Raw genomic sequence first — 41,524 nt, forward strand, 5'->3', positions numbered from 1 at the left:
CCCACAGCGTCATGCACAACCCTGTGGGAGCGGGCTCGTCCCGCGATGAGGCCGCTAAACCGGACGCGTTACAGCTTGATCCAGGTCGCCTTCAGCTCGGTGTACTTGTCCAGCGCGTGCAGCGACTTGTCGCGGCCGTTGCCGGACTGCTTGAAGCCACCGAACGGCGCGGTCATGTCGCCGCCGTCGTACTGGTTGACCCACACGCTACCGGCGCGCAGCGCCTTGGCGGTGTTATGGGCCTTGCTGATGTTGGAGGTCCAGACACCGGCGGCCAGGCCGTACGGCGTATCGTTGGCAATGGCGATGGCTTCTTCGACCGTGTCGAAGGTGATCACCGACAGCACCGGGCCAAAGATTTCTTCCTTGGCGATACGCATGGCGTTGCTCACGCCGTCAAAGATGGTCGGCTCGACATAGGTACCGCCGGTTTCTTCGAAGATGCGCTTGCCGCCCACCAGCAGTTTGGCGCCGTCGCTATGACCGGCTTCGATGTAGGACAACACGGTGTTCATCTGCTGGGTGTCGACCAGGGCACCCACGGTGGTGGCCGGGTCCAGCGGGTTGCCCGGTTTCCAGGCTTTCAGGGCCTCAAGTACCAGCGGCAGGAATTTATCCTTGATCGAGCGCTCGACCAGCAGGCGCGAACCGGCGGTGCAGACTTCACCCTGGTTGAAGGCGATGGCACTGGCAGCAGCTTCGGCTGCGGCGTTCAGGTCCGGGGCGTCGGCGAAGACGATGTTCGGGCTCTTGCCGCCGGCTTCCAGCCAGACGCGCTTCATGTTCGACTCGCCGGCATACACCATCAGTTGCTTGGCGATCTTGGTCGAACCGGTGAATACCAGGGTGTCGACGTCCATGTGCAGGGCCAGGGCCTTGCCAACGGTGTGGCCATAGCCTGGCAGCACGTTCAGCACACCCGCCGGAATGCCGGCGTCGATGGCCAACTGGGCAATGCGGATGGCGGTCAGCGGGGATTTTTCCGACGGCTTGAGGATAATCGAGTTACCGGTCGCCAGCGCTGGGCCAAGCTTCCAGCAGGCCATCAGCAGCGGGAAGTTCCACGGCACGATGGCCGCGACCACACCGACTGGCTCGCGGGTCACCAGGCCAAGCTGATCGTGCGGGGTGGCCGCCACTTCGTCATAGACTTTATCGATGGCTTCGCCGTTCCAGCTCAACGCCTGGGCAGCACCCGGCACGTCGATGTTCAGCGAGTCGCTGATCGGCTTGCCCATGTCCAGGGTTTCCAGCAGGGCCAGTTCTTCGACATTGGCCTTGAGCAGCGCGGCAAAGCGGATCAGGGTGGCCTTGCGCTTGGCCGGGGCCAGGCGCGACCAGACGCCGGAATCGAAGGTGGCGCGGGCGTTTTCCACCGCGCGCTGGGCATCGGCTTCGTCGCAGCTGGCGATCTGCGCCAGGAGGCGTCCGTCGACCGGGCTCAGGCACTCGAAGGTCGCGTTGGAAACGGCGGCGGTGTATTCACCATTGATGAAAGCACGGCCTTCGATCTTCAGTTGCTGGGCGCGTTGCTCCCAGTCGGCACGAGTCAGGGTGGTCATACGAAACTCTCCTCTTGTTGAGATGCAGTGCTGCACGAGGGGCCACAGGCACTGTCGGAATGCTGCCGGAGCGAGAGTGCTCGACGGCACCCGCCACCCTAAACTACCGGAGCCCACATTATCAATATATTTGACATTCAGCCGCCAAATGCCTAGTCATGTGCAGTTTATTTAACAATAAGGGAAGCGAGTGTATGAAAATTCAGCAGATTATCGACATCGCCCAAGTTCTGACCGAAGCCGAGCGTTACCGTCCAGCAGCGGAAAAAGTGCTCAAGGGCGACCCTGAACAGGCAGTTTCCAACCAGTACGCAAGCCCCTGCGGGCAGTTTGCTGCGGGTGTCTGGGAGGGTGGCCTGGGGCAATGGACTGTCAATTACACCGAACACGAGTACTGCGAGATCCTGCAGGGCGTATCGGTGCTGCGCGACGAGGACGGCAGCGCCAAGACCCTGCGCGCTGGCGACCGCTTCGTGATCCCGGCCGGCTTCAAGGGCACTTGGGAAGTGCTGGAGCCTTGCCGCAAGATCTACGTGCTGTTCGAACAGAAGTAAGCGCCGACCCTGTGGGTGCCGGAAAGCCGGCGCCCACGGGAAGCTCAGCCAAGCGGCCATAAAAAAAGGCCCGCATCCAGGGATGCGGGCCTTTTTTCGTAAGCCGGATCAATTACTTGATCTTGGCTTCCTTGTAGATCACGTGCTTGCGAACAACCGGATCGAATTTTTTGATTTCGATTTTGTCCGGAGTGGTGCGCTTGTTCTTGTCGGTGGTGTAGAAGTGGCCGGTATTAGCGGTCGACACCAGACGGATCAATTCACGCATGATTTTCTCCCTTAGACCTTGGCGCCGTTACGGCGAATGTCGACCAGAACGGCGTCAATGCCGCGCTTGTCGATGATGCGCATGCCTTTGGCAGATACGCGCAGACGCACGAAACGCTTCTCCGACTCGACCCAGAAGCGATGATGCTGCAGGTTCGGCAGGAAACGACGACGGGTTTTGTTATTTGCGTGGGAAATGTTATTCCCGGTTACCGGACCCTTACCGGTAACTTGACAGACTCTCGACATGCCTCAGCCCTCTAAAACCACATGCCCAACCCGGCATGGGTTGGCCGCTTAATCTCTCAGTCTTTGGCGCCAGGCGCCGTGTTTCTTCAGGGTCTTATCGGCTAGATCAGCTGACGCGACAAACCGAGCCCCTAGAAAAGAGCGCTGCTTTATACCAGAAAGACCAGAGCACAACAACACAAGTTGTAATCTGCCTGAACGGTTTCCGCCCCACTGCGGCCTGCCTGCGGGCTTGCGCTGCGGCCGACCACTCGTCGCCGGGTGCGGAAAAAAGACATTGGCCATTTCCAATCTTGCGCACTAGGGTAGGACTTTTCCAGACTGCGCCGGCAGATGGGCCACCGTTCAGCCAAGGAGTCGCCATGCGTCCTGCCGTTTTACCCCTGTTGCTTGCCGCCCTGCTCGGCCCTGCGTTGGCGCAGGCCGCCGCGCTCAGTGTGTGCACCGAGGCCAGCCCCGAGGGGTTCGACGTGGTGCAATATAACTCACTGACCACCACCAATGCCTCGGCCGATGTGCTGATGAACCGCCTGGTCGAGTTCGACGCGACCAGCGGCAAGGTCGTGCCGAGCCTGGCCGAGAGCTGGACGGTATCGGCCGATGGGCTGGTCTACGACTTCAAATTGCGCCCGCAGGTCAAGTTTCATAGCACTGCGTACTTCAAGCCCAGCCGCACGCTGGACGCCGACGACGTGCTGTTCAGCTTCCAGCGCATGCTCTACCCGGCACATTCGTGGCACAAGATCGCCCAGAGCGGCTTTCCGCACGCCCAGTCGTTGCAGTTGCCGAGCCTGATCAAGCAGATCGAGGCCGGCGACCCACTGAGTGTGCGCTTCACCCTCGATCATGCCGACGCGACCTTCCTCGCCACCTTGAGCATGGGCTTCGCCTCGATCTACTCGGCCGAATATGCCGAGCAACTGCTCAAGGCCGGCACGCCGGAGAAGCTCAACAGCCAGCCGATCGGCACCGGGCCGTTCGTCTTCAACCGCTTCCAGAAGGACGCAGTCATCCGTTACCGCGCCAACCCGGACTACTTTGCCGGCAAGCCGGCGGTGGATCCGCTGATCTTCGCCATCACCCCCGACGCCAACGTGCGCCTGCAAAAGCTCAAGCGCAACGAGTGCCAGATCGCACTGTCACCCAAACCGTTGGACATTGTCGCCGCCGGCAGTGATCCGGCGTTGAAGATCGAGAAAACCGAAGCCTTCATGACGGCATTTGTGGCGATCAACAGCCAACACCCGCCCCTCGACAAGCCTGAGGTGCGCCAGGCGATCAACCTGGCGTTCGACAAGCAGAACTACCTCAAGGCGGTGTTCGAAGGCACCGCCGTCGCGGCCAGCGGGCCTTATCCGCCGAACACCTGGAGCTACGCCAAGGACCTGCCCGGCTACGCCTTCGACCAGAACAAGGCGCGCGAGCTACTGACCAAGGCGGGCCTGGCAGACGGTTTCAAAACCACAATCTGGACTCGGCCATCCGGCAGCCTGCTCAACCCCAACCCAAGCCTGGGTGCGCAGTTGTTGCAGGCGGACCTGGCCAAGGTCGGCATCACCGCCGAAATCCGTGTGATCGAGTGGGGCGAGCTGATCCGCCGGGCCAAGGCCGGCGAGCATGATTTGCTGTTCATGGGCTGGGCCGGCGACAACGGCGACCCGGACAACTTCCTCAGCCCCCAGTTTGGTTGTGCAGCGGTCAAGTCCGGGACCAATTTCGCGCGCTATTGCGACAACCGCCTGGACCAGTTGATCAGTGCCGGCAAGACCACCAATGACCAGAGCGTGCGCAGCCGCCTCTATCAACAGGCCCAGGCACAGATCCAGCAACAGGCGCTGTGGTTGCCGCTGGCGCACCCGACGGCAGCGGCCCTGCTGCGCCAGGGTGTGGAGGGCTACCGGGTGAGCCCGTTCGGCCGGCAGGACTTTACCGGGGTTACGGCGCAGCCGTAATCCAGCCGTGCTCGAGCATCGACAACGGCTCGCCGTCGCCGATGATGATGTGATCGAGCACCCGCACCTCGACCAGGCTCAGGGACTCCTTGAGCCTGAGCGTCAGGCGCACGTCGTCGCGGCTCGGTTCGGGAACCCCCGAGGGGTGGTTATGACAGAGGATCAGCGCCGCCGCGTTGTGCGCCAGCGAGCGCTTCACCACCTCGCGCGGATAGACCCGGGCGCTGCTGATTGAGCCGCGAAACAGCACTTCGAACGCCAGTGGCCGATGCTTGGCATCCAGAAACAGGCAGCCAAAGACTTCGCTCGATTCGTGGCGCAACATCGATTTGAGGTAGCGCCGCACGCTGGCGGGGCTCTCCAGCGCCGGATCACGCTGGATGGTCTGCTCAAGGTGGCGACGGCCGATCTCCATCACCGCCTGCAACTGGCTGTACTTTGCCGGCCCCAACCCCAGCTCGCCGAGAAACGCCGGCATGTCGGCTTCGAGCAGGGCCCGCAGGCTGCCGAAACGAGCCAACAGGCCACGGGCCAGATCCACTGCGCTCTTGCCCGCAACACCGGTGCGCAAAAACACAGCCAGCAGCTCTGCGTCGGACAGACTGGCCGCCCCTCGCGCTAACAACTTCTCCCGCGGCCGCTCGGCCACGGGCCATTCCCTGATGCTCATGCATGCCTCCCTGTCTATCCGTTACTGCTCCCGGTTTCAGCCCTGTGGTATCGTAGCCGCCTCATTTTTGCGCGACGAACCGGCCTGGGGAGGCGTCGTCGTTGCGTGCAAACACTGATCAAGAAAGGCAAGCCTATGCAGCGGCTGTATCGGAAACGCATTGTTCTCGGCGTCGGCGGCGGCATTGCCGCTTACAAGAGCGCCGAGCTGGTTCGCCGACTTCTGGAACACGGTGCGCAGGTGCGCGTGGTCATGACCCGCGGCGGGGCCGAGTTCATCACCCCCCTGACCATGCAGGCCCTGTCCGGGCACCCTGTGCACATGGATCTATTGGACCCCGCTGCCGAAGCGGCGATGGGCCATATCGAACTGGCCAAATGGGCCGACCTGGTACTGATTGCCCCCGCCACCGCCGACCTGATCGCGCGCCTGGCCCAGGGCGTTGCCGACGACCTGCTGACCACCCTGGTCCTGGCTACCGACGCCACCGTGGCGATTGCCCCGGCCATGAACCAGGCCATGTGGCGCGACCCGGCGACCCAGGCCAACCTCGAACGGCTGCAAAGCCGGCAGATCCAGGTCTTCGGCCCGGCCTCCGGCAGCCAGGCCTGCGGCGATGTCGGCCTGGGTCGCATGCTCGAAGCCAGCGATCTGGCCTGGCTGGCCGCAGAAACCTTCCAGCGCCAGTCCCTGACCGGCAAGCACGTGCTGATCACCGCCGGGCCGACCCAGGAAAACATCGACCCGGTGCGCTACATCACCAACCACAGCTCGGGGAAAATGGGCTTTGCCCTCGCCGAAGCAGCCGTCGAAGCCGGCGCCCGGGTCACCCTGGTGACCGGCCCGGTGCACCTGCCAACCCCCGACCGGGTGACCCGCATCGACGTAGTCAGCGCCCGCGACATGCTCGCGGCGTGCGAAGCGGCTATACCCTGCGATGTGTTCATCGCCTCGGCGGCGGTCGCGGACTACCGTCCGGAAGTGGTAGCCCCGCAAAAATTGAAGAAAGACCCTACAACCGGTGACGGCCTGCTGCTGCAGATGGTGCGCAACCCGGACATCCTCGCCAGCATCGCCACCCGGCCCGACCGCCCGTTCAGCGTCGGCTTTGCTGCCGAAACCGAACACCTGCTCGATTACGCCGCACGCAAGCTCAAGGACAAAAACCTCGACCTGATTGTCGCCAACGATGTAGCCAACCCCAGCATCGGCTTCAACAGCGAGGAAAACGCCGTCAGCGTGATCGATCGCCAACTCCATGCAACCCTCTTCGCGCAGACCAGCAAGGGCAAGATCGCCCGCCAACTGGTGGCTTTCATCGCCGAACGTCTCAACCAGGTTTAATCGCACATGCACGCTCTACAAGCCAAGATCCTCGACCCACGCATCGGCACCGAATTCCCGCTGCCGCAGTACGCCACCCCGGGCTCGGCCGGCCTCGACCTGCGCGCCCTGCTCAAGGAAGACACCGTTCTGGAGCCGGGCCAGACCCTGCTGATCCCTACCGGCCTGTCGGTATACATCGGCGATCCGGGCCTGGCCGCGCTGATCCTGCCGCGCTCGGGCCTGGGCCACAAACACGGCATCGTGCTGGGCAACCTGGTCGGCCTGATCGACTCCGACTACCAGGGTGAGCTGATGGTTTCCTGCTGGAACCGTGGCAACACGGCCTTCACCATCACCGTCGGCGAGCGCATTGCCCAGCTGGTGCTGGTACCGGTCGTACAAGCTCATTTCGACATCGTCGAAGCCTTCGACGAAAGCCAGCGTGGCGCTGGCGGTTTCGGCCATTCCGGCACCAAGTGAGGCGACCGCTCACCTGCTGAACGCCAAGGAAGGCGAACTCTCTGGCGATATCGCCATCCAAGCGTTCAGTTTGAGCCCGCACCGCAAGCCTTGGAAATTGGAGCTCCCAGAGATGAACGAGATGGCAAACCTGGTACCTGCACTGCCTGAAAGCATCTTCCGCGCCTACGACATCCGTGGCGTGGTTGGCGACAGCCTGACCGCCGAAACCGCCTATTGGATCGGCCGCGCGATTGGCGCGCAAAGCCTGGCCCAGGGCGAAGCCGAGGTCTCGGTTGGCCGTGATGGGCGCCTGTCCGGCCCGCTGCTGGTCGAGCAGTTGATCAAGGGCCTGGCCGATGCCGGATGCCGGGTCAGCGATGTCGGCCTGGTGCCGACCCCGGCCCTGTATTTCGCTGCCAACGTGCTCGCGGGCAAGTCCGGGGTGATGCTCACCGGTAGCCACAATCCGCCGAACTACAACGGCTTCAAGATCGTGATTGCCGGTGACACGCTGGCCAACGAACAGATCCAGGCCCTGCTCACCCGCCTGAAAAGCAACGACCTGAGCCGCGGTGAAGGCTGTGTGCAGAAGGTCGAAATCCTCGAGCGCTACTTCCAGCAGATCGTCGGCGACGTGAAGCTGGCCAAGCGCCTGAAGGTGGTGGTCGACTGTGGCAACGGCGCGGCTGGGGTGATTGCCCCGCAGCTGATCGAGGCGCTGGGCTGCGAGGTGATCCCGCTGTTCTGCGAAGTCGACGGCAACTTCCCCAACCACCATCCGGACCCTGGCAAGCCGGAGAACCTGGTCGACCTGATCGCCAAGGTGAAAGAGACCGGCGCCGATCTGGGCCTGGCCTTCGACGGCGACGGCGACCGCGTCGGCGTGGTGACCAACACCGGCACCATCGTCTACCCAGACCGTCTGCTGATGTTGTTCGCCAGGGACGTGCTGGCACGTAATCCGGGGGCCGGGATCATCTTCGACGTGAAATGCACCCGGCGCCTGCTGCCGCTGATCGAGCAGTACGGCGGTCGCGCCCTAATGTGGAAGACCGGCCATTCGTTGATCAAGAAGAAGATGAAGCAGACCGGCGCCCTGCTCGCCGGCGAAATGAGCGGGCACATCTTCATCAAGGAACGCTGGTACGGTTTCGACGACGGGATCTACAGCGCGGCACGCCTGCTGGAGATCCTCAGCAAGGAGCCGGTCGACGCCGAAACACTGTTCGCCGGCTTCCCGAACGATATTTCCACGCCCGAAATCAACATTGATGTGACGGACGAGGGTAAATTCAGCATCATTGATGCACTGCAACGCGACGCCGACTGGGGCGAAGCCAACCTGACCACCATCGACGGTGTGCGGGTCGATTATGCCCACGGCTGGGGCCTGGTTCGCGCCTCCAATACCACCCCGGTACTGGTGCTGCGCTTCGAGGCCGACAATGCCGCCGAACTGCAGCGCATCAAGGACGTCTTCCACGCTCGATTGAAGCGTGTCGCCCCTGACCTGCAACTACCGTTCTGACCGACTACTTGTTCCAACTGGAGCCCTGCATGACCCTCGATCGCGATGCCGCTACCCATGTCGCCCAGGTACTGTCCGAAGCGCTGCCGTATATCCGACGCTTTGTCGGCAAAACCCTGGTGATCAAGTACGGCGGCAACGCGATGGAGAGCGAAGAGCTCAAAACCGGCTTTGCCCGCGACATCGTGCTGATGAAGGCCGTGGGTATCAACCCGGTGGTAGTGCATGGCGGCGGCCCGCAGATCGGTGATCTGCTCAAGCGCCTGTCCATCGAAAGCCACTTCATCGACGGCATGCGCGTTACCGACGCGCAGACCATGGACGTGGTCGAGATGGTCCTGGGTGGCCAGGTGAACAAGGACATCGTCAACCTGATCAACCGCCACGGCGGCAGCGCCATTGGCCTGACCGGCAAGGACGCCGAGCTGATCCGTGCGAAAAAGCTCACCGTCACCCGCCAGACCCCCGAGATGACCACCCCGGAAATCATCGATATCGGCCATGTCGGCGAAGTGGTCGGGGTCAACACCGACCTGCTGAACATGCTGGTGAAGGGCGATTTCATTCCGGTGATCGCGCCCATCGGCGTCGGCGCCAATGGCGAGTCGTACAACATCAACGCCGACCTGGTCGCCGGCAAGGTCGCCGAAGCGCTGAAAGCCGAGAAGCTGATGCTGCTGACCAACATTGCCGGCCTGATGGACAAGCAAGGCACCGTGCTCACCGGCCTGACCACCGAGCAGGTCAACGAGCTGATCGCCGACGGCACCATCTATGGCGGCATGCTGCCGAAGATCCGTTGCGCACTGGAAGCAGTGCAAGGCGGGGTGAACAGCTCGCACATCATCGACGGCCGGGTTCCGAACGCGGTGCTGCTGGAGATCTTCACCGACAGCGGCGTGGGCACCCTGATCACTAACAGCAAGCCGCGCTGATCGCACAAACCGGACGCTTCCTACGCGCCAGTAGGAAGTGGACTACCGCAATCCCCTCGGTATTTGCCTAGGCTCGGGTTTCCCTCAACAGGAGACTCGACCATGGCACTGAAAGACTTTGTCCCTTACGGTAGCGATGTTTCGGCAGGTTCTTATGAGTGCGCGGACTGCGGCCGCAAATATTCGAACCGGAGCAAGACCTCGATGCCGCCCTGCCCCAACCTGGATCGCCTGCCCCATCATAGGGTGAGCTGGCGGATTTTGTCCGAGCAGGGCGATGCACTGAGCGATCCTTACCCGAAATAGCCCTGTAAAAGCCGGTCCTATAGGCAAGACGGGCTCAGCAGTAATCACTGCCCACAAAAAGGCGACCCGCGGGTCGCCTTTTTCATGCTTTAGATACCGTACTGCGCCCGGTAGGCTTCTACCGCCGGCAAATGCTGCTTGAGCGCCGGATCGTCGGCGAGGAACTCCAGCACCTGGGTCAGCGAGACAATGCTCACCACCGGAATACCGAAATCACGCTCGACTTCCTGGATCGCCGACAACTCGCCGTTGCCACGCTCCTGACGGTTCAGCGCGATCAACACGCCAGCCGCCTTGGCGTCCTGGCCCTGGATGATCTGCATCACCTCGCGGATCGCCGTACCGGCGGTGATCACATCGTCGATGATCAGTACATCGCCGGTCAGCGGCGCACCAACCAGGCTGCCACCTTCGCCGTGAGCCTTGGCTTCCTTGCGGTTGAAGCACCATGGCAGGTCACGGTCATGGTGTTCGGCAAGGGCCACCGCAGTGGTCGCCGCCAGCGGAATACCCTTGTAGGCCGGGCCAAACAGCACGTCGAACGGAATCTTGCTGTCGACAATCGCCGCCGCATAGAAACGTCCGAGCTGGGCCAGGGCCGAGCCGCTGTTGAACAGGCCGGCATTGAAGAAGTACGGGCTGGTGCGGCCCGACTTGAGGGTGAATTCACCGAAGCGCAGAACACCGCGATCGATGGCAAAACGAATGAAGTCGCGCTGATACGGCTGCATGTAGAGTCCCGGATACCACGGATTTAGCTAATTGAGTACAGCTCGGGTATCATACACGCACGAGATTTTTGGGGCCATTTATGCGGATCATCAGTGTGAACGTTAATGGCATTCAGGCTGCCGTCGAGCGTGGATTGCTCAGCTGGCTACAAGCCCAGAATGCCGACGTCATCTGCCTTCAGGATACCCGCGCCTCGGCCTTTGAACTCGACGACCCAGCTTTCCAGCTCGATGGCTACTTCCTTTATGCCTGCGACGCAGAAGTTCCCGCCCAAGGCGGCGTGGCGCTTTATTCGCGGTTGCAGCCCAAGGCAGTCATCAGCGGCCTGGGCTTCGAGACAGCCGACCGCTACGGACGTTACCTGCAGGCCGACTTTGACAAAGTCAGTATTGCCACCTTGCTGCTGCCTTCCGGGCAGAACGGCGACGAAGACTTGAACCAGAAATTCAAGTTGATGGACGATTTCGGCAAGTACCTGGACAAGCAACGCCGCAAGCGTCGCGAGTACATCTATTGCGGCTCGCTGTACGTCGCGCAGCAGAAGCTCGACGTCAAGAACTGGCGCGACGGCCAGCAGTCGCCGGGCTTCCTGGCGCCCGAACGGGCCTGGATGGACGAGATTGTCGGCAACATGGGCTATGTCGATGCCCTGCGCGAAGTCAGCCGTGAAGGCGACCAGTACAGCTGGTGGCCGGACAACGAGCAGGCCGAGATGCTCAACCTCGGCTGGCGGTTCGACTACCAGCTGCTGACCCCGGGCCTGCGCCGTTTCGTACGTAGCGCACGGCTGCCGCGTCAGCCGCGCTTCTCCCAGCATGCGCCACTGATCGTGGACTATGACTGGACGCTGACGATCTGATCAGCAGCCATAAAAAAGCCGACCTTGAGGGTCGGCTTTTTTGTGTATGACGCAAAGGCTTCAGTTCAGCGGCCGCCAGGCGAGCGGATAACGATACGCCGCGCCCTTCTTGGCCTTCACCGCGGCCATGATCGCCAGCACAATCGCCGCAATCACCACCACCGGGAACATCAGCGAACCGATGATCAGCGCCGCCGTCACCACACAGGCCATGCCGGCCAGGGTCACGGTGATCTGGAAGTTCAACGCTTCCTTGCCCTGGGTATCGACGTACGGGTCGCTGTCTTTCTTCCACAACCACAGCAACAGCGGTGCAACCACGTTGCCGAACGGGAAGAACAGGCCGATCACGGCCGACAGGTGACACAACATCGCCCATTTGCGCGCTTCTTCACCGGGCAGTGGCAATGTGATCGATTCGTCGGCCATGACAGTTCCTTGAGTGAGCGGGGTTTCAGTCGGCCAGGGCGGCCTGTTGCAACTCGAACAGATCGTTCATGCCCTTCTGCGCCAACGCCAGCATGGCGTTCAGCTCTTCAGGCTGGAACGGCGCGCCTTCGGCAGTGCCCTGCACTTCGATGAAACCGCCGCTGCTGGTCATGACCACGTTCAGGTCGGTCTCGGCAGCCGAGTCTTCCAGGTAGTCCAGGTCGAGTACCGCCTCACCCTGGTACATGCCTACCGAGACAGCGGCGATCATGTGCTTGAGCGGGTCGCCGCCTTTCAGGCCGCCACGTTTCTTGACCACACGCAGGGCGTCGACCAGCGCGACCATGGCGCCGGTGATCGACGCCGTGCGGGTGCCGCCGTCGGCCTGGATCACGTCGCAGTCGACGTACAGGGTGATGTCGCCCAGCTTGCTCATGTCGAGCGCAGCGCGCAGCGAGCGGCCGATCAGACGTTGAATTTCGAGGGTGCGACCACCCTGCTTGCCACGGCTGGCTTCGCGCTGGTTACGCTCGCCGGTCGAACGCGGCAACATGCCGTATTCGGCGGTCAGCCAACCTTGGCCCTGCCCCTTGAGGAAGCGTGGAACACCATTTTCGACGCTGACCGTGCAGACGACTTTGGTGTCGCCAAACTCGACCAGTACCGCCCCCTCGGCGTGCTTGGTGTAGTTGCGGGTGATGCGGATCGAGCGGAGCTGATCGGCAACGCGACCACTTGGACGTTTCATCTGGGAGTACCTGTACTGGGCTTAAATCTAGGCGAGCATTATAGAGTGCCGGGCGCCCGCTGGACATGCCCACGGCAATTTGGCGCGACAGAACGCCGCAAAGTGCCGGCGCAGCAGCGTTGGTCGGGAATTCTCGGCAGTCGCGACAGACTTTGTACCATCAGCAGATTGGGAGCCAGCCGCGCACTGCGCTACAATCCTGCGCCTTGCAGCCACTCGGCTTGCTCCATTTTTCTGCGAGGTACTTCCCATGGTGCACAGCATGACCGCCTTTGCCCGCGCCGAGCGCGCCGGCAGCCAAGGCACCCTCATCTGGGAACTGCGCTCGGTCAACCATCGCTACCTCGAACCGCACCTGCGCCTGCCTGAGGCCCTGCGCGACCTCGAAGGTGCCGTGCGCGATGCGCTCCGTCAGGGCCTCTCCCGCGGCAAGGTTGAGTGCACCCTGCGCTTCAACGAGGAAACCGCCGGCAAACCGCTGCAAGTCGACCGGGCGCGCGCCGCGCAACTGGTCGCCGCCGCCGAAACCGTCGCCAGCCTGATCAAGCAACCGGCACCGCTCAATCCGCTGGAAGTGCTGGCCTGGCCCGGCGTGCTGGTCGCCGACGCGAGCGACCCGCAGGCGCTGAACAGCGAGGCCCTGGCCCTGTTCGAAGACGCCCTCACGGAATTGAAGAACGGCCGCAACCGCGAAGGCGGCGAGCTGGCCCGACTGATCAATGAGCGCCTGGACAACATGAGCCAGGAAGTCACCACCCTGCGCGCCCTGGTGCCGCAGATGCTCGCGGCCCAGCGGCAGAAGATCCTCGACCGATTCAGCGACATGCAGGCCGAGCTCGACCCGCAGCGCCTGGAGCAGGAGATGGTCCTGCTCGCACAGAAAAGCGACGTTGCCGAAGAGCTCGACCGCCTCGCCACCCATGTGGCCGAGGTGCGCCGGGTACTCAAATCCGGCGGCGCGGCCGGGCGGCGCCTGGACTTCCTGATGCAGGAACTCAACCGCGAAGCCAACACCCTGGGCTCCAAAGCCTTCGACCCACGCAGCACCCAATCGGCGGTCAACCTCAAGGTCCTGATCGAGCAGATGCGTGAACAAGTACAGAACATCGAGTAAGGCCACCCCTACCATGACCCATGCCAGCGGCACCCTGTTTATCGTCTCGGCCCCCTCCGGCGCCGGCAAAACCAGCCTGGTCAAGGCCCTGACCGACGACCTGAACCACATTCGTGTCTCGGTTTCGCACACCACCCGGGCCATGCGTCCGGGCGAGCGCGACGGGGTGAACTATCACTTTGTCGACAAGCAGACGTTCCAGGAGATGATCGAGCAAGGCGACTTCCTCGAACAGGCCGAAGTCTTCGGCAACTGCTACGGCACCTCGCGCAGCGCGCTGCAGCAGACGCTCGACCAGGGCCTGGACCTGATTCTGGAAATCGACTGGCAGGGTGCACAACAGGTGCGCAAGCTGATGCCGGAGGCGCGCTCGATCTTCATTCTGCCGCCGAGCCAGCAGGCCCTGCGTCAGCGCCTGAACAGCCGCGGCACCGACAGCGATGAGATCATCGAAGGACGGATGCGCGAGGCGGTCAGCGAGATGGAGCACTACAACGAGTACGAGTTCGTCATCATCAATGACGATTTCGCCCTTGCCCTGGACGACCTCAAGGCGGTGTTCCACGCTAACCGCCTGCAGCAGCAACAGCAGCAACAGCGCCACGGGGAACTGCTCAAGCAATTGCTGGCTTGAGCAGCAGGCTCCCACAGGGATTGCATACCCCTTGTGGGAGCCGGCATTGCCGGCGATGCTTTTAGAGACTACCGCCGCGACGACTCGGGATGGTGGCATGGCGCTGCAACGTAGCGCCGAGGAAGAACGCCGGCGCACGCAGCCGCGACATCAGCATCAGCACGATGCCCAACAGCAGAATGATCATCGCGATCACGAACACCAGCCCCAACCCACCGACATGCGAACCGCTGCCGAACGACGGCGAAGCACTGTCGATGGCCGTCTGCACGAAGATCACCGAGAGAATCACGCCGCCCAGCCCCGGGCACAGGCCACGCATGAGAAAATGGCGCAGGCTGTCGAACAGGCTGTGGCGGAAGTACCAGACGCAGGCAAACGCCGTCAGCGAATAGTAGAAGCAGATCATCATGCCGAGTGCGGTGATGGTGTCCGCCAGCACGTTTTCGCTCAAGGTGCGCATGGTCACGTAGAACAGACCTGCCGCCAGACCGGCACAGATGGTGGCGTAACGTGGGGTTTGCGAACGCGGGCAGATGTTGGCGAAACGCTGTGGCACCGCACCGTAGTAGCCCATGGCAAGCAGGGTGCGCGCCGGCGAAACGAAGGTCGACTGCAACGATGCGGCGGTGCTCGCCAGCACGGCAATGGACATCAGGATCGCCAACGGGCCCATGACCGGACCGGCCAGGTGAGCGAAGACGTTTTCCTGGATACGCGGGTTGCCCAGGCCCAGGCCGATGTCGCCGATCCCGGCAAACTGCAGGGTGGCGATTGCAGTCACCACGTACAGCACCAGAATCAGCAGCACGGTCAGGGTGGCAGCACGACCAGGGATCTTTTCGCTACCGACCGACTCTTCGCTGACCGTCAGGCATACGTCCCACCCCCAGAAGATGAAGATCGACAGCGACAGGCCGGCGGTGAAGGCCGAGAACGACTCGACCCCGAACGGGTTGAACCAGTCCGGGTCGAACGCCAGCGAAGGCCCGTCCACCGGCCCTCCAAAGGCGGCCAGGGCAAAGCCCACCAACACCACTAACTGTAGGGCCACCAGTGCATACTGCACCGTCATGGTCGTGCCGATTCCGCGGCAGCAGATCCACACGGCCATGGCGATGAAGATGCAGCAGGTGGTTACGTTTATCAGCAGATTGTCGGCCAACGCGGCAATCGCATGGCTCCCCGTGAGTTGCCCGAGGAACAGATAGAAGAAGTCGACCGCCACCCCGGCAAGGTTGGACAGGACGATGGTGGTGGCCGTGACCAGACCCCAGCCGCCGATCCAGCCGATCATCGGGCCGAACGCCCGTGCCGACCAGGTAAAGGACGTGCCGCTGTCCGGCTCGGCGGCGTTCAGCTCGCGATAGCCCAGGGCTACCAGCAGCATCGGCAGGAAGCCGACGATGAACACGGCCGGCAGGTGTTCGCCCACCTCACGCACGGTCGGGCCGAGCGCGCCAGTGAGGGTATAAACCGGTGCAATGGTGGAAATGCCGAGCACGATGCTCGCCAGCAGGCCAAGCCGGCCCTTGGCCAGCCCCTTGGACTTTACTGTGCTGGCCTGCCCCGCATCGGGGGGCCGGCCTGCTTCAGTGTAATTACTCATGAGTTTGCCGCCGCTATTGGTATTGTTCTTCAGGACGCCCCGTCCGACGTCCGCTTTCACTCAATTGAAGCTGGTGCGTGGTGCTGCAAACCGGCGTCTGCCGGGTTAGCTCATAGAGCTTTCTCCCGCAAACGTTCACCGGCCGCATGAGCCAGGCAGGCTTCGCGGAACGCCTTGAACAGGCGCAGCGAAACCGGGTTGTCGACAAAGCGCCATTCCGGGTGCCATTGCACCCCGAGCACAAAGCCGGGCGCGTCCTCCATGGACACCGCTTCGATCAGTCCATCTGGAGCCAGCGCTTCGGCACGCAAGCCGTCAGCCAGGCGGTCGATGCCCTGACTGTGCAGCGAGTTGACCATGAAGCTTTCGGCCAGGCCCAGCCGTTCGAATTTCCCCCCTGGCTGCACGTGCACCAGGTGGCGCGGGCTGTACTGCTCTTCCAGCGGCGCTTCGTGCGGCTCGCGATGGTCGAGGTAGCCCGGCAGTTCCTGGACCCGTTGGTGCAGGGTGCCGCCCAGGCTCACGTTCAGTTCCTGGAACCCGCGGCAAATGCAGAACACCGGCACGCCGGTGTCGATGGCGGCCTGCAGCAGCGGCAGGGTCAGGCGGTCACGAAACACGTCGTGCCGGGTGCCTTCCGCGCTGGGCGCGCCATTGTAATGATGCGGCTCGACATTTGAAGGCGAACCGGTAAAAAGAATGCCATCCAGGCGTTCGAGGATGCGCAGCGGGTCCACCGGCTCGTCGCGGGCCGGCAGAATCAGCGGGATGCCGGCAAAGCCGGCGGCCTCGACGTACTTGTCACCCGCCGTGTGCGACGAGTTCTTGCCCAGTTGCTGACGGCAGGCGGTGACCCCGATCAACGGGGCCCGGCCGGTGGCGTGCTTCATTGGTTCACCCTCTTAGAGCTTGATCCAGGTCGCCTTGAGTTCGGTGTATTTGTCCAGCGCGTGCAGCGACTTGTCGCGACCGTTGCCCGACTGCTTGAAGCCGCCAAACGGCGCGGTCATATCGCCACCGTCGTACTGGTTGACCCAGACGCTGCCGGCGCGTAGGGCGCGGGCGGTGTTGTGGGCCTTGGAGAGATCGGCGGTCCAGACTGCCGCGGCCAGGCCGAAGGGCGAGTCGTTGGCGATAGCGATCGCCTCTTCGGCGGTGTCGAAGGCGATCACCGACAGCACCGGGCCGAAGATTTCTTCGCGGGCGATGCGCATGGCATTGCTCACGCCATCGAAAATTGCCGGCTGCACGTAGACGCCACAGGTGTCTTCGAGCACACGCTGGCCACCCGTGACCAGGGTCGCGCCATCCGCCTTGCCAGCTTCGATGTAGCCGAGCACGGTATCGAGCTGGGTGGTATCGACCAGCGCACCGACGCGGGTCTCAGGGTCCAGCGCATGGCCTGGCTTCCAGGCCTTGAGGGCCTCGACCACCAACGGCAGGAACTGCTCCTTGATCGAACGCTCGACCAGCAGGCGCGAGCCGGCAATGCAGACTTCGCCCTGGTTGAAGGCGATGGCTGCCGCCGCAGCTTCGGCGGCGGCGTGCAGGTCCGGGGCGTCGGCAAAGACGATGTTCGGGCTCTTGCCCCCGGCTTCCAGCCAGACGCGCTTCATGTTCGACTCGCCGGCATACACCATCAGTTGCTTGGCGATACGGGTGGAGCCCGTGAACACCAGAGTGTCGACGTCCATGTGCAGGGCCAGGGCCTTGCCGACGGTGTGGCCATAGCCTGGCAACACGTTGAGGACGCCCGCCGGGATGCCCGCTTCGAGTGCCAGCTGGGCGACACGAATGGCGGTCAACGGCGATTTCTCGGAAGGCTTGAGGATCACCGAGTTACCGGTGGCCAGCGCAGGGCCGAGTTTCCAGCATGCCATCATCAGTGGGAAGTTCCACGGAACAATGGCTGCGACCACGCCAACCGGCGAGCGGGTGACCAAACCCAGCTGGTCGGACGGGGTCGCAGCAACTTCGTCATACACTTTATCGATCGCTTCGGCGTTCCAGCGGATAGCGTTGGCCGCCGCCGGAATGTCGATGCTCAAGGAATCGGCAATCGGCTTGCCCATGTCCAGGGTTTCCAGCAATGCCAGTTCCTGGGCATTGGCCAGCAGCAGGTCGGCGAACGCGATCAGCACGCGCTTGCGCTGGGCCGGGGCCTGGTTGGCCCACACGCCGCTGTCGAAACTGCGCCGGGCGGCGGCGACGGCACGCTCGGCGTCGGCGTCATCGCAGCTGGCGATCTGCGTCAACGGGCGGCCGTCGACCGGGCTTGTGCAGTCGAAGGTCTCGCCCGAAGCACTGGCCGTGTACTGGCCGTCGATGAAGGCCCGGCCTTCGATGTTCAGGCCCTGGAAAAGCGCTTCCCATTGGTCGCGGGTTGGAATTGTCATTGCGTTGTTCTCCAGGCGTTACACCGTGTGCAGGTACCAGTTGTATTCGAGGTCGGAAATCGACACCTCGAATTCCGCCATTTCGCTTTCCTTGCAGGCGACGAAAATGTCGATGTAGTCCGGGCTGATGTACTGGTTCAGCACTTCGCTGTCATCGAGCTCGCGCAGCGCATCGCGCAGGTTGTTCGGCAGGCTCTGCTCCAACTGCTCGTAGGAGTTGCCCTCGATCGGCTCGCCTGGCTCGACCTGATTGGTCAGGCCGTGGTGAATGCCGGCGAGGATCGCCGCCATCATCAGGTACGGGTTGGCGTCGGCGCCGGCGACCCGGTGCTCAAGGCGCACGGCGTCGCTGCTGCCGGTCGGCACGCGGACGGCGACGGTGCGGTTGTCCAGGCCCCAGCTCGGCGCGTTCGGCACATAGAACTGGGCGCCGAAGCGGCGGTACGAGTTGATGTTCGGGCAGAGGAAGGCCATCGACGCCGGCATGGTTTCCAGCACGCCGCCAATGGCGTGGCGCAGCGCATCGCTTTGCAGCGGGTCTTCGCTGGTGAAGATGTTCTTGCCGGTTTTCTTGTCCAGCAGCGAGATGTGCACGTGCAGGCCGTTGCCTGCCTGGCCCGGGTAGGGCTTGGCCATGAAGGTGGAGTCCATCTCATGGTCGTAGGCGATGTTCTTGATCAGGCGCTTGAGCAGCACGGCGTAATCGCAGGCTTTCATCGCATCGGCAACGTGGTGCAGGTTCACTTCAAACTGCGCCGGGGCACTTTCCTTGACGATCGCGTCGGCCGGGATGCCCTGCTCTTTCGCCGCTTCGAGCATGTCCTGCAGGCAATCGACGTACTCGTCGAGGTCGTCGATCAGGTACACCTGGGTCGACTGCGGGCGCTTGCCGGAGATCGGCGAGCGCGGCGGCTGCGGCCGGCCGTTGAGGTTGTCCTGATCGATCAGGTAGAACTCCAGCTCGAACGCGGCGCAGATATCCAGGCCCAGCGCATCGAACTTGGCGACCACACTGCGCAGCACTTCCCGTGGGTCGGCGAAGAACGGCGTGCCATCCAGCTCGTGCATGGTCATCAGCAATTGTGCGGTCGGACGCTTCTGCCAGGGCTCGTAGGCCAGGGTGCCGGGGATCGGGAAGCAGATGCGGTCGGCGTCGCCGATGTCCAGGCCCAGGCCGGTGGACTCGACGGTAGAACCATTGATATCGAGGGCAAACAGCGAGGCCGGCAGATTGATGCCCTTCTCGTAGACTTTGACCAGGCTGGCGCGCTCGATGCGCTTGCCACGCACCACGCCGTTCATGTCCGCAATCAGCAGATCGACAAATTGAACCTCAGGGTGGGCCTTGAGGAATTCACCCATCTCATCGAGAGGGATGGCGCACGGAGTGACCGACGTCATGGCTTGGCATCCTTTGATTTTTTTATCGGGGCGGCGATGAACAAGAGGGGGTGCAGTGGTACCTGGAAAGCGGCGATGGTCCGATTATTTTTTTGGGGACTTCCATCGGTGGAACGGCTGAACATCCTTTTTCGGACGTGCGTTCCATAGATTGATAGCGCCATGAGTTGATTCATGGCTGCCGCCTCACTATAGAATGGCCCCAGCGCAACAGACATTGGCATTTAGGCAAGCAAAGAGTGCATCCATGCAATATCAGATCAGCCACGCCGACCTTTCGCTGGTACTCGCCCTGGTTCGCGGCCGCTCCCTGGCGAAGGCTGCGGACCTGCTCAAGGTCGATGTATCAACGGTTTTTCGCTCGATCCGGCGCATGGAAGCCGCCCTTGGTACCGCGTTATTTGTCAAAAGCCGCAAGGGCTACATCCCCACCGGCACCGCCCAGGCCCTCGCCGAGCAGGCCGAACGCGCCGAGCAGGCACTGGATGCGGCGCGGGTGGCCCTCGAACATGGCGAACAGGTGGTCAGCGGCACGGTGCGCCTGACCTGCACCGACGCGGTGCTGCACAGCCTGCTGCTGCCGGCGCTGGCCGAGTTCATGCCGGCGTACCCGGCGTTGTCGCTGGAGCTGGCCACCTCGAACACCTTCGCCAACCTCAGCCGGCGCGATGCCGACCTGGCCTTGCGCCTGACCAACACGCCGCCCGAGCACCTGGTCGGACGCTGCCTGGGCAAGGCGTCGTACGTGCTCTGTGGCCGCGAGGAATTCCGCCAACGCCTGACCGACGCAGCGGCCAGCGTGCCGTGGATCTCCCCGGACGATTCGATGCAGGACCACCCCACCGTCGTCTGGCGTAGCGAGCAGATGCCCGGGCTGACCCCGCGCTACCGCTGCAGCGGCATCGCGCCGATCGCCCAACTGGTCAGCGCCGGGCTCGGCGTGGCGGCGTTGCCAGACTATATGGTGCACACCCTGCCGGGGGTGAAAACGCTCAGCGAGGCGTTGCCGGGCTGCGACACCGAGCTGTGGCTGCTGACCCGGCCGGACTGCCGTGCCCTGCGCTCGGTGCAGACACTGTTCGACGAACTGACACCGCGCTTGCGCGATGCGCTGATCTGACCGACGAGGTTTTTAACGCCCCACATCAAGACAGTTGTGCTAGAGCCGCAGACCTAGGTATTGTCGCGCTATCCGCGGCTCGGATTGAAATCAGCGCTTCCCTAAAGGCTGGTGATTTTTTAAACTATCGAGTCCGCTCGCCCATTTGGGCTGAACACCGCATTTGCTACTTGAGGAAGACCATGGCCCGCGTAACCGTTGAAGATTGTCTAGAACACGTGGATAACCGCTTTGAGCTGGTCATGCTGTCCACCAAGCGTGCCCGTCAGTTGTCCACCGGCGGCAAAGAGCCAAAAGTAGCTTGGGAAAACGACAAACCTACCGTCGTCGCCCTGCGCGAAATCGCTGAAGGTATCTGCACGCCTGAGTTCATGGCCGAGCAGGAAATCGTTCACGAAGACCCTGTCTTCGCTGCATTTGGCGAGGATGAGGCCAACGAGGCCGTCTAAGCCCATGCCTGGTCGACGTTGTACGGCGCGGCAACCACACTCTCGGCAGGAGACGCCATCTTGCCGAGCATAGACGCCCTCGCCGATCGTCTGTCGACCTACCTCGGTGCCGACCAGGTCAACCTGGTCCGCCGGGCGTATTTCTACGCCGAACAAGCCCACGATGGCCAGCGCCGTCGCAGCGGCGAACCCTACGTCACGCACCCCCTTGCCGTCGCCAGCATCCTGGCCGACATGCACATGGACCATCAGAGCCTGATGGCGGCCATGCTCCATGACGTGATCGAAGACACCGGCATCGCCAAGGAAGCGCTCAGCTCGCAATTCGGCGAAACCGTCGCCGAACTGGTCGATGGGGTCAGCAAGCTGACCCAGATGAATTTCGAGACCAAGGCCGAGGCCCAAGCGGAAAACTTCCAGAAAATGGCCATGGCCATGGCCCGCGACATCCGCGTGATCCTGGTCAAGCTGGCCGACCGTCTGCACAACATGCGCACCCTGGAAGTGCTGTCCGGCGAAAAGCGCCGGCGCATCGCCAAGGAAACCCTGGAAATCTACGCCCCGATCGCTAACCGCCTGGGCATGCACACGGTGCGCGTCGAATTCGAAGACCTCGGTTTCAAGGCCATGTACCCGATGCGCTCCGCGCGCATCCTGCAAGCGGTCAAGCGCGCCCGCGGCAACCGCAAGGAACTCGTCAACAAGATCGAAGAGTCGCTGGCGCACTGCCTGGCGGTCGACGGCATCCAGGGCGACGTCAGCGGCCGACAAAAACACATCTACGGCATCTACAAGAAGATGCGCGGCAAGCGTCGCGCCTTCAACGAGATCATGGATGTGTACGCATTCCGCATCGTCGTCGACAAGGTCGACACCTGCTACCGCGTGCTCGGCGCTGTACATAATTTGTACAAACCGCTGCCAGGGCGCTTCAAGGATTACATCGCGATTCCCAAGGCCAACGGCTACCAGTCGTTGCACACCACGCTGTTCGGCATGCACGGCGTGCCCATCGAGATCCAGATCCGCACCCGCGAAATGGAAGAGATGGCCAACAACGGTATCGCTGCCCACTGGCTGTACAAGTCCAGCGACGACGAGCAGCCCAAGGGCACCCACGCACGGGCCCGACAATGGGTCAAAGGTGTATTGGAGCTGCAGCAACGTGCGGGCAACTCCCTCGAATTCATCGAGAGCGTGAAGATCGACCTGTTCCCGGACGAGGTCTACGTGTTCACACCCAAAGGCCGCATCATGGAGCTGCCCAAAGGCTCCACCGCGGTCGACTTTGCCTACGCGGTGCACACCGACGTCGGCAACAGCTGCATCGCCTGCCGGATCAACCGCCGCCTGGCCCCGCTGTCCGAACCGCTGCAAAGCGGCTCGACGGTGGAGATCGTCAGCGCCCCGGGCGCCCGGCCAAATCCGGCCTGGCTCAACTTTGTAGTCACCGGCAAGGCGCGTACGCACATTCGCCACGCGCTCAAACTGCAGCGCCGTTCCGAGTCGATCAGCCTCGGCGAGCGCCTGCTGAACAAAGTGCTCAACGGCTTCGACAGCGCCCTGGACAAGATCCCGCAGGAACGGGTCCAGGCCATGCTCAGCGAATACCGCCTGGAGCTGATCGAAGACCTGCTCGAAGACATCGGCCTGGGCAATCGCATGGCCTACGTGGTGGCGCGCCGCCTGCTGTCCAGCGAAGGCGAGCAGTTGCCCAACCCGGAAGGCCCACTGGCCATTCGCGGCACCGAGGGCCTGGTGCTCAGCTACGCGAAATGCTGCACGCCGATCCCCGGCGACCCGATCGTCGGCCACCTGTCGGCGGGCAAGGGCATGGTCGTGCACCTGGAAAACTGCCGCAACATCAGCGAAATCCGCCACAACCCGGAAAAGTGCCTCCAGCTGTCCTGGGCCAAGGATGTCACCGGCGAATTCAATGTCGAACTGCGCGTCGAGCTGGAACACCAGCGCGGCCTGATCGCCCTGCTGGCCAGCAGCGTCAACGCCGCCGACGGCAACATCGAAAAAATCAGCATGGACGAACGTGATGGTCGCATCAGCGTGGTCCAGTTGGTGGTCAGCGTGCACGACCGCGTGCACCTGGCCCGTGTGATCAAGAAACTGCGTGCCCTGACCGGGGTGATCCGCATCACCCGCATGCGCACGTAGCCCTCCCCCTGCAAGGAGTCATCATGAGCAAGACCGTCATCACCAGCGACAAGGCCCCGGCCGCTATCGGCACCTACTCCCAGGCAATCAAGGCCGGTAACACCGTGTACATGTCGGGCCAGATCCCGCTGGACCCGAAAACCATGGAACTGGTCGAAGGCTTCGAAGCCCAGACCGTCCAGGTGTTCGAGAACCTCAAGGCCGTGGCCGAGGCTGCTGGCGGCTCGTTCAAGGACATCGTCAAGCTGAACATCTTCCTCACCGACCTGAGCCACTTCGCCAAGGTCAACGAAGTCATGGGCCGCTACTTCGAACAGCCTTACCCTGCCCGCGCCGCCATCGGCGTTGCCGCACTGCCACGCGGTTCGCAGGTTGAAATGGACGCGATCCTGGTCCTCGAGTGATACCCCGCATGGCGGGCCGTCCGGCTCGCCATCGCCCCGCCTGTTGAAGGACCCCGTCATGCGCCACGCGCTTACCCTGTCGCTGCTGGCCGCCCTGCTGGGTGGTTGCGCCAGCCACAGCCCGCAAGACTACAACGGTATCTGGATCAACCAGGCCGCCATCGACGCCGCCAGCAAAGGCACCAGCCTGCGCCAGGCGCTGCAGGACAACGGCCCGGCACTGGAATGGAAGGTCAATGTCGCCGCCGCTCAGGCCAGCTACAGCAATGGCTTCGAGCTCGCCGAAGGACGTCTGGAAATGAAACCGGATGGTCCGTGGAGCGTCGCGTTTGACGGCGGCCAGAACGAATCCCTGAGCCTGGACGGCAAGGAACTGGTGCAGGCGGCAAGCCCGACCAGTCCGGAGCAACACTTCCAGCGCCCGAAACAACCCGCACCGACCGATGCGCCATCCGGTACCAGCTTCGAGCAGGCCCTGTACAAGGCCTACCTGGGCGGCGACTGGAAAGTCGTTGAGGGCCCGGGCCAGGGCGGCGTGGCGCATTTTCGCGCCGACGGCAGCCTGGACGGCCTGGCCGGCCTCGACCGCTACGCGCTGTGCCTGGCCGGCGACTGCGCGAGCATGAGCGGCGAATTCGACAGCCTGTGGCTGGAGCGTGCCCAGCAGGGCCGGCCATGGATCTTCAAGCGTACCGGCGACCGGCTGGAGATCTTCCAGGCGCTCAACCAGGCACAGGCCGGCGACATGCCCGACCTGCGCCCTGGCAGCCGCCAGTGGCTGCTCGAACGCGATTAAGCTTCAGTCGCGACCGGCGAGGATCGCCGCGTAGCCTTCCTTGTAGCTTGGGTACTGCGGCGCCCAGCCCAGTGCCCGGGCCCGAGCATTGCTGCAGCGCTTGCTGCCAGTGCGCCGTACCCGCTCCTGTTCCGACCACTGGGTAACACCCATGTACTCGCGCAGCCAGGCCACGACCTCGGCCAACGGCGCTGGCGCGTCATCCACGCCGATATAGTAGTCATCCAGCGCGCGGCCCTGTTGATCGGCCTTGAGCAGGAAGGCCAGCAAACCGGCCGCGTCCTCGGCATGAATGCGGTTGCCGTAGAGCGGCGGCTCCTCGGTGACTCGGTAGCCTTGGCGCACCTGACTCAACAGCCATTCGCGACCCGGTCCGTAAATACCGGTCAGGCGCACCACGCTTGCCGGGATGCCGCTGGCCAGCGCCAGCTGTTCTGCTTCGAGCATGACCCGGCCCGAGTAGCCGTCCGGTTCGGTGGCGGCGGTTTCGTCGACCCACTCACCGCCCTGCTGGGCATACACGCTGCTGCTGGAGACGAACAGCAGCCGCCGCGGTGCTTGCCCGCGCTCGGCCAGCCAGCGCAGTACCGTGCGCAGCCCTTCGACGTAGGCCGACTGATAGCCCGCCTCGTCGTGCTGGTTGGCCGCCACGCTGTACACCAGGTAGTCCGGGGAGACGGTCGGCCAATCGCCCGGGCACTCGCCGGCTTTTTCAAGGTCGGCGCAGATACCGACAACCTTTTCTGGCAAAGCGCCAGTATTCCTGCGCAGACCGGCAACCCGCCAGCCCTCGACGAGCAATTGCTTGGCCAGACGGCCACCCACATCGCCACAACCGACGATCAGAACTGAAGGCGCAGACATCTCGAAACTCCATTAATCAAAGGCCCAGCCTATCTATCCGAATCGATAGGCGGCTAGCTAACTTTCAAAAAAACCCGTATTACGGCTTCTGCTATTAAGAATTACTTGCAATAATATCGACCATATTTTGTTCTCGGCCTGTTTCGAGGCCTTGAAGGACATCCACTTCTTTCTACTTCATCAGGTCCGGCCAGCATGACACGTATCCAACCTTCCGCTTCGCCAACCACGTCGCGCGCCTGGCGCGCCATTGCCGCGCTGATGTTCAGCCTGGTGCTGGCGCCGGCGGCCATGGCCGATGAGCCTGTTAACGCAGCAGCTCCCGCTACCGCCGCTGCAGCACCAGCCGCCGCTGCCGGTACCGAGCATAGCGCCACGCCGGTCGACGCTGGCGCCCCAGCAGTTGCCCCGGTCGATGGCCAGGTGCCGGATACCGCTGAAGAAGGCCTAGTGGAACAGTCCGCCCTGGGTATGGCGCACGACCTGTCGCCATGGGGCATGTACCAGAACGCCGACGTGATCGTCAAAGCCGTGATGATCGGCCTGGCCATTGCCTCGATCATCACCTGGACCATCTGGATCGCCAAAGGCTTCGAGCTGCTGGCTGCCAAGCGTCGCCTGCGCACTGAAATCGCCCAGCTGAAGAAGGCCACCACCCTCAAGGAAGCGGCCGCCAGCGCCAACACGCCGGGCACCCTCGCCCACCTGCTGGTGAGCGACGCCCAGGAAGAGATGCACCTGTCGGCCAACGCCCGTGAGCGCGAAGGCATCAAGGAACGTGTCAGCTTCCGTCTGGAGCGCCTGGTGGCCGCCAGCGGCCGCACCATGAGCAGCGGCACCGGCGTCCTCGCCACCATCGGTTCCACCGCGCCGTTTGTCGGCCTGTTCGGTACCGTGTGGGGCATCATGAACAGCTTCATCGGCATCGCCAAAACTCAGACCACCAACCTCGCCGTGGTTGCCCCAGGTATTGCCGAGGCCCTGCTGGCGACCGCACTGGGCTTGGTGGCGGCCATCCCGGCGGTGGTCATCTACAACGTCTTCGCTCGCTCCATCGCCGGCTACAAGGCCCAGGTATCCGACGCATCGGCGCAGGTCCTGCTGCTGGTCAGCCGCGACCTCGACCACCAGCCAGGCGAGCGCTCCGCTACGCCACACATGGTGAAAGTGGGGTAAGCCATGGGCCTGCATCTGAACGAGGGTGGCGACGATCTCGCCGAGAACCACGAAATCAACGTCACGCCGTTTATCGACGTGATGTTGGTCCTGCTGATCATCTTCATGGTGGCAGCGCCGCTGGCAACGGTCGACATCAAGGTCGACCTGCCCGCCTCGACCGCCAAGCCCGTGCAGAGGCCGGAGAAGCCAGTGTTCCTCAGCGTCAAGGCTGACCAGAACCTCTACGTCGGTGACGATCAGGTGCAGCGCGACCAGCTCGGCGCCGTACTCGACGCCAAGACCAAGGGCGACAAGGACACCACGATCTTCTTCCAGGCCGACAAGGGCGTGGACTATGGCGATCTGATGGAAGTGATGAACTCCCTGCGTGCTGCCGGTTACCTGAAGGTCGGCCTGGTCGGGCTTGAGACGGCAGCCAAGAAATGATCACTACGCGGCATAAATTGACGCGTTACGGCGGTAGCCTGGCGATGGTGCTGGTAGTGCATGCCATCGCCATCGTGCTCACGCTCAACTGGTCGGTGCCTCAGGCCATCGAATTGCCGCCTGCGGCAATGATGATCGAGATGGCACCGATGCCCGAGCCGGCGCCGCCGCCACCGCCCAAGGTGGTGACCCCGCCACAGCCGCCAGCGGAGGTTGAAGCGCCGCCGTTGCCGAAAGTGGCCGAGGCACCGAAACCGAAAATCGCCATCGCCAAACCGGTGAAGCCCAAGGCCAAGCCCCAGCCGCCAAAGCCGGAGAAGAAGCCTGAGCCACCCCAGGAAAAACCAACCGATCAGGAAACGCTCGACACGCCACCGAGCAATGCGCCGGCGCAGAAATCGGCAGCCCCGGCGCCGAGCATCGCCACCAACAGCAATGCCCTGCCAACCTGGCAGAGCGACCTGCTGCGTCACCTGGGCAAGTACAAACGCTACCCGGAAGACGCCCGACGGCGTGGCCTGCAAGGGATCAATCGGCTGCGCTTCGTGGTCGATGGCGAAGGCAAGATCCTCTCCTACTCGCTGGCCGGTGGTTCGGGCAGTGCTGCGCTCGATCGGGCGACCCTGGAGATGATCCGCAAGGCCCAGCCGGTGCCGGCGCCGCCGAAGGAATTGCTCAACAATGGCAGTATCGAAGTGGTGGCCCCCTTCGTCTACTCGCTGGATAAACGCTGAAAGCTTGTTCTCTTACAAAGAGGCAAGTCTGATAACGTGCGTCTATCGATTGCAGCCGCTATGCTGGGGCCGCAACTTCATGGACGCACGTTATGACCCTCACAGAATTGCGCTACATCGTCACTCTCGCTCAGGAACAGCACTTCGGCCACGCGGCCGAGCGCTGCCATGTCAGCCAGCCGACCCTGTCGGTAGGCGTCAAGAAGCTGGAGGACGAGCTCGGTGTGCTGATCTTCGAACGCAGCAAGAGCGCGGTTCGCCTGACGCCAGTCGGTGAAGGCATCGTCGCCCAGGCACAGAAGGTCCTCGAACAGGCCCAAGGCATCCGCGAACTGGCCCAGGCCGGCAAGAACCAACTGACCGCACCGCTGAAAGTCGGTGCGATCTACACGGTCGGCCCCTACCTGTTCCCCCACCTGATTCCACAGCTGCACCGGGTTGCCCCGCAGATGCCGCTGTACATCGAGGAAAACTTCACCCACGTGCTGCGCGACAAGCTGCGCAACGGCGAACTGGACGCGGTGATCATCGCCCTGCCGTTCAACGAAGCCGATGTGCTGACCCTGCCGCTGTACGACGAGCCGTTCTACGTGCTGATGCCCAGCGAGCACCCGTGGACGCAGAAAGACACCATCGACGCCAGCCTGCTCAACGACAAGAGCCTGCTGCTGCTCGGCGAAGGCCACTGCTTCCGCGACCAGGTGCTGGAAGCCTGCCCGACCCTGACCAAGGGCAGCGACGGTGCCAAGCACACCACGGTCGAGTCGAGTTCGCTGGAAACCATCCGCCACATGGTCGCCTCCGGCCTGGGCGTGTCGATCCTGCCGCTGTCGGCGGTGGACAGCCATCATTACGCCCCCGGCGTGATCGAGGTGCGTCCGCTGAGCCCGCCAGCACCGTTCCGCACCGTGGCGATTGCCTGGCGAGCGAGCTTCCCGCGGCCCAAAGCCATCGAGATCCTTGCCGACTCGATCCGTCTCTGTTCGGTGGCCAAGCCACCTGCGGCACAGTAAGGCGACATCATGACCGAGTTGTCGAAGGTATCGGTCACCGCACTCAAGGGTGTGGGCGAAGCCATGGCCGAGAAACTGGCCAAGGTCGGCCTGGAGAACCTCCAGGATGTGCTCTTCCACCTGCCGCTGCGCTATCAGGACCGCACCCGGGTGGTGCCCATCGGAGCCCTGCGCCCGGGGCAGGATGCGGTGATCGAAGGCGTGGTCAGCGGAGTCGATGTGGTGATGGGCAAACGCCGCAGCCTGCTGGTGCGCCTGGGCGACGGCAGCGGTGTGCTGAGCCTGCGCTTCTACCATTTCAGCACCGCGCAAAAAGACGGCATGAAGCGCGGCACTCACCTGCGCTGCTACGGTGAGGCCCGGCCCGGTGCATCCGGCCTGGAAATCTACCACCCCGAGTACCGCGCCCTGACCGGCGACGAACCGGCGCCGGTGGAACAGACCCTGACACCGATCTACCCGCTGACCGAAGGCCTGACCCAGCAACGCCTGCGCCAGCTCTGCCAGCAAAGCCTGGCGATGCTCGGCCCGCGCAGCCTGCCCGACTGGCTGCCGCACGAGCTGGCCCGCGACTACCAACTGGCGCCGCTGAACGAGGCGATCCACTACCTGCACAACCCGCCCGCCGATGCCGACGTCGACGAGCTTGCCCTCGGCCATCACTGGGCGCAGCACCGCCTGGCCTTTGAAGAACTGCTCACCCATCAGCTGTCGCAACAGCGCCTGCGCGAGAGCCTGCGGGCGCAGCGCGCGCCACTGCTGCCCATAGCCAGCCGCCTGCCGGCGCAGTACCTGGCCAACCTCGGCTTTGCCCCAACCGGCGCGCAGCAACGCGTCGGCAAGGAGATCGCCTACGACCTGAGCCAGCCCGAACCGATGCTGCGCCTGGTCCAGGGCGATGTTGGCGCCGGCAAGACCGTGGTCGCCGCGCTGGCCGCCTTGCAGGCGCTGGAAGCCGGCTATCAGGTGGCATTGATGGCGCCCACCGAGATCCTCGCCGAGCAGCACTTCATCACCTTCAAACGCTGGCTCGAACCGCTGGGCATCGACGTCGCCTGGCTGGCCGGCAAGCTCAAGGGCAAAGCCCGCGCAGCGGCACTTGAGCAGATCGCCGGGGGGACGCCGATGGTGGTTGGCACCCATGCGCTGTTCCAGGACGAGGTGAAGTTCCAGCGCCTGGCGCTGGTGATCATCGACGAACAGCACCGCTTTGGCGTGCAGCAGCGCCTGGCCCTGCGCCAGAAAGGCGTCGGCGGCCAGCTTTGCCCGCACCAGTTGATCATGACCGCCACGCCGATCCCACGGACCCTGGCCATGAGCGCCTACGCCGACCTCGATACCTCGATCCTCGACGAACTGCCGCCCGGCCGCACCCCAGTGAACACCGTGCTGGTGGCCGACAGCCGACGCATCGAAGTGGTCGAACGGGTGCGCGCCGCCTGTGCCGAGGGGCGTCAGGCGTATTGGGTGTGCACCCTGATCGAGGAGTCCGAAGAACTGACCTGCCAGGCTGCCGAAACCACCTTCGAAGAACTCACCAGCGCCCTTGGCGAGCTGCGCGTGGGCCTGATCCACGGGCGCATGAAGCCCGCGGAAAAAGCCGCGGTGATGGCCGAGTTCAAGCAGGGCCACCTGCAATTGCTGGTGGCCACCACGGTGATCGAAGTCGGTGTCGACGTGCCCAATGCCAGCCTGATGATCATCGAGAACCCCGAGCGCCTGGGCCTGGCCCAGTTGCACCAGCTGCGTGGCCGGGTTGGCCGAGGCAGCGCCGTGAGCCACTGCGTGCTGCTCTACCATCCGCCGCTGTCGCAGATCGGGCGCGAACGCCTGGGAATCATGCGCGAAACCAACGATGGCTTCGTGATCGCCGAGAAAGACCTGGCCCTGCGTGGCCCCGGCGAAATGCTCGGCACCCGCCAGACCGGCCTGCTGCAGTTCAAGGTGGCCGACCTGATGCGCGACGCCGACCTGCTGCCAGCGGTGCGCGATGCGGCCCAGGCGCTGCTCGCACGCTGGCCACAAAACGTTAGCCCGCTACTGGAGCGCTGGTTACGCCACGGCCAACAATATGGCCAAGTGTGACGTACGTACCAGAAGGGATCCAGCGGACCTGCCAAGCTGGTTATACTGGCGCCACTGTAAAGAATTTGGATACAGACCATGACTGAAGTTGCTTTGGACACCGCAACCCCCCACGCTCCGTCTGTTATCCGGCTGCTGCTCGATAAGCTGGGCATTGCCTATCGCGAGCTGCCCGATCATCCGCAGCTGCCATCTGCCCGCAAGGTCCAGGCCGTGCTGCTGGATGACTCGGTGGGCGCCCTGATGGTGCTGTTCCCACAGAACCAGTTGCTCGATCTCAACCGGCTGGCCGAACTGACCGGACGCAAGCTTGCCGCCGTACCGCTGGATCGGCTCAAGGTAATGCTCGACAAGCACGGGCTGACGGTACTTCCAGGGCTACCGGCGCTGACCAGCTCACCCTGCCTGTACGAAGAGAGCCTGCTGCAACAACAGAACCTGCTGATTCATTCCGGCGATGCCGGCCTGCTGCTGGAGATCGACCGCGAAGACTTCCGCAAGATGCTCAGCAAGGCCAGCGCCGGCCAGTTCGGCGAACTGCTGACCCGCATCCGGCCCAACCTCGACCGCCCGCACGACGACCGCGACGAGATCACCGAAGCGGTCAACGCCTTCACCGCGCGGCGCATCCAGCAGCGTCTGGAATCGACCATCGAGATTCCGCCGCTGGCCGAAACCGCGCAAAAGATCATCAAGCTGCGGGTCGACCCCAACGCCACCATCGACGACATCACCGGCGTGGTCGAGACCGACCCGGCGCTGGCCGCCCAGGTGGTCAGCTGGGCAGCCTCGCCGTACTACGCCTCGCCGGGCAAGATCCGTTCGGTGGAAGACGCCATCGTCCGTGTACTGGGCTTCGACCTGGTGATCAACTTGGCGCTGGGCCTGGCCCTGGGCAAGACCCTGAGCCTGCCCAAAGACAACCCACAAACTGCTACGCCGTACTGGCAACAGTCGATCTACACCGCTGCAGTCATCGAGGGCCTGACCCGCGCGATGCCGCGCGCCGAGCGCCCGGAAGCCGGCCTGACCTACCTGGCCGGGCTGCTGCACAACTTTGGCTACTTGCTGCTGGCGCACGTGTTCCCGCCGCATTTCTCGCTGATCTGCCGGCACCTGGAGGTCAATCCGCACCTGTGCCACAGCTACATCGAACAGCATTTGCTGGGGATCAGCCGCGAGCAGATCGGCGCCTGGCTGATGCGTTTCTGGGACATGCCGGAAGAGCTGGCCACGGCGCTGCGCTTCCAGCACGATCCGAACTACCAGGGCGACTACGCGGCATTCCCGAACCTGGTGTGCCTGGCCGTGCGCCTGTTGCGCTCGAAAGGTATCGGTTCGGGGCCGGAAGAGGACATCCCCGACGCCCTGCTCGAGCGCCTGAGCATCAGCCGCGAGAAGGCCGAGGATGTGGTGAACAAGGTGCTGGAAGCAGAAGTACTGCTACGCGAACTGGCCATGCAGTTCAACCAGCACTGAGGTGACGCCTGGCTGCAACGGTCAGGCTTTCTTTTTCGGCTTGAGGTATTTCATCAGGCCCTGGAACCAGATCACCAGGGCCGGGTTACCCTTGATCTGGATGCTCTTCTCCTGAATCCCCTGCATGAACGCCAGTTGCTTGTTTTTCGCTTGCAGGGTGGCGAACCCGAAGTCGGCATCCTTGAAGGCGATGGCGAACGCCGGTTCAGGGTGCGTGCCACCTTTGCTGCTGATGCGCTGGTCGTTGACGATGAAATGCCGGGCGACCTTGCCATCCAGGGTTTGCAACTGGAAGACCAGGTTCTTGTCCTTGAGTTGTTGCTGGAAAGCCGGGTTCTTGCGGCTGGCCTTGGCCATCAGCATGCCCATAGCCCAGAGGAGAAAACGGAACTTCATGTATGCGCCTCGGCGAAATAGTGACTAGCAAGCGCAGTTTATCTTTTTCGCGACCTAATGAAAGCGCAATGTTCTGCGTCCCATCCCCTGTGGGAGCCGACCTTGCCCAATAAAAAACGGGCACCTGTGCAGGTGCCCGTTTCTACTACAAATCGTGTCGCGCAATCGCTCAAGGATTGACGCTTTCCTTCAACGCCTTGCCCGGCTTGAAGGCGACGGTGTTGCTGGCCTTGATCTTTACCGGCTCGCCCGTCTGTGGGTTCTTGCCAATACGAGCACCACGGTGGCGCCCCACGAACGTACCGAAACCAACCAGTGTCACGTCCTGCTTTTCATGCAGCGCATTGGTGATCGACTCCAGAACGGCATTTAGCACGCGGTTGGCCTGCTCTTTGGTCAGGTCAGCCTTTTCAGCAATGGCTGCAGCGAGTTCGGGTTTACGCATAGTGAAGCCCCTTTGACGATTTTTTTTGTTGTTATGCCGTGCTGTCCTCTGCGAACAGCGGCCAAGGCACCGCAGGCTCTAAACTGCGGCAGACGCGTGTGAGAATGGCACGCCGCCAAAGGCCGCGCCAGTCTCTGGGCGGCCATTGTGGGGGCAAAGGCATGGGTTTTCCGACAGAACGACGGCTATTTACGCCATCAATGCCGGAAGCTGGCGATTCAGGGCCAGCTTTTCCATCACCGCGGTGCCGGTCAGGGCATAGCCTAGCAACTGGCCATCAGCGTCGTGGCAGAGCACCTTCAGGTCGCTGCCCTGGCCTTCGACCGTCCAGTTGCCTTCCCGGCCGCGCGGCGGCGGCGATACCACCAGCGGACACACCGGGGTCTTCACGGTGACCGGCATCGGCCCGTAGCTGACGGTCGTCGGCTTGCCGCTCAAGGTTTGCGCCAGCGCCCGCGCACAGCTCATCAGCGGCATCACGTACAACAGGTTCAGCCCATCGACCTCGGCACAGTCGCCCAGGGCATAGATGTTGGCGTGGGAGGTACGCAGTTCGCGGTCGACCATCACCCCGCGATTGACCTGCAGGCCAGCGGCTGCCGCCAAGTCGATCCGAGGCTTGAGGCCAACCGCCGACACCACCAGGTCGCAGGCGATCACGCTGCCGTCGGACAGGTGCGCCTGCACGCCATCGACCATCCGCTGCAAGCGCGTCAGCACCGGCCCCAGGTGGAAGCGCACGCCCAGCCCTTGCAGGCCGGCCTGCACGGCAGCGGCAGCGGCCGGGTGCAGCAGGGTCGGCATGACCTGCTCGCAAGGTGCCACCAGGTCGATGTCGAACCCGCCCAGGCTCATGTCGTTAGCGAATTCGCAGCCAATCAGCCCGGCACCGAGGATCAGCACCCGACGCTTGCCGGCGGCGGCCGCACGGAAACGCGCGTAGTCTTCCAGGTCGTTGATCGGGAAGATCGCGTCGCGGGCATCGCCTTCCACCGGCACCCGCGCGGTCTCTGCGCCCCAGGCCAGTACCAGGTCGCGGTACTGCACCTGTTCCTCGCCGATCCACAGACGCTTATGGCCGGGGTCGATACCGCTGATGCGGGTGTGGGTGCGCACTTCGGCCTTAAGCTGATCGGCCATGGCGCCCGGCTCGGCCATGCTCAGGCCGTCGGCGTCCTTGTGCTTGCCAAAGCCGGTGGAAAGCATCGGCTTGGAGTAGGACCGACCGTCGTCCGCGGTGATCAGCAGCAACGGCGTCTCGCCGTCGAGCTTGCGAAATTCGCGGGCGAGGTTGTAACCCGCCAGCCCCGTACCGACAATCACCACTGGATCGGTCATGCATTGTTCCCTGAGTAGAATGAGTTGCGACGATCAGCCGATGGCGATCATCTCGAAGTCCATCTTGCCGACGCCGCAGTCCGGGCACAGCCAGTCTGCCGGCACGTCTTCCCAGCGGGTGCCGGGGGCGATGCCGTCATCCGGCCAACCTTCGGCTTCGTCGTAGACCAGACCACATACGATGCACTGCCACTTCTTCATTGCTGCTTTCCTCAAACCTGGGGCTAATCGCGACCGCTACGGCTGTCGATCGTCAGGAGGGCTTTGTACTGAGGCTGATGGCCCGATGCAAGCCGAAACCGGCAAACATGCTAAGCTCGCCGCCTCACTGGCTTGTAACCGCATAACGACCGTGCCGTACGAAACCTCGCAAGTGCCCGCCCCGCAATGGCTGCAGCAAACCGCGCTGCCGACCGCCTGCGCTGCCCCCGCTACCCTCGACTGGTTGTTCGACGAGGGCTCCCTGACCCGCCGCCTGACTCGATTATCCGCCGATCACTTCTCGGTGACACCGTTGGTCGAAGGCTGGCAAACCCTACGCGCGGACGAATGCCTTGCGCTGGGGCTGACGCCGGGCAGCCAGGGCTGGGTACGCGAGGTGTACCTGCGCGGACATGGCCAACCCTGGGTGTTCGCCCGCAGCGTGGCCGGCCGCGCGGCCCTGCTCGACGGCGGCCTGGACCTCGAAGCGCTCGGCAGCCGCTCGCTGGGCGAACTGCTGTTCTGTGCCGAAGGCTTTGCCCGCCAGGCCATCGAAGTGTGCCACTACCCGGCCGCCTGGCTGCCCACCGAACACGCCGAGGCCAACCTCTGGGGCCGGCGCTCGCGGTTCGACCGCGGCGCGCTGAGCGTGCTGGTGGCCGAGATCTACCTGCCAGCCCTGTGGCAAGCCGCCGCCACCCTGGAGAACCGCTGATGTACCTGAGCCTGCTCAAGTCGCTGAACCGGCTGCACCCCAGGGCCTGGGACTTCATCCAGCTGACCCGGATGGACAAGCCGATCGGCATCTACCTGCTGCTCTGGCCAACCCTGTCGGCGGTGTGGATCGCCGGCAAGGGTGCGCCGACGCTGGCCAATGTGCTGATTTTCCTGTTCGGCGTGGTGCTGATGCGCGCCGCCGGTTGCGCGATCAACGACTTTGCCGACCGCAAGGTCGACGGCCACGTCAAACGCACCGCCGACCGCCCCTTGGCGGCCGGCCGAATCAGCGCCAGGGAGGCACTGGCGGTGTTTGCCGGGCTGCTCGGGGTAAGTTTCCTGCTGGTGCTGTGCACCAACGCCAGCACGGTCTGGCTGTCATTCGGCGCGGTGGCGCTGGCGGCCTGTTATCCGTTCATGAAGCGCTATACCTATTACCCGCAGGTGGTGCTCGGCGCGGCCTATTCGTGGGGTATCCCGATGGCCTTCACCGCCGCCACTGGCGAGCTGCCGGCCATCGCCTGGCTGCTGTACATCGCCAACCTGTTGTGGACGGTGGGCTACGACACCTATTACGCCATGGTCGATCGCGACGACGACCTGAAGATCGGCGTGAAATCCACTGCCATCCTCTTCGGCGAGGCCGACCGGGCGATCATCCTCACCCTGCAACTGCTGTCGCTGGGCTGCCTGCTGTTGGCCGGCAACCGCTTCGAGCTGGGCGGCTGGTTCCACCTGGGGCTGGTCGGGGCGGTGCTGTGCTTTGCCTGGGAGTTCTGGTCGACGCGCGCACTGGACCGCGACGCCTGCTTCAAGGCCTTCCTGCACAACCACTGGGCCGGCCTGCTGATCTTTGGCGGGATCGTGCTCGACTACGCCCTGCGCTAACCGCCCTTGCGGGCGGCCGCGCAAGGCCAGGCCCTAAGGCTTGGCGACGTGCCAGAGGTCTTTCATGCCGTCGCCGGTCATGTCACCGCCTTTCTTGTCCTTGATGAAGGTGTACAGTGGCTTGCCATTGTAAGCCCACTGCATCGAGCCATCGTTGCGCTTGATCTGGCTCCACTTGCCTTCGGCCGCGTCGCCGGCCTTGGCCATGAGCGGCGGCCAGTTCTTCGCGCAGTCGTCGTTGCACATGGAGTTGCCGCCGGCATCCTTGTCAAAGGTGTACAGCGTCATGCCGGCGTGGTCGACCAGCACCCCACCCTGCTCCATACCCGGCGCGGCCACAGCCACGCCTGGCAGTGCCAGCGCTACAGTCGCAAAAAGAGCCATCCAGTTCAGCGTATGTCGTGTCATTGGATTCACCGTTTTTTCGTAGAGGTGGGAGTTGAAAGACTAGCTCAGTAACCAATTGTTGCTGGAACGGCCCCCGACCTGTCACACGACTGCAATAATTCCGTTATCTAATGCGGGCCAATACACCTGAATGGGAAGAGGTTTGAAGCATGGTTGGCAGGAACATTCTGATCGTTGACGACGAAGCGCCGATTCGCGAGATGATCGCCGTTGCATTGGAAATGGCCGGCTATGACTGCCTCGAAGCGGAGAACTCGCAGCAGGCCCATGCCATCATCGTCGATCGCAAGCCGGACCTGATCCTGCTCGACTGGATGCTGCCCGGCACCTCCGGCATCGAACTGGCCCGGCGCTTGAAGCGTGACGAGCTGACCGGCGACATCCCGATCATCATGCTCACCGCCAAGGGTGAGGAAGACAACAAGATCCAGGGCCTGGAAGTGGGCGCCGACGACTACATCACCAAGCCGTTTTCGCCGCGTGAACTGGTGGCCCGGCTCAAGGCCGTACTGCGTCGCGCCGGCCCGAGCGATGGTGAGTCGCCGATCGAAGTGGGCGGCCTGCTGCTCGACCCGATCAGCCACCGCGTCACCATCGACGGCAAGCCGGCCGAGATGGGCCCGACCGAATACCGTCTGCTGCAGTTCTTCATGACCCACCAGGAGCGCGCCTACACCCGTGGCCAGTTGCTCGACCAGGTCTGGGGCGGCAACGTCTATGTGGAAGAGCGCACCGTCGACGTGCACATCCGCCGCCTGCGCAAGGCGCTGGGTGATGCCTACGAAAATCTGGTACAAACGGTCCGCGGCACGGGTTACCGCTTCTCCACCAAGAGCTGAGCCGGTGTAGTTGCCCAGCAATTGATAGAAAGGACGCGTCGTTAATTGAACCAGAACTGGCATGGCACCCTGATTCGCCACATGCTGTTGCTGATCACTGTCTGCCTGCTGGCCGGCCTGATCAGCGGCTACTACGGTTGGAGCCTGGCCGTGGGCCTGGCGCTCTACCTGGGCTGGACCCTCAAGCAACTGCTGCGCCTGCACGAATGGCTGCGCCTGCACAAACCCGATGAAGCACCACCCGACGGCTACGGCCTGTGGGGCGAGGTGTTCGACAGCATCTATCACCTGCAACGCCGCGATCAACGCGTGCGTGGGCGCCTGCAAGCGGTAATCGACCGTGTGCAGGAGTCTACGGCCGCGCTCAGGGACGCGGTGATCATGCTCGACAGCGACGGCAACCTGGAGTGGTGGAACCGCGCCGCGGAAACCCTGCTCGGCCTGAAAACCCCGCAGGACAGCGGCCAGCCGGTTACCAACCTGGTCCGTCACCCGCGCTTCAAGGAGTACTTCGAGCAGGAAAACTACCTCGAACCACTGGAAATCCCCTCGCCGATCAGCGACCGCCTGCGCATTCAGCTGCACATCACCCGCTACGGCAACAACGAGCACCTGATGCTGGTGCGCGACGTGACCCGCATTCATCAGCTTGAACAGATGCGCAAAGACTTCGTCGCCAACGTCTCGCACGAGCTGCGCACGCCGCTGACGGTGATTGCCGGCTACCTGGAAACCCTGCTCGACAATGTCGAGGAGGTGAACCCGCGCTGGGTCCGTGCCCTGCAGCAGATGCACCAACAAGGCGGGCGCATGCAAACCCTGCTCAACGACCTGTTGCTGCTGGCCAAGCTGGAAGCCACCGACTACCCGTCGGACAATCAGCCGGTGAAGGTCGATGCATTGCTGCAGTCGATCAAGGGCGACGCCCAGGCGCTGTCCGGCCAACGCAATCAGCAGATCAGCCTGGAAGCCGAACCCGGCATACGCCTCAAGGGCAGTGAAGCCGAGCTGCGCAGCGCCTTCTCCAACCTGATCTTCAACGCCGTGAAATACACCCAGGACGGCGGGCAGATCCGCATTCGCTGGTGGGCCGACGACCAGGGCGCGCACCTGCGGGTGCAGGATTCCGGCATCGGCATCGACCCCAAACACATCCCGCGCCTGACCGAGCGCTTTTACCGGGTCGACTCCAGCCGTGCCTCCAACACCGGCGGTACCGGCCTGGGCCTGGCGATCGTCAAGCACGTGCTGTTGCGCCATCGCGCGCGCCTGGAGATCAGCAGCGTACTGGGCCACGGCAGCACCTTCACCTGCCATTTCGCCCCGGCACAAGTCGCAGCGCCACGACCCGACTGAGCCAACGCCCTTTGCATTTGCGCCCTCAGCCGCTACATTGGCGGGCGGGTGCCAGCGGATGCTGGCACCTGCTTCCTCCCTAATTCGAAAAGACGGACCCCGTAAAACCCCATCATGGACCCTTCCCCTGGTTTTAGTTTCGCCTCACTGTTTGCCGATTTCGGCATGATTCTTTTTGCGCTGCTGCTGGTTCTGCTCAACGGCTTTTTCGTTGCTGCGGAGTTCGCCATGGTCAAATTGCGCTCGACCCGCGTCGAGTCGATTGCCGAGCAGCATGGCTGGCGCGGGCAGATCCTGCGCACCGTGCACAGTCAGCTGGACGCCTACCTGTCGGCCTGCCAGCTGGGCATCACCCTGGCCTCGCTGGGCCTGGGCTGGGTCGGCGAGCCGGCCTTCGCGCACCTGCTCGAACCGTTGCTGGCAGCAGTCGGCGTCGAGTCGCCCGAAGTGATCAAGGGCGTATCGTTCTTCAGCGCCTTCTTTGTCATTTCCTACCTGCACATCGTGGTCGGCGAGCTGGCACCCAAGTCCTGGGCAATCCGCAAGCCCGAGCTGCTGTCGCTGTGGACCGCGGTGCCGCTGTACCTGTTCTACTGGCTGATGTACCCGGCCATCTACCTGCTCAACGCCAGCGCCAACGCCATCCTGCGGATCGCCGGCCAGGGCGAACCGGGCCCACATCACGAGCACCATTACAGCCGTGAAGAACTCAAGCTGATCCTGCACTCCAGCCGTGGCCAGGACCCGAGCGACCAGGGCATGCGCGTGCTGGCTTCGGCGGTGGAAATGGGCGAGCTGGAAGTGGTCGACTGGGCCAACTCCCGCGAAGACATGGTCAGCCTGGACGCCAATGCGCCGCTCAAGGAGATCCTCGCGATGTTCCGCCGGCACAAGTTCAGCCGCTACCCGGTGCTCGACGCCGAAAGCGGCGAGTTCGTCGGCCTGCTGCACATCAAGGACCTGCTGCTGGAGCTGGCGGCGCTGGATCACCTGCCGGAGTCGTTCAACCTGGCTGAACTGACCCGCCCGCTGGAGCGCGTGTCGCGGCACATGCCGCTGTCGCAGCTGCTGGAACAGTTCCGCAAGGGCGGCGCGCACTTCGCGCTGGTCGAGGAAGCCGATGGCAAGGTGATCGGCTACCTGACCATGGAAGACGTGCTGGAGGTGCTGGTCGGCGATATCCAGGACGAGCACCGCAAGGCCGAGCGCGGCATCCTTGCCTATCAACCGGGCAAGCTGCTGGTGCGTGGCGACACGCCGCTGTTCAAGGTCGAGCGCCTGCTCGGCGTGGACCTGGACCACATCGAGGCGGAAACCCTCGCCGGCCTGGTCTACGAGACGCTCAAGCGCGTGCCGGAAGAGGAAGAAGTGCTGGAAGTCGAAGGCCTGCGCATCATCATCAAGAAGATGAAAGGGCCGAAGATCGTCCTGGCCAAGGTACTCAAGCTCGACTGAGTGCCTTCACGGGTTGCCCGCCGTGAAGTTGGGCAACGCCCCGACGGGCTGGTTGAACTGGTAGGGAATCGACTCCAGCGCCAGCCCGACATTGCGCTGCACCACAAAATGCAGGTGCGGCCCGCTGCTGTTGCCGGTGTTGCCGGAGCGCGCCAGCGGCGTACCGTAGGCAACCCGCTGCCCCTCCTGAACCAGCACCGAGCCACGCATCAGGTGCAGGTACACGCCCATGGTGCCATCGGCGTGCAGAATCCGCACGAAATTGCCCGACGGGTGGCTGCCGCGCCCGCGCTGATCGTTCTCGATCTTCACCACCACCCCTGCTCGCGAAGCAATGATCGGCGTGCCTTCGGGCATGGCGATATCCATCGCGTAGCGGCCCTTGGGGCCGAAATGGCTAAAGCGACCGTTCGGGCCCTGGCTCAGGCGAAACGGCCCGCCACGCCAGGGCAACGGGTAGCGGAACGCCTGCGGCCGCTGGATCGGGTCGCCGAGGGCATAGGTGAATGTCTTCCGGTAGTTCACCGGCTGGCCGGGTCTGCGTGCGCTAAGGCTGGTCAGGGTGATCGTCGAGCGTGGCGGCAACACCCGGCGCACCAGGCGTGAAGCGCCTTCACGGGCATTACTGACGCCCTCCAGGCGCAGTTGCACTTCCACCGGGGCGAACAGCTCGTTGCGCGCGCTGAAGCGCACCCCGCCGTTCTCACGGCTGGCCTGCAGGTGCACCTTGCCTTCCAGAGGTTCGACCATCTGGTCGCGGAACACGAACGGTCGCGCGCCGGCCATCGGCTGGTCGGAATAGAACACCACGCCGTAGGCGTCGGTGCGCTTGTAGAAGGTCATGGCCAACGCCGGGCCTGCGGCCACCAGCAAGGCACAGAACAGCAGCAGGCGAGCAGGCATGACTAGTGGCCTTCTGACAGTGGTGCTTTGTCGAAGCCTAGCAGGGGATATTGCAGGGAGATGAACGCGAGTGTGTCAGGGTGATAAGCGGTGCCTTTATCGCGGGACGAGCCCGCTCCCACAGTTG

43 protein-coding genes and 1 pseudogene are annotated in these 41,524 nt (G+C 63.4%); 26 read left to right on the forward strand and 18 right to left on the reverse strand.

Translation table 11 applies throughout. From position 1 onward, the window contains the following. Positions 1-68 precede the first annotated feature (68 nt). Entirely contained in the window at positions 69-1,562 is a 1,494-nt protein-coding gene (locus DCO48_RS20775) for an aldehyde dehydrogenase (protein WP_116552487.1), read from the reverse strand. Between the two features lie 194 nt (positions 1,563-1,756). Between DCO48_RS20775 and DCO48_RS20780 the strand changes: the two genes are divergently transcribed. Beyond that, positions 1,757-2,116, forward strand: coding sequence for a cupin domain-containing protein (locus DCO48_RS20780; RefSeq protein WP_116552488.1), 360 nt, complete (start codon positions 1,757-1,759; stop codon positions 2,114-2,116). Between the two features lie 112 nt (positions 2,117-2,228). On the opposite strand, the gene rpmG is transcribed toward DCO48_RS20780, so the two are convergent. Further along, a complete protein-coding gene (rpmG, locus tag DCO48_RS20785; RefSeq protein WP_010225867.1) occupies positions 2,229-2,384 on the reverse strand; it encodes a 50S ribosomal protein L33 in 156 nt (51 codons plus the stop codon). 11 nt (positions 2,385-2,395) lie between these two features. Beyond that, positions 2,396-2,632 (reverse strand): 50S ribosomal protein L28, encoded by a 237-nt coding sequence (gene rpmB / locus DCO48_RS20790; protein ID WP_010225868.1) that lies wholly within the window; start codon positions 2,630-2,632, stop codon positions 2,396-2,398. Between the two features lie 362 nt (positions 2,633-2,994). Here rpmB and DCO48_RS20795 point away from each other — a divergent pair, with 362 nt between their 5' ends. Continuing rightward, positions 2,995-4,584: an ABC transporter substrate-binding protein gene (locus DCO48_RS20795; RefSeq protein ID WP_116552489.1), complete on the forward strand. Its 1,590-nt coding sequence runs from the start codon at positions 2,995-2,997 to the stop codon at positions 4,582-4,584. Here DCO48_RS20795 and radC read toward each other — a convergent pair. Continuing rightward, complete coding sequence (gene radC, locus DCO48_RS20800) at positions 4,568-5,254, reverse strand: DNA repair protein RadC (RefSeq protein WP_116552490.1); 687 nt, start codon at positions 5,252-5,254, stop codon at positions 4,568-4,570. The genes DCO48_RS20795 and radC overlap by 17 nt on opposite strands. Positions 5,255-5,389: 135 nt before the next feature. Here radC and coaBC point away from each other — a divergent pair, with 135 nt between their 5' ends. The 5 genes and pseudogenes from coaBC to DCO48_RS20825 all read left to right on the forward strand — a co-directional run bounded on the left by coaBC (position 5,390) and on the right by DCO48_RS20825 (position 9,811). Next, positions 5,390-6,598: a bifunctional phosphopantothenoylcysteine decarboxylase/phosphopantothenate--cysteine ligase CoaBC gene (coaBC, locus tag DCO48_RS20805; RefSeq protein WP_116552491.1), complete on the forward strand. Its 1,209-nt coding sequence runs from the start codon at positions 5,390-5,392 to the stop codon at positions 6,596-6,598. A gap of 6 nt (positions 6,599-6,604) precedes the next feature. Then, on the forward strand, positions 6,605-7,060 hold the full coding sequence (dut, locus tag DCO48_RS20810; RefSeq protein ID WP_116552492.1) for a dUTP diphosphatase: 456 nt from the start codon (positions 6,605-6,607) through the stop codon (positions 7,058-7,060). A gap of 136 nt (positions 7,061-7,196) precedes the next feature. Continuing rightward, positions 7,197-8,570 (forward strand): annotated as a pseudogene (locus DCO48_RS20815) (phosphomannomutase/phosphoglucomutase); the annotation flags it as partial. A 29-nt stretch (positions 8,571-8,599) separates the two neighbouring features. Then, positions 8,600-9,505 carry an acetylglutamate kinase gene (argB, locus tag DCO48_RS20820; RefSeq protein ID WP_116552493.1) on the forward strand — a complete coding sequence of 302 codons (906 nt, stop codon included), beginning with the start codon at positions 8,600-8,602 and terminating at the stop codon, positions 9,503-9,505. A 102-nt stretch (positions 9,506-9,607) separates the two neighbouring features. Next, positions 9,608-9,811: a hypothetical protein gene (locus DCO48_RS20825; protein ID WP_116552494.1), complete on the forward strand. Its 204-nt coding sequence runs from the start codon at positions 9,608-9,610 to the stop codon at positions 9,809-9,811. An 89-nt stretch (positions 9,812-9,900) separates the two neighbouring features. Here DCO48_RS20825 and pyrE read toward each other — a convergent pair whose 3' ends face one another. After that, positions 9,901-10,542: an orotate phosphoribosyltransferase gene (gene pyrE / locus DCO48_RS20830; protein WP_116552495.1), complete on the reverse strand. Its 642-nt coding sequence runs from the start codon at positions 10,540-10,542 to the stop codon at positions 9,901-9,903. An 80-nt stretch (positions 10,543-10,622) separates the two neighbouring features. Here pyrE and DCO48_RS20835 point away from each other — a divergent pair, with 80 nt between their 5' ends. Next, complete coding sequence (locus DCO48_RS20835) at positions 10,623-11,402, forward strand: exodeoxyribonuclease III (protein WP_116552496.1); 780 nt, start codon at positions 10,623-10,625, stop codon at positions 11,400-11,402. Between the two features lie 60 nt (positions 11,403-11,462). On the opposite strand, the gene DCO48_RS20840 is transcribed toward DCO48_RS20835, so the two are convergent. Both DCO48_RS20840 and rph read right to left on the reverse strand, forming a co-directional pair. Further along, positions 11,463-11,831: a DUF4870 domain-containing protein gene (locus DCO48_RS20840; RefSeq protein WP_116552497.1), complete on the reverse strand. Its 369-nt coding sequence runs from the start codon at positions 11,829-11,831 to the stop codon at positions 11,463-11,465. A gap of 25 nt (positions 11,832-11,856) precedes the next feature. Further along, positions 11,857-12,579 carry a ribonuclease PH gene (gene rph, locus DCO48_RS20845; protein ID WP_116552498.1) on the reverse strand — a complete coding sequence of 241 codons (723 nt, stop codon included), beginning with the start codon at positions 12,577-12,579 and terminating at the stop codon, positions 11,857-11,859. A gap of 250 nt (positions 12,580-12,829) precedes the next feature. Between rph and DCO48_RS20850 the strand changes: the two genes are divergently transcribed. Together DCO48_RS20850 and gmk are read left to right on the forward strand one after the other, a co-directional pair. Further along, positions 12,830-13,693 (forward strand): YicC/YloC family endoribonuclease, encoded by an 864-nt coding sequence (locus DCO48_RS20850; protein WP_116552499.1) that lies wholly within the window; start codon positions 12,830-12,832, stop codon positions 13,691-13,693. Positions 13,694-13,706: 13 nt separating this feature from the next. Next, the gene (gene gmk, locus DCO48_RS20855) at positions 13,707-14,327 is read left to right on the forward strand and encodes a guanylate kinase (protein ID WP_116552500.1); all 621 of its coding nucleotides are present in this window, start codon (positions 13,707-13,709) and stop codon (positions 14,325-14,327) included. A 61-nt stretch (positions 14,328-14,388) separates the two neighbouring features. Here the strand turns inward: gmk and DCO48_RS20860 are convergent, their stop codons facing one another. From DCO48_RS20860 to DCO48_RS20875, 4 genes are all read right to left on the reverse strand, one after another. Continuing rightward, the gene (locus tag DCO48_RS20860; protein ID WP_116552501.1) at positions 14,389-15,936 is read right to left on the reverse strand and encodes an APC family permease; all 1,548 of its coding nucleotides are present in this window, start codon (positions 15,934-15,936) and stop codon (positions 14,389-14,391) included. Positions 15,937-16,046: 110 nt separating this feature from the next. Then, positions 16,047-16,826: a gamma-glutamyl-gamma-aminobutyrate hydrolase family protein gene (locus DCO48_RS20865; protein WP_116552502.1), complete on the reverse strand. Its 780-nt coding sequence runs from the start codon at positions 16,824-16,826 to the stop codon at positions 16,047-16,049. A 12-nt stretch (positions 16,827-16,838) separates the two neighbouring features. Then, the gene (locus tag DCO48_RS20870; RefSeq protein WP_116552503.1) at positions 16,839-18,332 is read right to left on the reverse strand and encodes an aldehyde dehydrogenase; all 1,494 of its coding nucleotides are present in this window, start codon (positions 18,330-18,332) and stop codon (positions 16,839-16,841) included. A gap of 18 nt (positions 18,333-18,350) precedes the next feature. Then, a complete protein-coding gene (locus DCO48_RS20875; protein WP_116552504.1) occupies positions 18,351-19,733 on the reverse strand; it encodes a glutamine synthetase family protein in 1,383 nt (460 codons plus the stop codon). 247 nt (positions 19,734-19,980) lie between these two features. On the opposite strand from DCO48_RS20875, the gene DCO48_RS20880 reads away from it, so the two are divergent. The 5 genes from DCO48_RS20880 to DCO48_RS20900 all read left to right on the forward strand — a co-directional run bounded on the left by DCO48_RS20880 (position 19,981) and on the right by DCO48_RS20900 (position 24,671). After that, positions 19,981-20,853, forward strand: coding sequence for a LysR family transcriptional regulator (locus DCO48_RS20880; protein ID WP_116552505.1), 873 nt, complete (start codon positions 19,981-19,983; stop codon positions 20,851-20,853). 182 nt (positions 20,854-21,035) lie between these two features. Continuing rightward, entirely contained in the window at positions 21,036-21,302 is a 267-nt protein-coding gene (gene rpoZ, locus DCO48_RS20885) for a DNA-directed RNA polymerase subunit omega (protein WP_116552506.1), read from the forward strand. A 60-nt stretch (positions 21,303-21,362) separates the two neighbouring features. Further along, positions 21,363-23,471, forward strand: coding sequence for a bifunctional GTP diphosphokinase/guanosine-3',5'-bis pyrophosphate 3'-pyrophosphohydrolase (gene spoT, locus DCO48_RS20890; RefSeq protein ID WP_116552507.1), 2,109 nt, complete (start codon positions 21,363-21,365; stop codon positions 23,469-23,471). Between the two features lie 23 nt (positions 23,472-23,494). After that, entirely contained in the window at positions 23,495-23,875 is a 381-nt protein-coding gene (locus DCO48_RS20895; protein ID WP_095158948.1) for a RidA family protein, read from the forward strand. Positions 23,876-23,933: 58 nt separating this feature from the next. Further along, positions 23,934-24,671, forward strand: a complete 738-nt coding sequence (locus DCO48_RS20900; protein WP_116552508.1) for a hypothetical protein — start codon at positions 23,934-23,936, stop codon at positions 24,669-24,671. A gap of 3 nt (positions 24,672-24,674) precedes the next feature. Here the strand turns inward: DCO48_RS20900 and DCO48_RS20905 are convergent, their stop codons facing one another. Then, positions 24,675-25,535 (reverse strand): SDR family oxidoreductase, encoded by an 861-nt coding sequence (locus DCO48_RS20905; RefSeq protein WP_116552509.1) that lies wholly within the window; start codon positions 25,533-25,535, stop codon positions 24,675-24,677. Positions 25,536-25,730: 195 nt separating this feature from the next. On the opposite strand from DCO48_RS20905, the gene exbB reads away from it, so the two are divergent. From exbB to DCO48_RS20935, 6 genes are all read left to right on the forward strand, one after another. Then, complete coding sequence (gene exbB, locus DCO48_RS20910) at positions 25,731-26,711, forward strand: tonB-system energizer ExbB (protein WP_116552510.1); 981 nt, start codon at positions 25,731-25,733, stop codon at positions 26,709-26,711. A gap of 3 nt (positions 26,712-26,714) precedes the next feature. Continuing rightward, the gene (gene exbD, locus DCO48_RS20915; RefSeq protein WP_116552511.1) at positions 26,715-27,140 is read left to right on the forward strand and encodes a TonB system transport protein ExbD; all 426 of its coding nucleotides are present in this window, start codon (positions 26,715-26,717) and stop codon (positions 27,138-27,140) included. Continuing rightward, entirely contained in the window at positions 27,137-27,874 is a 738-nt protein-coding gene (locus tag DCO48_RS20920) for an energy transducer TonB (RefSeq protein WP_116552512.1), read from the forward strand. Before exbD ends, DCO48_RS20920 begins: the two co-directional genes overlap by 4 nt. A 92-nt stretch (positions 27,875-27,966) precedes the next feature. After that, positions 27,967-28,887, forward strand: coding sequence for a hydrogen peroxide-inducible genes activator (locus DCO48_RS20925; protein WP_116552513.1), 921 nt, complete (start codon positions 27,967-27,969; stop codon positions 28,885-28,887). Positions 28,888-28,896: 9 nt separating this feature from the next. Next, on the forward strand, positions 28,897-30,972 hold the full coding sequence (gene recG / locus DCO48_RS20930) for an ATP-dependent DNA helicase RecG (protein WP_116552514.1): 2,076 nt from the start codon (positions 28,897-28,899) through the stop codon (positions 30,970-30,972). A gap of 78 nt (positions 30,973-31,050) precedes the next feature. Next, complete coding sequence (locus DCO48_RS20935) at positions 31,051-32,451, forward strand: aminoacyl-tRNA deacylase and HDOD domain-containing protein (RefSeq protein ID WP_116552515.1); 1,401 nt, start codon at positions 31,051-31,053, stop codon at positions 32,449-32,451. A 21-nt stretch (positions 32,452-32,472) separates the two neighbouring features. On the opposite strand, the gene DCO48_RS20940 is transcribed toward DCO48_RS20935, so the two are convergent. The 4 genes from DCO48_RS20940 to DCO48_RS20955 all read right to left on the reverse strand — a co-directional run bounded on the left by DCO48_RS20940 (position 32,473) and on the right by DCO48_RS20955 (position 34,831). Then, positions 32,473-32,847, reverse strand: coding sequence for an SCP2 sterol-binding domain-containing protein (locus tag DCO48_RS20940; protein WP_116552516.1), 375 nt, complete (start codon positions 32,845-32,847; stop codon positions 32,473-32,475). Between the two features lie 169 nt (positions 32,848-33,016). Then, the gene (locus DCO48_RS20945) at positions 33,017-33,292 is read right to left on the reverse strand and encodes an HU family DNA-binding protein (protein WP_116552517.1); all 276 of its coding nucleotides are present in this window, start codon (positions 33,290-33,292) and stop codon (positions 33,017-33,019) included. Between the two features lie 189 nt (positions 33,293-33,481). Beyond that, on the reverse strand, positions 33,482-34,630 hold the full coding sequence (locus DCO48_RS20950) for an NAD(P)/FAD-dependent oxidoreductase (protein WP_116552518.1): 1,149 nt from the start codon (positions 34,628-34,630) through the stop codon (positions 33,482-33,484). 33 nt (positions 34,631-34,663) lie between these two features. Further along, the gene (locus DCO48_RS20955; RefSeq protein WP_116552519.1) at positions 34,664-34,831 is read right to left on the reverse strand and encodes a rubredoxin; all 168 of its coding nucleotides are present in this window, start codon (positions 34,829-34,831) and stop codon (positions 34,664-34,666) included. A gap of 151 nt (positions 34,832-34,982) precedes the next feature. Here DCO48_RS20955 and DCO48_RS20960 point away from each other — a divergent pair, with 151 nt between their 5' ends. After that, on the forward strand, positions 34,983-35,546 hold the full coding sequence (locus DCO48_RS20960) for a chorismate lyase (protein WP_256584130.1): 564 nt from the start codon (positions 34,983-34,985) through the stop codon (positions 35,544-35,546). Beyond that, on the forward strand, positions 35,546-36,436 hold the full coding sequence (gene ubiA, locus DCO48_RS20965; RefSeq protein WP_116552521.1) for a 4-hydroxybenzoate octaprenyltransferase: 891 nt from the start codon (positions 35,546-35,548) through the stop codon (positions 36,434-36,436). Before DCO48_RS20960 ends, ubiA begins: the two co-directional genes overlap by 1 nt. 33 nt (positions 36,437-36,469) lie before the next feature. On the opposite strand, the gene DCO48_RS20970 is transcribed toward ubiA, so the two are convergent. After that, positions 36,470-36,844, reverse strand: coding sequence for a hypothetical protein (locus DCO48_RS20970; protein ID WP_116552522.1), 375 nt, complete (start codon positions 36,842-36,844; stop codon positions 36,470-36,472). 149 nt (positions 36,845-36,993) lie between these two features. Here DCO48_RS20970 and phoB point away from each other — a divergent pair, with 149 nt between their 5' ends. From phoB to DCO48_RS20985, 3 genes are all read left to right on the forward strand, one after another. After that, the gene (phoB, locus tag DCO48_RS20975) at positions 36,994-37,683 is read left to right on the forward strand and encodes a phosphate regulon transcriptional regulator PhoB (protein ID WP_116552523.1); all 690 of its coding nucleotides are present in this window, start codon (positions 36,994-36,996) and stop codon (positions 37,681-37,683) included. Between the two features lie 45 nt (positions 37,684-37,728). Beyond that, positions 37,729-39,039: a phosphate regulon sensor histidine kinase PhoR gene (gene phoR / locus DCO48_RS20980; protein ID WP_116552524.1), complete on the forward strand. Its 1,311-nt coding sequence runs from the start codon at positions 37,729-37,731 to the stop codon at positions 39,037-39,039. 114 nt (positions 39,040-39,153) lie between these two features. Further along, positions 39,154-40,494, forward strand: coding sequence for a hemolysin family protein (locus tag DCO48_RS20985; RefSeq protein WP_116552525.1), 1,341 nt, complete (start codon positions 39,154-39,156; stop codon positions 40,492-40,494). Positions 40,495-40,500: 6 nt separating this feature from the next. On the opposite strand, the gene DCO48_RS20990 is transcribed toward DCO48_RS20985, so the two are convergent. Further along, complete coding sequence (locus DCO48_RS20990) at positions 40,501-41,397, reverse strand: M23 family metallopeptidase (RefSeq protein ID WP_116552526.1); 897 nt, start codon at positions 41,395-41,397, stop codon at positions 40,501-40,503. Positions 41,398-41,524: the final 127 nt, after the last annotated feature.

The sequence above is a fragment of the Pseudomonas sp. SDI genome (assembly GCF_003105155.1).
Taxonomy (GTDB): Bacteria; Pseudomonadota; Gammaproteobacteria; order Pseudomonadales; family Pseudomonadaceae; genus Aquipseudomonas.

Bases quoted from the DNA above. Each gene is read 5' to 3' on its own strand.
- pyrE (WP_116552495.1), bottom strand. From the start codon at position 10,542: ATGCAGCCGTATCAGCGCGACTTCATTCGTTTTGCCATCGATCGCGGT.
- coaBC (WP_116552491.1), top strand. From the start codon at position 5,390: ATGCAGCGGCTGTATCGGAAACGCATTGTTCTCGGCGTCGGCGGCGGC.
- DCO48_RS20870 (WP_116552503.1), bottom strand. From the start codon at position 18,332: ATGACAATTCCAACCCGCGACCAATGGGAAGCGCTTTTCCAGGGCCTG.
- exbD (WP_116552511.1), top strand. From the start codon at position 26,715: ATGGGCCTGCATCTGAACGAGGGTGGCGACGATCTCGCCGAGAACCAC.
- rpoZ (WP_116552506.1), top strand. From the start codon at position 21,036: ATGGCCCGCGTAACCGTTGAAGATTGTCTAGAACACGTGGATAACCGC.
- gmk (WP_116552500.1), top strand. From the start codon at position 13,707: ATGACCCATGCCAGCGGCACCCTGTTTATCGTCTCGGCCCCCTCCGGC.
- DCO48_RS20875 (WP_116552504.1), bottom strand. From the start codon at position 19,733: ATGACGTCGGTCACTCCGTGCGCCATCCCTCTCGATGAGATGGGTGAA.
- argB (WP_116552493.1), top strand. From the start codon at position 8,600: ATGACCCTCGATCGCGATGCCGCTACCCATGTCGCCCAGGTACTGTCC.
- DCO48_RS20950 (WP_116552518.1), bottom strand. From the start codon at position 34,630: ATGACCGATCCAGTGGTGATTGTCGGTACGGGGCTGGCGGGTTACAAC.
- DCO48_RS20970 (WP_116552522.1), bottom strand. From the start codon at position 36,844: ATGACACGACATACGCTGAACTGGATGGCTCTTTTTGCGACTGTAGCG.
- rpmG (WP_010225867.1), bottom strand. From the start codon at position 2,384: ATGCGTGAATTGATCCGTCTGGTGTCGACCGCTAATACCGGCCACTTC.
- DCO48_RS20900 (WP_116552508.1), top strand. From the start codon at position 23,934: ATGCGCCACGCGCTTACCCTGTCGCTGCTGGCCGCCCTGCTGGGTGGT.
- DCO48_RS20925 (WP_116552513.1), top strand. From the start codon at position 27,967: ATGACCCTCACAGAATTGCGCTACATCGTCACTCTCGCTCAGGAACAG.
- DCO48_RS20985 (WP_116552525.1), top strand. From the start codon at position 39,154: ATGGACCCTTCCCCTGGTTTTAGTTTCGCCTCACTGTTTGCCGATTTC.
- DCO48_RS20835 (WP_116552496.1), top strand. From the start codon at position 10,623: ATGCGGATCATCAGTGTGAACGTTAATGGCATTCAGGCTGCCGTCGAG.
- DCO48_RS20940 (WP_116552516.1), bottom strand. From the start codon at position 32,847: ATGAAGTTCCGTTTTCTCCTCTGGGCTATGGGCATGCTGATGGCCAAG.
- ubiA (WP_116552521.1), top strand. From the start codon at position 35,546: ATGTACCTGAGCCTGCTCAAGTCGCTGAACCGGCTGCACCCCAGGGCC.
- DCO48_RS20840 (WP_116552497.1), bottom strand. From the start codon at position 11,831: ATGGCCGACGAATCGATCACATTGCCACTGCCCGGTGAAGAAGCGCGC.
- DCO48_RS20880 (WP_116552505.1), top strand. From the start codon at position 19,981: ATGCAATATCAGATCAGCCACGCCGACCTTTCGCTGGTACTCGCCCTG.
- radC (WP_116552490.1), bottom strand. From the start codon at position 5,254: ATGAGCATCAGGGAATGGCCCGTGGCCGAGCGGCCGCGGGAGAAGTTG.
- rph (WP_116552498.1), bottom strand. From the start codon at position 12,579: ATGAAACGTCCAAGTGGTCGCGTTGCCGATCAGCTCCGCTCGATCCGC.
- DCO48_RS20865 (WP_116552502.1), bottom strand. From the start codon at position 16,826: ATGAAGCACGCCACCGGCCGGGCCCCGTTGATCGGGGTCACCGCCTGC.
- DCO48_RS20920 (WP_116552512.1), top strand. From the start codon at position 27,137: ATGATCACTACGCGGCATAAATTGACGCGTTACGGCGGTAGCCTGGCG.
- DCO48_RS20780 (WP_116552488.1), top strand. From the start codon at position 1,757: ATGAAAATTCAGCAGATTATCGACATCGCCCAAGTTCTGACCGAAGCC.
- recG (WP_116552514.1), top strand. From the start codon at position 28,897: ATGACCGAGTTGTCGAAGGTATCGGTCACCGCACTCAAGGGTGTGGGC.
- DCO48_RS20945 (WP_116552517.1), bottom strand. From the start codon at position 33,292: ATGCGTAAACCCGAACTCGCTGCAGCCATTGCTGAAAAGGCTGACCTG.
- dut (WP_116552492.1), top strand. From the start codon at position 6,605: ATGCACGCTCTACAAGCCAAGATCCTCGACCCACGCATCGGCACCGAA.
- rpmB (WP_010225868.1), bottom strand. From the start codon at position 2,632: ATGTCGAGAGTCTGTCAAGTTACCGGTAAGGGTCCGGTAACCGGGAAT.
- DCO48_RS20795 (WP_116552489.1), top strand. From the start codon at position 2,995: ATGCGTCCTGCCGTTTTACCCCTGTTGCTTGCCGCCCTGCTCGGCCCT.
- DCO48_RS20825 (WP_116552494.1), top strand. From the start codon at position 9,608: ATGGCACTGAAAGACTTTGTCCCTTACGGTAGCGATGTTTCGGCAGGT.
- DCO48_RS20860 (WP_116552501.1), bottom strand. From the start codon at position 15,936: ATGAGTAATTACACTGAAGCAGGCCGGCCCCCCGATGCGGGGCAGGCC.
- DCO48_RS20905 (WP_116552509.1), bottom strand. From the start codon at position 25,535: ATGTCTGCGCCTTCAGTTCTGATCGTCGGTTGTGGCGATGTGGGTGGC.
- exbB (WP_116552510.1), top strand. From the start codon at position 25,731: ATGACACGTATCCAACCTTCCGCTTCGCCAACCACGTCGCGCGCCTGG.
- DCO48_RS20775 (WP_116552487.1), bottom strand. From the start codon at position 1,562: ATGACCACCCTGACTCGTGCCGACTGGGAGCAACGCGCCCAGCAACTG.
- DCO48_RS20955 (WP_116552519.1), bottom strand. From the start codon at position 34,831: ATGAAGAAGTGGCAGTGCATCGTATGTGGTCTGGTCTACGACGAAGCC.
- phoB (WP_116552523.1), top strand. From the start codon at position 36,994: ATGGTTGGCAGGAACATTCTGATCGTTGACGACGAAGCGCCGATTCGC.
- DCO48_RS20935 (WP_116552515.1), top strand. From the start codon at position 31,051: ATGACTGAAGTTGCTTTGGACACCGCAACCCCCCACGCTCCGTCTGTT.
- DCO48_RS20990 (WP_116552526.1), bottom strand. From the start codon at position 41,397: ATGCCTGCTCGCCTGCTGCTGTTCTGTGCCTTGCTGGTGGCCGCAGGC.
- DCO48_RS20850 (WP_116552499.1), top strand. From the start codon at position 12,830: ATGGTGCACAGCATGACCGCCTTTGCCCGCGCCGAGCGCGCCGGCAGC.
- DCO48_RS20895 (WP_095158948.1), top strand. From the start codon at position 23,495: ATGAGCAAGACCGTCATCACCAGCGACAAGGCCCCGGCCGCTATCGGC.